The organism is Micromonospora sp. H61 (assembly GCF_018070325.1).
In the GTDB taxonomy this organism is placed as follows: Bacteria; Actinomycetota; Actinomycetes; order Mycobacteriales; family Micromonosporaceae; genus Micromonospora; species Micromonospora salmantinae.
In genome coordinates this window covers 1-55,697 of the sequence record NZ_JAGPXY010000042.1, presented here as the reverse complement: position 1 = coordinate 55,697, position 55,697 = coordinate 1, and the positions used below count along the sequence as shown (strand labels likewise).

At 72.1% G+C, this 55,697-nt stretch carries 51 protein-coding genes and 2 pseudogenes; 26 read left to right on the top strand and 27 right to left on the bottom strand.

The window, feature by feature from the left end; translation table 11 throughout:
- From KBX08_RS20750 to nadA, 5 genes and pseudogenes are all read right to left on the bottom strand, one after another.
- Window positions 1–1,077, bottom strand: a pseudogene (locus tag KBX08_RS20750) (hypothetical protein); the annotation flags it as partial.
- A 383-nt stretch (window positions 1,078–1,460) separates the two neighbouring features.
- On the bottom strand, window positions 1,461–2,021 hold the full coding sequence (locus KBX08_RS20745; RefSeq protein ID WP_210785099.1) for a helix-turn-helix domain-containing protein: 561 nt from the start codon (window positions 2,019–2,021) through the stop codon (window positions 1,461–1,463).
- Window positions 2,022–2,195: 174 nt separating this feature from the next.
- Window positions 2,196–2,789, bottom strand: coding sequence for a DUF3043 domain-containing protein (locus tag KBX08_RS20740; protein WP_091407492.1), 594 nt, complete (start codon window positions 2,787–2,789; stop codon window positions 2,196–2,198).
- Window positions 2,790–2,901: 112 nt separating this feature from the next.
- Complete coding sequence (gene murA, locus KBX08_RS20735; RefSeq protein ID WP_110564159.1) at window positions 2,902–4,257, bottom strand: UDP-N-acetylglucosamine 1-carboxyvinyltransferase; 1,356 nt, start codon at window positions 4,255–4,257, stop codon at window positions 2,902–2,904.
- Between the two features lie 212 nt (window positions 4,258–4,469).
- Window positions 4,470–5,669, bottom strand: a complete 1,200-nt coding sequence (nadA, locus tag KBX08_RS20730) for a quinolinate synthase NadA (RefSeq protein ID WP_210785098.1) — start codon at window positions 5,667–5,669, stop codon at window positions 4,470–4,472.
- A gap of 68 nt (window positions 5,670–5,737) precedes the next feature.
- Between nadA and KBX08_RS20725 the strand changes: the two genes are divergently transcribed.
- The 3 genes from KBX08_RS20725 to KBX08_RS20715 all read left to right on the top strand — a co-directional run bounded on the left by KBX08_RS20725 (window position 5,738) and on the right by KBX08_RS20715 (window position 8,607).
- On the top strand, window positions 5,738–6,877 hold the full coding sequence (locus tag KBX08_RS20725) for a glycerate kinase (RefSeq protein ID WP_210785102.1): 1,140 nt from the start codon (window positions 5,738–5,740) through the stop codon (window positions 6,875–6,877).
- A gap of 181 nt (window positions 6,878–7,058) precedes the next feature.
- On the top strand, window positions 7,059–7,427 hold the full coding sequence (gene erpA, locus KBX08_RS20720) for an iron-sulfur cluster insertion protein ErpA (RefSeq protein WP_091407494.1): 369 nt from the start codon (window positions 7,059–7,061) through the stop codon (window positions 7,425–7,427).
- 199 nt (window positions 7,428–7,626) lie between these two features.
- On the top strand, window positions 7,627–8,607 hold the full coding sequence (locus tag KBX08_RS20715) for a carbohydrate kinase family protein (protein WP_124820724.1): 981 nt from the start codon (window positions 7,627–7,629) through the stop codon (window positions 8,605–8,607).
- Between the two features lie 122 nt (window positions 8,608–8,729).
- Here the strand turns inward: KBX08_RS20715 and KBX08_RS20710 are convergent, their stop codons facing one another.
- Window positions 8,730–8,963 carry a sulfurtransferase TusA family protein gene (locus KBX08_RS20710; protein WP_091407500.1) on the bottom strand — a complete coding sequence of 78 codons (234 nt, stop codon included), beginning with the start codon at window positions 8,961–8,963 and terminating at the stop codon, window positions 8,730–8,732.
- Window positions 8,960–10,111: an aminotransferase class V-fold PLP-dependent enzyme gene (locus tag KBX08_RS20705; RefSeq protein ID WP_210785097.1), complete on the bottom strand. Its 1,152-nt coding sequence runs from the start codon at window positions 10,109–10,111 to the stop codon at window positions 8,960–8,962. The genes KBX08_RS20710 and KBX08_RS20705 overlap by 4 nt, the downstream gene beginning before the upstream one ends.
- Before the next feature lie 230 nt (window positions 10,112–10,341).
- Here KBX08_RS20705 and coxB point away from each other — a divergent pair, with 230 nt between their 5' ends.
- Window positions 10,342–11,313, top strand: coding sequence for a cytochrome c oxidase subunit II (gene coxB, locus KBX08_RS20700; RefSeq protein WP_210785096.1), 972 nt, complete (start codon window positions 10,342–10,344; stop codon window positions 11,311–11,313).
- A gap of 9 nt (window positions 11,314–11,322) precedes the next feature.
- Complete coding sequence (locus tag KBX08_RS20695) at window positions 11,323–11,748, top strand: cytochrome c oxidase subunit 4 (RefSeq protein ID WP_210785095.1); 426 nt, start codon at window positions 11,323–11,325, stop codon at window positions 11,746–11,748.
- Window positions 11,749–11,880: 132 nt separating this feature from the next.
- Here KBX08_RS20695 and KBX08_RS20690 read toward each other — a convergent pair whose 3' ends face one another.
- The 4 genes from KBX08_RS20690 to KBX08_RS20675 form a co-directional block, all read right to left on the bottom strand.
- On the bottom strand, window positions 11,881–12,084 hold the full coding sequence (locus KBX08_RS20690) for a hypothetical protein (RefSeq protein ID WP_210785094.1): 204 nt from the start codon (window positions 12,082–12,084) through the stop codon (window positions 11,881–11,883).
- A 155-nt stretch (window positions 12,085–12,239) separates the two neighbouring features.
- On the bottom strand, window positions 12,240–13,286 hold the full coding sequence (gene trpD, locus KBX08_RS20685) for an anthranilate phosphoribosyltransferase (RefSeq protein ID WP_210785093.1): 1,047 nt from the start codon (window positions 13,284–13,286) through the stop codon (window positions 12,240–12,242).
- 91 nt (window positions 13,287–13,377) lie between these two features.
- A complete protein-coding gene (locus KBX08_RS20680) occupies window positions 13,378–13,773 on the bottom strand; it encodes a hypothetical protein (protein ID WP_091407513.1) in 396 nt (131 codons plus the stop codon).
- A 103-nt stretch (window positions 13,774–13,876) separates the two neighbouring features.
- Entirely contained in the window at window positions 13,877–14,797 is a 921-nt protein-coding gene (locus tag KBX08_RS20675) for a cytochrome c oxidase assembly protein (RefSeq protein ID WP_372494870.1), read from the bottom strand.
- 108 nt (window positions 14,798–14,905) lie between these two features.
- Here KBX08_RS20675 and KBX08_RS20670 point away from each other — a divergent pair, with 108 nt between their 5' ends.
- From KBX08_RS20670 to KBX08_RS20650, 5 genes are all read left to right on the top strand, one after another.
- A complete protein-coding gene (locus KBX08_RS20670) occupies window positions 14,906–15,505 on the top strand; it encodes a heme-copper oxidase subunit III (RefSeq protein ID WP_112582810.1) in 600 nt (199 codons plus the stop codon).
- A 70-nt stretch (window positions 15,506–15,575) separates the two neighbouring features.
- Window positions 15,576–16,412, top strand: coding sequence for a cytochrome c (locus tag KBX08_RS20665; protein ID WP_210785092.1), 837 nt, complete (start codon window positions 15,576–15,578; stop codon window positions 16,410–16,412).
- A gap of 64 nt (window positions 16,413–16,476) precedes the next feature.
- Complete coding sequence (locus KBX08_RS20660) at window positions 16,477–17,565, top strand: ubiquinol-cytochrome c reductase iron-sulfur subunit (RefSeq protein ID WP_210785091.1); 1,089 nt, start codon at window positions 16,477–16,479, stop codon at window positions 17,563–17,565.
- Complete coding sequence (locus tag KBX08_RS20655) at window positions 17,562–19,193, top strand: ubiquinol-cytochrome c reductase cytochrome b subunit (protein ID WP_210785090.1); 1,632 nt, start codon at window positions 17,562–17,564, stop codon at window positions 19,191–19,193. Before KBX08_RS20660 ends, KBX08_RS20655 begins: the two co-directional genes overlap by 4 nt.
- Before the next feature lie 192 nt (window positions 19,194–19,385).
- Entirely contained in the window at window positions 19,386–20,078 is a 693-nt protein-coding gene (locus tag KBX08_RS20650) for a DUF4142 domain-containing protein (protein WP_210785089.1), read from the top strand.
- A 104-nt stretch (window positions 20,079–20,182) separates the two neighbouring features.
- Here KBX08_RS20650 and KBX08_RS20645 read toward each other — a convergent pair whose 3' ends face one another.
- The 5 genes from KBX08_RS20645 to KBX08_RS20625 form a co-directional block, all read right to left on the bottom strand.
- Window positions 20,183–20,470, bottom strand: a complete 288-nt coding sequence (locus KBX08_RS20645; protein WP_074313163.1) for an Lrp/AsnC family transcriptional regulator — start codon at window positions 20,468–20,470, stop codon at window positions 20,183–20,185.
- Window positions 20,471–20,549: 79 nt separating this feature from the next.
- On the bottom strand, window positions 20,550–21,419 hold the full coding sequence (locus KBX08_RS20640; RefSeq protein ID WP_210785088.1) for a sugar phosphate nucleotidyltransferase: 870 nt from the start codon (window positions 21,417–21,419) through the stop codon (window positions 20,550–20,552).
- Window positions 21,416–21,958, bottom strand: coding sequence for an NUDIX hydrolase (locus KBX08_RS20635; RefSeq protein ID WP_091407528.1), 543 nt, complete (start codon window positions 21,956–21,958; stop codon window positions 21,416–21,418). The genes KBX08_RS20640 and KBX08_RS20635 overlap by 4 nt, the downstream gene beginning before the upstream one ends.
- Before the next feature lie 53 nt (window positions 21,959–22,011).
- Window positions 22,012–23,805, bottom strand: a complete 1,794-nt coding sequence (locus tag KBX08_RS20630) for a bifunctional (p)ppGpp synthetase/guanosine-3',5'-bis(diphosphate) 3'-pyrophosphohydrolase (RefSeq protein WP_210785101.1) — start codon at window positions 23,803–23,805, stop codon at window positions 22,012–22,014.
- A gap of 126 nt (window positions 23,806–23,931) precedes the next feature.
- Window positions 23,932–25,686: a DEDD exonuclease domain-containing protein gene (locus tag KBX08_RS20625; RefSeq protein WP_210785087.1), complete on the bottom strand. Its 1,755-nt coding sequence runs from the start codon at window positions 25,684–25,686 to the stop codon at window positions 23,932–23,934.
- Between the two features lie 127 nt (window positions 25,687–25,813).
- Here KBX08_RS20625 and KBX08_RS20620 point away from each other — a divergent pair, with 127 nt between their 5' ends.
- The 5 genes from KBX08_RS20620 to KBX08_RS20600 all read left to right on the top strand — a co-directional run bounded on the left by KBX08_RS20620 (window position 25,814) and on the right by KBX08_RS20600 (window position 31,019).
- A complete protein-coding gene (locus KBX08_RS20620) occupies window positions 25,814–27,268 on the top strand; it encodes an NYN domain-containing protein (RefSeq protein WP_210785086.1) in 1,455 nt (484 codons plus the stop codon).
- Between the two features lie 142 nt (window positions 27,269–27,410).
- Window positions 27,411–28,130 carry a DinB family protein gene (locus KBX08_RS20615; RefSeq protein ID WP_210785085.1) on the top strand — a complete coding sequence of 240 codons (720 nt, stop codon included), beginning with the start codon at window positions 27,411–27,413 and terminating at the stop codon, window positions 28,128–28,130.
- A gap of 187 nt (window positions 28,131–28,317) precedes the next feature.
- A complete protein-coding gene (locus KBX08_RS20610) occupies window positions 28,318–28,536 on the top strand; it encodes a hypothetical protein (RefSeq protein ID WP_210785084.1) in 219 nt (72 codons plus the stop codon).
- Window positions 28,537–28,638: 102 nt separating this feature from the next.
- Entirely contained in the window at window positions 28,639–29,898 is a 1,260-nt protein-coding gene (locus KBX08_RS20605; RefSeq protein ID WP_210785083.1) for a M48 family metalloprotease, read from the top strand.
- On the top strand, window positions 29,895–31,019 hold the full coding sequence (locus KBX08_RS20600) for a glycosyltransferase family 4 protein (RefSeq protein ID WP_210785082.1): 1,125 nt from the start codon (window positions 29,895–29,897) through the stop codon (window positions 31,017–31,019). The genes KBX08_RS20605 and KBX08_RS20600 overlap by 4 nt, the downstream gene beginning before the upstream one ends.
- Before the next feature lie 13 nt (window positions 31,020–31,032).
- On the opposite strand, the gene KBX08_RS20595 is transcribed toward KBX08_RS20600, so the two are convergent.
- From KBX08_RS20595 to KBX08_RS20565, 7 genes are all read right to left on the bottom strand, one after another.
- Entirely contained in the window at window positions 31,033–31,695 is a 663-nt protein-coding gene (locus tag KBX08_RS20595; RefSeq protein WP_210785081.1) for a 1-acyl-sn-glycerol-3-phosphate acyltransferase, read from the bottom strand.
- Window positions 31,696–31,713: 18 nt separating this feature from the next.
- Complete coding sequence (locus KBX08_RS20590) at window positions 31,714–32,298, bottom strand: TetR/AcrR family transcriptional regulator (RefSeq protein WP_210785080.1); 585 nt, start codon at window positions 32,296–32,298, stop codon at window positions 31,714–31,716.
- Window positions 32,299–32,384: 86 nt separating this feature from the next.
- Window positions 32,385–34,043: a bifunctional diguanylate cyclase/phosphodiesterase gene (locus KBX08_RS20585; RefSeq protein ID WP_247669754.1), complete on the bottom strand. Its 1,659-nt coding sequence runs from the start codon at window positions 34,041–34,043 to the stop codon at window positions 32,385–32,387.
- Window positions 34,044–34,122: 79 nt separating this feature from the next.
- On the bottom strand, window positions 34,123–34,932 hold the full coding sequence (locus KBX08_RS20580; RefSeq protein ID WP_210785078.1) for an SAM-dependent methyltransferase: 810 nt from the start codon (window positions 34,930–34,932) through the stop codon (window positions 34,123–34,125).
- Between the two features lie 190 nt (window positions 34,933–35,122).
- Window positions 35,123–35,791, bottom strand: a complete 669-nt coding sequence (locus KBX08_RS20575; RefSeq protein ID WP_030337723.1) for a response regulator transcription factor — start codon at window positions 35,789–35,791, stop codon at window positions 35,123–35,125.
- Between the two features lie 7 nt (window positions 35,792–35,798).
- Complete coding sequence (locus KBX08_RS20570) at window positions 35,799–37,490, bottom strand: GAF domain-containing sensor histidine kinase (protein WP_210785077.1); 1,692 nt, start codon at window positions 37,488–37,490, stop codon at window positions 35,799–35,801.
- A gap of 14 nt (window positions 37,491–37,504) precedes the next feature.
- Window positions 37,505–39,319 (bottom strand): long-chain fatty acid--CoA ligase, encoded by a 1,815-nt coding sequence (locus KBX08_RS20565; RefSeq protein WP_210785076.1) that lies wholly within the window; start codon window positions 39,317–39,319, stop codon window positions 37,505–37,507.
- 118 nt (window positions 39,320–39,437) lie between these two features.
- Here KBX08_RS20565 and KBX08_RS20560 point away from each other — a divergent pair, with 118 nt between their 5' ends.
- The 6 genes and pseudogenes from KBX08_RS20560 to KBX08_RS20535 all read left to right on the top strand — a co-directional run.
- Complete coding sequence (locus KBX08_RS20560; RefSeq protein ID WP_210785075.1) at window positions 39,438–39,893, top strand: SRPBCC family protein; 456 nt, start codon at window positions 39,438–39,440, stop codon at window positions 39,891–39,893.
- A 31-nt stretch (window positions 39,894–39,924) separates the two neighbouring features.
- Complete coding sequence (locus tag KBX08_RS20555; protein ID WP_210785074.1) at window positions 39,925–40,629, top strand: hypothetical protein; 705 nt, start codon at window positions 39,925–39,927, stop codon at window positions 40,627–40,629.
- 76 nt (window positions 40,630–40,705) lie between these two features.
- Complete coding sequence (locus KBX08_RS20550; RefSeq protein WP_210785073.1) at window positions 40,706–41,653, top strand: ROK family glucokinase; 948 nt, start codon at window positions 40,706–40,708, stop codon at window positions 41,651–41,653.
- 11 nt (window positions 41,654–41,664) lie between these two features.
- A complete protein-coding gene (locus tag KBX08_RS20545; protein WP_112582793.1) occupies window positions 41,665–42,357 on the top strand; it encodes an endonuclease/exonuclease/phosphatase family protein in 693 nt (230 codons plus the stop codon).
- A 117-nt stretch (window positions 42,358–42,474) separates the two neighbouring features.
- The gene (locus KBX08_RS20540; RefSeq protein WP_210785072.1) at window positions 42,475–43,881 is read left to right on the top strand and encodes an NAD(P)/FAD-dependent oxidoreductase; all 1,407 of its coding nucleotides are present in this window, start codon (window positions 42,475–42,477) and stop codon (window positions 43,879–43,881) included.
- 79 nt (window positions 43,882–43,960) lie between these two features.
- Window positions 43,961–44,743, top strand: a pseudogene (locus KBX08_RS20535) (alpha/beta hydrolase); the annotation flags it as partial.
- Between the two features lie 35 nt (window positions 44,744–44,778).
- On the opposite strand, the gene KBX08_RS20530 reads toward KBX08_RS20535, so the two are convergent.
- Both KBX08_RS20530 and KBX08_RS20525 read right to left on the bottom strand, forming a co-directional pair.
- Window positions 44,779–46,269 (bottom strand): trehalose-6-phosphate synthase, encoded by a 1,491-nt coding sequence (locus KBX08_RS20530; protein WP_238690605.1) that lies wholly within the window; start codon window positions 46,267–46,269, stop codon window positions 44,779–44,781.
- Window positions 46,270–46,428: 159 nt separating this feature from the next.
- Window positions 46,429–47,280, bottom strand: coding sequence for a DUF308 domain-containing protein (locus KBX08_RS20525; protein WP_210785070.1), 852 nt, complete (start codon window positions 47,278–47,280; stop codon window positions 46,429–46,431).
- 327 nt (window positions 47,281–47,607) lie between these two features.
- Between KBX08_RS20525 and KBX08_RS20520 the strand changes: the two genes are divergently transcribed.
- The gene (locus tag KBX08_RS20520; protein ID WP_210785069.1) at window positions 47,608–48,300 is read left to right on the top strand and encodes a 1-acyl-sn-glycerol-3-phosphate acyltransferase; all 693 of its coding nucleotides are present in this window, start codon (window positions 47,608–47,610) and stop codon (window positions 48,298–48,300) included.
- A 28-nt stretch (window positions 48,301–48,328) separates the two neighbouring features.
- Here KBX08_RS20520 and KBX08_RS20515 read toward each other — a convergent pair whose 3' ends face one another.
- Window positions 48,329–51,820, bottom strand: coding sequence for an adenylate/guanylate cyclase domain-containing protein (locus KBX08_RS20515; RefSeq protein ID WP_210785100.1), 3,492 nt, complete (start codon window positions 51,818–51,820; stop codon window positions 48,329–48,331).
- 137 nt (window positions 51,821–51,957) lie between these two features.
- Here KBX08_RS20515 and KBX08_RS20510 point away from each other — a divergent pair, with 137 nt between their 5' ends.
- Window positions 51,958–52,215, top strand: coding sequence for a hypothetical protein (locus KBX08_RS20510; protein ID WP_084597913.1), 258 nt, complete (start codon window positions 51,958–51,960; stop codon window positions 52,213–52,215).
- A 181-nt stretch (window positions 52,216–52,396) separates the two neighbouring features.
- Here the strand turns inward: KBX08_RS20510 and KBX08_RS20505 are convergent, their stop codons facing one another.
- Entirely contained in the window at window positions 52,397–53,089 is a 693-nt protein-coding gene (locus tag KBX08_RS20505; protein WP_091407574.1) for a Crp/Fnr family transcriptional regulator, read from the bottom strand.
- Between the two features lie 269 nt (window positions 53,090–53,358).
- On the opposite strand from KBX08_RS20505, the gene KBX08_RS20500 reads away from it, so the two are divergent.
- The 3 genes from KBX08_RS20500 (at window position 53,359) to KBX08_RS20490 (ending at window position 55,629) form a co-directional block, all read left to right on the top strand.
- On the top strand, window positions 53,359–53,856 hold the full coding sequence (locus KBX08_RS20500) for a polyadenylate-specific 3'-exoribonuclease AS (RefSeq protein WP_112582786.1): 498 nt from the start codon (window positions 53,359–53,361) through the stop codon (window positions 53,854–53,856).
- A gap of 78 nt (window positions 53,857–53,934) precedes the next feature.
- Entirely contained in the window at window positions 53,935–54,438 is a 504-nt protein-coding gene (locus KBX08_RS20495; RefSeq protein WP_210785068.1) for a pyridoxamine 5'-phosphate oxidase family protein, read from the top strand.
- Between the two features lie 162 nt (window positions 54,439–54,600).
- The gene (locus KBX08_RS20490; RefSeq protein ID WP_091408060.1) at window positions 54,601–55,629 is read left to right on the top strand and encodes a 6-phosphofructokinase; all 1,029 of its coding nucleotides are present in this window, start codon (window positions 54,601–54,603) and stop codon (window positions 55,627–55,629) included.
- Window positions 55,630–55,697 lie beyond the last annotated feature (68 nt).

The window sequence follows — 55,697 nt, the reverse complement described above, 5'->3', positions numbered from 1 at the left end:
CGGGCGGGTCGGCTCGCGGGGTCGCCGGTCCGGGTCCGCCTCGGCGCGGGCCGCCGCCTCACGGGGCTGCTGCCGGTGCGGCTCGGTGTCGGGCCGCCGCCGGTCGTCGTCGAGGCGCGGCTGGTCGGGCAGGTCCGACTCGGGGCGACGCCGCCGTCCACCGTTGGGTGAGGGCGCTGCGCCGTTCCCCTCGTCCGCGCGGTAACGCGGCTCCGGGCGGCGGAGGTCGTCGCCGGCCCGGTCCGGGTACCCGTCGGCGCGGTATCGCGTGCGGCCGTCCACGGGTGCCCACGGGTCGACCGCGTCGGCGATGCGACCGTCAGGGTCGCGGGTGGGTCGGACGCCGTACCCGTCGCCGGTGTGCCGCTCGTAACCGGCGGCCGGTCGTTCCGGTGTGCCGCGCCGACGTGGTGTGTCGTCCGGCTCGGACACCCAGCCAGGTTCGGGCCGGGGCGCGGGGGAGACCGGCGGAGAGCCCCGGTAACCCCGATCCCGCTCGGTGGGCTCCTGCCGGGGACGGCGGCTGTCGTACCGCTCGGGGGTGGGCTGGTCCCGGTGCCAGGCGGCCTCCCGCGCGGGCCCCCGCTCGTCGGCGGGGCGTCGGTCGGACCAGGCGGTACGTCGGTCCGACTCGGGCGAGCGGCGGTCGTCGCGGCGGGGTGGCTCCGGCAGCGGACGACGGTACGGCTCATGGTCGTAGTGGCGGGAGTCGGCGTTGTCGGGCCGGCCGTAGGCGGACGTGTCCGCCGAGCGCTCGTCGCCGCGGAGTCGGCCGTAGGCAGCTGCCTCACCCGGCTCGTCGTCCACCCAGGAACGGCCCTGAGGTGCGTGTTCCGCCGGTGGTTCGTCGGACCAGGACCGGCCGAGGTAGGTGCCGTCCGGACGGGTGGGCGCCAGCGGTGGCACCTCGGCGCGACCGGACACCGTCGCGCGGCCGCGCGGTGGCGGCTGGTGCGGCATGCCGATGTCGCCGGCGTAACGCTGGCCGGGGAACTGGGGGTGCCACTCGGTGGTCGGCTCGACCACCCAGGACGGTTCGTTCGGGTCTGACCACCGGTCGGTGTAGCGGCCGTTCATCCGTCGAGCCCGTCGCCGCACCCGGCCGCCGGGCCGATTCTCGCCGGGGGTGAGGTGTCCGCAGCCGCCGCCGGGTGACCGCTGGGCGTCCGGTCGCCGCCTGCCACGCCCCGGTGGCCGGCTCGCGTCCGCTCGCTCACGCGTTGTCACCTCGTTGCAAATTGTCGCGCTGGGGCCGCACATGCCGGTCAGATCGCCGCTCCGGCAGGCCGTGGCTGCGGATGGAGGGTAACGGCGTGGGCTCGCTCACCGCCACTGTGGTGCCGCCCACCGGCGCAAACGTTATCCCATTGGTTTCGGACATTTGGTCCTATAAGCGAATCTGGCCTCCGACCATACCGCACTCGAAGACCACCCGGCTGTGGCGGGATAGCCGTCCTCGTTCAGGGGTGTTCCATGATGAGGACGGCGAACGTACCGGGAGCGAGCGCCTCGTAACGGTGCGGGGCGTCGCCGGGGAACGTGGCGTAGTCGCCGGGTTCGAGTTCGACCGGTGCCGCCTCGGGCCCCACCCGCAGCCGGCCGGCGGCGACCACCACGTGCTCGATACTGCGCGGGGTGTGTCCCTGCCCGGCTCGGACCGCGCCGGGTTCGAGCCTGATCAGGTAGACGTCCCGGCGCAGGTGCGCCGCACCGGCGCTGAGCAGCGTTCCGCTGAAGTCGGCCTGCTCCGAGCGGACGTGCGGCCCGTCCCCGGCCCGGACGACCCGTACGCCGTCGTCGACGGGTTCCACCAGCCGGCTGAACGGCACACCGAGCGCGACGCCCAGCGCCCAGAGCGTCTCCACGCTCGGGTTTCCGGTGCCCGACTCCAGTTGAGAGAGGGTGGACTTGGCCACCCCCGCCCGGCGGGCCAGCTCGGTCAGCGAGATGCCGACCCGTTCCCGCTCCCGGCGCAGGGCGGCGGCGATGGTGGCCAGGGGGGCAGCAGGTTCCGAAGGCATGCCTTCGCTCCATTGGTCAAACGTTCGGTCTGTCGAACAACGACCGGTTCAGCATGCTGAACGCACGACAAGATCCGCGCAGTTACGGCGAAACTGCTGCCTCGGAGATGCCTGACGCAGCAGTTTCGCTGATGTTGCGCGGATCTTGGAGGTGCGGGAGCCGGAGCCCGGGGGTCAGACCTTGTCGCCCAGCTTGACCTGGGGCGCCGGAGCGCGCATCCGCCGGAAGGTGATCGACCGCATGACCGCGTAGAGGAAGAGCGAGCCCATCCGCTGGTCGGTCTTCGGGAAGCGCTCCCGGACCAACTTGCTGATCTTGCGGCAGATCAGCACCGAGTCGACGACCACACCCAGCGCCAGCGCGCCCCAGAGCACGTTGGAGATCAGCCGGACCAGCGGCGGCATTGCCGCGTTCGACCCGACCAGCACGATCAGCGCGCCGCCGAAGAACCAGGTGCCGACGGTACGCCGGGAGTCGACCACGTTGCGGGCCAGCAGCCGCTCCGGGCCCCGGTCGCGGGGGCCACCCTCGCGGCGGAACTCCGACGCCGCCTCGGCGCGCAGTTGACGGCGACGCTCCCGCTCCTCCTCCTTGGTGAGGGGACGCGTGGGGCCGGCCGGGCGACGGCCGACGGTCGGCCGCTTGGGCGTCTCCCGACCCTTGGCCGGGGTGTAACCCCGGGACCGCTCAGCGGTCTCCTCGGGGGTCACCGAGGTGACGGCCTCGTCGACGAGGTCGGTGGACTTGCGGCGAAAGAGCGACGGCACGCGGCAAGGGTAGCCAACGGTCCGCGCCCGGTGCACATCGCGGTACAACGGCCGACGGCTCCAGGTCGCAGCGCGACCCGGAGCCGTCGTATCCGAACGATGGTGACCGAGGTTACGGACGCTCGGCGTGCGCGCCCAGGTCGGCGAGCTTCGCCTCGAAGTCCTCGTAGCCCCGGTTGATCAGATCCACGCCGTACACCCGGGAGGTGCCCTCGGCCGCGAGTGCCGCGATCAGGTGGCTGAACCCGGCCCGCAGGTCCGGGATGACCAGGTCGGCGGCGTGCAGCTTGCTCGGCCCGGCGATCACCGCGGAGTGCTTGAAGTTACGCCGGCCGAAGCGGCACGGGGTGCCGCCGAGGCAGTCCCGGTAGACCTGGATGTTGGCGCCCATCGAGTTGAGGGCCTCGGTGTAGCCCAGCCGCTGCTCGTAGACCGTCTCGTGGACGATCGACAGGCCGCGGGCCTGGGTCAGCGCCACGACCAGCGGCTGCTGCCAGTCGGTCATGAAGCCGGGGTGCACGTCGGTCTCCAGCGCCACAGCGTTCAGCTCGCCACCCGGGTGCCAGAAGCGGATGCCGCCCTCTTGACCGGGGTCGCCCAGCTTCGGCGCGCGGGCGTCGGTGACCTCGTACTCGCCGCCGACCGAGCGGAAGATGTTCAGGAAGGTCATCATGTCGGCCTGCTGCGCGCCCAGCACCTCGACGTGACCACGGGTCGCCAGGGCGGCGGCCGCCCAGCTCGCCGCCTCGATCCGGTCCGGGATCGGCCGGTGGGTGTAGCCGTGCAGCTTGGGCACGCCCTGAATCTCGATCACCCGGTCGGTGTGGACCTTGATGATCGCGCCCATCTTCTGCAGGATGCAGATCAGGTCGATGATCTCCGGCTCCACGGCGGCGTTGCGCAGCTCGGTGACGCCCTCGGCCATCACGGCGGTCAGCAGCACCTGCTCGGTGGCGCCGACGCTCGGGTACGGCAGCGCGAACTTGGTGCCGTGCAGCCCGTTCGGCGCGGACAGGTGCAGACCCTCGGGCCGCTTCTCGACAGTGGCGCCGAACTCGCGCAGCGCCTGGAGGTGGAAGTCGATCGGGCGCGGGCCGATGTGGCAGCCACCCAGATCCGGGATGAACGCGTGCCCGAGGCGGTGCAGCAGCGGGCCGCAGAACAGGATCGGGATCCGGCTGGAACCGGCGTGCACGTTGATCTGGTCGGTGCTGGCGCTCTCCACGTTCGCCGGGTCGAAGACGAGCTCGCCGTCCTCGGTGCCGTCGGTGACCTTGACGCCGTGCAGGCCGAGCAGACCTCGCACCACCTCGACATCGCGGATCTTGGGCACGTCGAACAGCCGGCTCGGGCTGTCGCCGAGCAACGCGGCGACCATCGCCTTCGATACCAGGTTCTTCGCGCCGCGCACGCGGATCCGCCCTTCGAGCGGAGTACCTCCGTGCACAACCAGGACGTCGTCGGTCAACGCAACCTCCAGCGCGTCGGTGCTGCCGTGTTGATGGTGGGGCGCCTGAACGTTGTCGCTACCCCGGATGCGGCCATGTCGAAACGGCCCGCGTGTGTCGTCGCTTGGGCAGCATAGCCCTCGGTGACGAAAAAGGACTCGGTCACATCGGCGTGTGTGGCATTAATCGGTGATCCGGCACTTTTGCGTACCAAGAGCGCTACGGATCGTGATCAGGGCACCGTCGGCGGCGGAGTGTCCGCGCCGGGCAACGCGAGCATCTGATCAAGCGCCACCCGGGCGTGGTGCGCGGTGTCGGTGTCGACAGTGATCTGGTTGACGACCCGGCCCGCGACCAGCTCCTCCAGGGCCCAGACCAGGTGCGGCAGATCGATCCGGTTCATCGTCGAGCAGTAGCAGACGGCCTTGTCCAGGAACATGATCTGCTTGTCCGGGTGCGCCAGCGCGAGCCGGCGGACCAGGTTCAGCTCGGTGCCGAGCGCCCACGCCGAGCCGGCCGGAGCCGCCTCGATGGTCTTGATGATGTATTCGGTGGACCCGACGTAGTCGGAGGCCGTGACCACCTCGTGCCGGCACTCCGGGTGGACCAGGACGTTGACCCCGGGCACCCGCTCCCGTACGTCGTTGACGCTCTCCAGGGTGAACCGGCCGTGCACCGAGCAGTGCCCCCGCCACAGGATCATCTTGGCGTCGCGCAACTGCTCCGGCGTGAGCCCGCCACCGGGCTTGTGCGGGTCGTAGAGCACGCAGTCGTCCAGCGACAGGCCCATCTCCAGCACCGCGGTGTTGCGGCCCAGGTGCTGATCCGGCAGGAAGAGCACCTTCGACCCCTGCTCGAAGGCCCAGTCCAGGGCGCGCTTGGCGTTGGACGAGGTGCAGACCACGCCGCCGTTGCGGCCCACGAAACCCTTGATGTCGGCCGAGGAGTTCATGTACGTCACCGGCACGGTCTCGCCGGCGATGCCCAACTCGGTCAGCGTGTCCCAGGCGGCCTCGACCTGGCCCAGCACGGCCATGTCCGCCATCGAGCAACCCGCCGCGAGGTCCGGCAGGATCACCCGCTGGGTGTCGGTGGTGAGGATGTCGGCGCTCTCGGCCATGAAGTGCACGCCGCAGAAGACGATGTACTCCGCGTCCGGACGGGCCGCGGCCTCCCGGGCCAGCTTGAACGAGTCGCCCGTCACGTCGGCGAACTGGATCACCTCGTCGCGCTGGTAGTGGTGCCCCAGCACGAAGACCTTGCTGCCCAGCTTCGCCTTCGCGGCGGTGGCACGGGCCACCAGATCCGGATCGCTGGGCGCCGGCAGGTCGCCCGGACACTCGACGCCGCGCTCGGTGTCGGGGTCGCTGCCCCGGCCGAGCAGCAGCAGAGCCGTCGCCGTGTTGGAGGGTTCCACCCAGGTCGAAGTCACGTAGCCCATGGTCCCACAGCGCGAGCGCGACACAGCCTCGCTCGGTGTGGGCTGCCACACTGCTCGGCATGCGCGTGCTGCTCTGCCCGGACAAGTTCGCCGGCACCCTGTCCGCACCGGAGGTGGCCGCCGCCGTCGCCGCCGGTTGGCGCACCGTCACCGACGGAGACGATCTGCTGATCCGGCCCCTCGCGGACGGCGGACCGGGCTTCGTGGAGGTGCTCGCCGAGGCCCTCGGCGGCCGGCGGGTGCCGGTGTCGACCGTCGATCCGCTGGGCCGCCCGGCAGCCGGTGAGATCCTGCTCACCGCCGACGGCGCGACCGCCTACCTGGAGAGCGCACAGGCGTGCGGCCTGCACCTGCTCTCCGCGGCCGAGCGCGACCCGAAGACCACCACCTCGTACGGGCTGGGTCTGTTGGTGGCCGCCGCTGTGGAGAGCGGTGCCCGCGCTGTGGTGATCGGGCTGGGCGGCTCCGGCACCAACGACGGCGGCGCCGGAATGCTCGCCGCGCTGGGCGTGACCCCCCTCGACCAGGGCGGCGCCGCGCTGCCGTACGGCGGGGCGGCGCTCGCCGCGGTCGACGCGCTGGACGGCGCGGCCCGGCTGCGCGGCGTCCGGCTGGTCGCGGCCACCGACGTGGACAATCCCCTGCTCGGCCTGCACGGCGCCAGCAACGTGTTCGGCCCGCAGAAGGGCGCCGACCGGGCCGACGTTCTGCTGCTCGACGCCGCCCTGGAGCGGTTCGCGGCGGTGCTGGAACGGGATCTGGCCGGCTGCCCGGCGGGGCTCGGCTCGCTGCCCGGGGGCGGGGCCGCCGGTGGCATCGGCGCGGCGCTGCTCGCCCTGGGCGGCGACTGCGAGTCGGGGATCGGTCTGGTCACCCGGGCCACCCGACTCGACACCGCGCTGGACACCGCCGACCTGGTGATCACCGGTGAGGGGTCGTTCGACCACCAGTCGCTGCGCGGCAAGGTCGTCGCCGGGGTGGCCGGCGCCGCCCGTGACCGGGGAGTTCCCTGCGTGGTGGTGGCCGGGCAGGTGAGCACCGGCCGGCGGGAGGCCGCGTCGGCCGGGGTGACCGACGCGTACAGCCTGGTGGAGCACTTCGGCGGCGAGGAGGGCGGCGGGCTCGACGCGGCGCTGAGCCGGCCCGCGGAGGGGCTGCGCGAGCTGGGCGCCCGACTGGCCCGGCAGTGGAGCCGCTGAGCGTCCCGAGCGCCCGTGCGCCCGCCCCGACCGAGGGCCTACCTGCGGCGGGGGTCACGCCACGCGGGTGAGCCCGGCCGAGGCGGCGTACGATCGGCTGAGGACCACAACCGGGAATCACTGGACGACGCGCGACGTTGGCCAGTGCGTCCGGACCCAAACCGCGCAGGGAGACTTCCACGTGACCACGCCAGCGCAGACCGAGTCGACCGAGGCCAAGGCCCCTACTTCCGTCGTCCTCACCGACGTCGCGGCGCAGAAGGTCAAGGCCCTGATCGAGCAGGAGGGCCGCGACGACCTGCGGCTCCGCGTCGCCGTGCAGCCGGGCGGCTGCTCCGGCCTGCGGTACCAGCTCTTCTTCGACGAGCGTTCGCTCGACGGTGACGTCGTGACCGACTTCGGTGGTGTCGAGGTCGTCGTCGACCGGATGAGCGCCCCGTACCTTTCCGGCGCGACGATCGACTTCGCCGACCGGATCGACGCCCAGGGCTTCACCATCGACAACCCCAACGCGGGCAGCTCCTGCGCCTGCGGTGACTCGTTCAACTGAGTCACACCACACACCAGCGACGATGGGGCCGTTCTTCGGGACGGCCCCATCGCCGTACCGGTCGGCGGTCGCACCGGTCCGGGAGCGGTCCCGAAGGGGGCGGTGGCGGGCTGGTTGCCGTAGTCCGACCGAGCGGTGACCATCGCGTTGCCGTCCCGGTAGGCTGACCCGCGCCCTGCTCCCGACCCCGAGGGTTGACATGAAGATCGCCGTCACCGGCTCGATCGCCACCGATCACCTGATGAGCTTCCCCGGCCGCTTCGCCGACCAGCTCATCGCCGATCAACTGCACAAGGTGTCCCTCTCCTTCCTGGTGGACGACCTGGTGCTCCGCCGCGGCGGCGTGGCGGCGAACATCTCCTTCGGGATGGGTCAGCTCGGGCTGCGCCCGGTGCTGCTCGGTGCGGTCGGCGCCGACTTCGCCGACTACCGCTCCTGGCTCGAGCGCCACGGCGTGGACTGCGACTCGGTGCACATCAGCGAGGTGGCGCACACCGCCCGCTTCGTCTGCACCACCGACACCGACATGTGCCAGATCGCGTCGTTCTACGCCGGTGCGATGAGCGAGGCCCGCAACATCGAGCTGGCCCCGGTCGCCGACCGGCTCGGCGGTCTGGACCTGGTGCTGGTCGGCGCGAACGACCCCGAGGCGATGCTGCGGCACTCGGCCGAGTGCCGCACCCGCGGGTACGCCTTCGCCGCCGACCCGTCCCAGCAGCTCGCCCGGATGCCCGGCGAGGACGTGGTGGCGCTGATCGAAGGCGCCGAGTACCTGATGACCAACGACTACGAGAAGTCGCTGCTGCAGAGCAAGGCGCAGCTCAGCGACGACCAACTGCTGGACCTGGTCAAGGTGCGGGTCACCACGTTGGGCAAGCACGGTGTGGAGATCGCCGGGCGCGGCATCGACCCGATCCACGTACCGATCGCGCGGGAGATCCGCGCGGTCGATCCGACCGGTGTCGGCGACGGCTTCCGGGCCGGCTTCTTCACCGCGCTCTCCTGGGGTCTCGGCCTGGAACGCGCCGCCCAGGTCGGCTCGTTGCTGGCCACGCTGGTCCTGGAGACCGTCGGCACCCAGGAGTACGACGTCCGTCGCGACCTGTTCGTCAAGCGGCTCGCCGAGTCCTACGGCGACACCGCGGCGGAAGAGGTCCGCCCCCACCTCCTCCCGGCGTAGCCCTCACCCCCACTCCCGGCGATCTTGCACTTTCTGTCGCCGTCTCGCGGCTTCTGCACCCCTTTGTCCACGCAGAAACTGCAAGATCGCGGGGGTGGCCGGGGAGCGGGGCAGGGTTGGGGTTAGTGGGTGCGGCGTACGTCGTAGGCGGGGCCGTCTGGGCCGTTGACGGACCCTAGGAACTCCTGGCCGCGCATCCGGCACCAGGCGGGGATGTCGACCGCCGCCGCCGGGTCGTCGGCCAGCACCCGGACCACAGTGCCGACCGGCACCTCGGGCATCCGTCGCGCCGCCGCGATCACCGGCAGCGGGCAGCGTTGCCCCCGGCAGTCGATCACCTCGTCCGGCATCGTCACAGCCCCACCACCCCGGCCTCGGCGCGCAGCCCGGCGACGATCCCCGGCAGCTCGGTCAGGAACCGCTCCACGTCCGCCTCGGTCGTCTCCCGGTGCAGGCTGACCCGCACGTTGCCGTGCGAGAGCACCCCCATCGCCTCCAGCACGTGCGACGGACGCAACGTGGACGAGGTGCAGGACGAGCCGGACGACACGGCGAAGCCCCGCCGGTCCAGAGCGTGCAGCAACGCCTCCCCGTCGACGTACAGGCAGGAGAAGGTGACCAGGTGGGGGAGCCGGAGCACCGGGTCGCCGACCACCTCCACGTCGGGCACCTCCGCCGCTACCCGCTCCCGGACCCGGTCCACCAGGTCGGCCAACCGGGCCGCCTCGGCCGCCGCGTCGGCCGCCGCCGCGCGCAGGCTCGCCGCCGCCGCCACGACCGCGGGCAGGTTCACCACCCCGGGGGTACGTCCGCTCTCCCGCTCGTCGGCCGGCCAGGGTGACTCCCAGCGAGTGCCCTTCCGGACCGCCAGCAACCCCACTCCGGGTGGCCCGCCCCACTTGTGGGCGCTCGCCGTGAGCACCGACCAGCCGGCCGGCAGGGGCACCCGGCCCACCGACTGCGCCGCGTCCACGTACAGCGGCACACCCACGTCGGCGCAGGCCGCCGCCGCCTCGGCGACCGGCTGCACCGTCCCCACCTCGTGACTGGCGGTGATCAACGCGGCCAGTGCGACCCCCGGGGCCCGAACGGCGGTCGACCACGCGGTCAGGTCCAGCCGGCCCAACCGGTCGACCGGCACCGCGGCGGCCGTCCCGCCCGCGCCGACGTGCCGTTCCGCGGCGTGCAGCACCGCCGAGTGCTCGATCGCCGAGTGCACCAGCGTCGACCCGAACCGGCGCCGCCCCGCCAGACCGCCGAGCACCGCGCCGTGGGCCGCGGTCGTACCGCTGGGGGTGAAGGAGACCTCATCGGCGCGGACGCCGAGCGTCAGCGCGGTGGCCTCGCGGGCGGCGTCGAGCAGTTGCCGGGCCCGGCGGGCCTGCGTGTACAGCTTGCCCGGGTCGGCCCAGCCGTCGTCGAGCGCGGCCAGCAGAGCCTGCCGCGCGACCGGATGCATCGGCGCGGCGGTCGCCGCGTCCAGGTAGACCGGAGGTGCGCTCACAGACCTGCCTTCGTTCGCGGCCGCGGGGCTCGCAACCCCGGCTCACTCCTCGCGCTCACAGACCAAGAGGCTATCGCGGCGGTATGCCTAGGATCCCCCCGATGGGGGTCGGACAGTGACCCCACCACGGCCGAGTCCGTCATGGTCGAGTAATCTGCGACCGTCGGTGACGCCTTTGCCGCGGGTGCTGAGGAAAGACGCACCGCGGCGCGCTAGGGAGGCAGGACCAGGTGGTCGCAAGGAGTTCGGAGGTACGGCCGTCGGCCGTACGGCACAGCGCTTCCCCAGGGGTTGGTGGACGCCGGGGGCGTGGTGCTGGTCGCCTGGCTGGGCTCGGTCTCGGTGGCGTGGCGTTGCTGGTTCTGCTCACGGGCTGTGACGTGGGTCAGACGTTCCACGGCTTCGGCTGGCCGCAGGGCGGCATCTCGCCGGAGTCCAAGCGGATGTACGACCTGTGGATCGCCTCCTGCATCGCCGCGCTCGCGGTCGGCGTCTTCGTGTGGGGCCTGATCTTCTGGTGCGTCGTGCGGTACCGCAAGCGTGGCAACGCGCTGCCGGTGCAGACCCGCTACAACATGCCGATGGAGTTCCTCTACACCATCGCGCCGATCCTGATCGTCTCCGTGCTCTTCTACTACACGGCGATCGTGCAGACCGACGTCGACAAGTTGTCGAAGAACCCGGACGTCACCGTCGAGGTCGTCGCGTTCAAGTGGAACTGGCAGTTCAACTACCGGGACGGCCAGGGTACGGAAGCCACCACCACCGCGTCGACGCTCGGCACCAGCGAGGTCATCCCGGTGCTGGTGCTGCCGACCAACCGGTCCATCCGGTTCGAGGAGACCAGCCGCGACGTCATCCACTCGTTCTGGGTGCCGGAGCTGCTCTTCAAGCGGGACGTCATGCCGGGCAAGATCCGCAACGTGTTCGAGGTTTCGAGCCTGGACGCCGAGGGTGCCTACGTCGGGCGTTGCGCCGAACTGTGCGGCAGCTACCACGCGTTCATGAACTTCGAGCTGCGGGTGGTCTCGCCGGAGAAGTACGACCAGTTCCTGGCGGCCAAGCAGAGCGGCAAGTCCACCCAGGACGCGCTGTCCGCGATCGGTGAGCAGCCGTACGCGACGACCACGCAGCCGTTCGACACGCGGCGGACGCAGGACAACTTCAACCCGGACGACGTTCCGGCCCGCACGGGAAGCTGAGGCAGCCGCATGAAGACCGAGTGGCGTATCTTCCTGATCATCGCCGGGTTCCTCCTCGGTGCCACCATCCTCTACGGCGCCTGGACGCAGGGGGAGTCGGGCGGCGTCGAGTGGGTCGGCACCATCGCCCTGCTGCTGTCGTTCCTGCTCTGCTCGATGTGCGGTGGTTTCTTCTGGTTCGTCTCCCGCCGCATCGACCTGCGCCCGGAGGACCGCCCGGACGCTGAGATCGCCGACGGCGCCGGTGAGGTCGGCTTCTTCAGCCCGGGCAGCTACTGGCCGTTCGGTCTGGCGCTGGCCGCCGCGATCGCCGCGCTCGGCATGGTGTTCTGGCAGTACTGGCTGATCGGCGCCGGCCTGCTGGCCGTCGTCTTCTCCGCCTGTGGGCTCCTGTTCGAGTACTACAGCGGCACCCGGCGTACCGCCGAGCACTGATCCACCCGGTCGCCGTCGCGACCGACCCGGCACGACCAAGGCCCGTTCCCCGAGTGGGGGAGCGGGCCTTCGGTCATGTTCCACCCCCGCCTCGGGTGGCCCGGGCGGTGCTGCGGTCGGGCGGTGCTGTGGTCAGGCGGCGCGGCGGCGGGCGGGCTGGCGGCGGCGGGCGGCCAGCAGGGTGACCGGGAAGGCGAACGTGCCGACCACCACGGCGGCGCCGCAGTCGGTGCAGATCAGCTCTGGACAGTCGGTGCCGTGGCTGTCGACGCAGGGCGGCGCCTCGAACAGCGCCACGCCCTCGCAGACGTCGCAGTAGAGCTCGCGATGCGACACGGGCGTCTCCTCTCGGATACCAGGCGGACCGCCCCCGGATGCGACAGTGACGCACCGACGGCAGCAGAGAACTACTCAGCTGTAGTTTCCCAGACGGGTCCGACAAATCTCCGCGCACGGTCGCCCACTCATCGGCGTCCGCGGCGGTGGTGAGGTCAGGCGGCGCTGGCGGTCTCGATCCAGCGGTCCAGGGTCGCGGCGGCCGCGCCGGAGTCGATCGACTCGGCGGCACGGGCCAGGCCGGCGCGGAGCGCCTCGGTCAGGTCGCCGTCCAGCGGGCCCTGGGTGGCCAGCGCCGCCGCCGCGTTGACCAGCACCGCGTCCCGGACCGGGCCCGTCTCGCCGGCCAGCAGGCGACGGGCCACGCCCGCGTTGTACGCGGCGTCACCGCCCCGCAGGTCAGCGAGGGTGGACCGGGGTACCCTCAGGTCGGTCGCGTCCAGCACGACCTCGCGTACGGTGCCGCCCTGGGCCGCCCAGATCCTGGTCGGCGCGGCCGTGGTGAACTCGTCCAGCCCGTCCTCGCCGCGCATCACGATCGCCGAGTCGCCACGGGCCGCGAACACGCTGGCCATCACCGGGGCCATCCGCAGGTCGAAGCAGCCGACCGCGCCGGCCCGAGGGCGGGCCGGGTTGGTCAGTGGGCCGAGGAAGTTGAAGAAGGTGGGCACGCCCACCTCGCGGCGGACCGGGCCGGCGTGCCGCATCCCAGGGTGGAAGCGGGCCGCGAAGCAGAACCCGATGCCGGCTTCCTCCACACAGCGGGCAACCTGCTCCGGGCCGAGATCCAGCGGGATGCCGAGGAACTCCAGCAGGTCGGCGGTGCCGCACAGGGAGGAGGCGGCCCGGTTGCCGTGCTTCACCACACGAACGCCCGTGCCGGCGACCACCAGCGCCGTCATCGTGGAGATGTTCACCGTGTGGGCGAGGTCACCGCCGGTGCCGACCACGTCGAGCGCGGTGCGGCGCAGCTCCTCGGGGAGCGTCACCGGGACCGCGCGACCGAGCATCGCCTGCACCAGGCCGGCCAGCTCCGCGGGGGTCTCCCCCTTGGCCCGCAGCGCCACGGCGAAGGCGGCGATCTGCGCCGCGCTCGCCGAACCGGTCATGATCTCGTCCATCGCCCAGGCGGTGTCGGCGGTGGAGAGTTCGTCACCGCGCAGCAGCGCGTTGAGCAGGTGCGGCCAGGTCCGATCGCCCATGGCGGGCCTCCCGAGCATGCGAAGTGCGGGTGGGCTGGAACCGGCGCCGAGGAGATCCGGCGCCGTGGGGGTGCCGGAGGAGCGTGGGACGTCAGGCGGGTGCGTGCGTCCGCAGCAACTCGGCCACCGTGCCGCCGGTGGTCACCGGGTCGAGCGGGTGCACCAGCGTCGCGTCGACCTCGGCGTACGCGGCGAGCCATCGGTCGGCGGCGCGGGCGATCACCAGGCAGGTCGGGGGAGCGTCGTCGCGGTCGTCCTTGACCTGGCGGGCGATGCCGATGCCGCCGCCCGGGCTCGCCTCACCGTCGAGCAGCAGCAGGTCGATCTCGTAGTCGTCGACCAGCCGGATCGTCTCCGCGTAGGTCGACGCCTCGACGAACTCGATCTGCAGACCGGGAGCGGGCCGGGTGCCGACGGCCATCCGCATCCGATCACGGACCTGCGGGTCGTCGCTGTAGAGCAACACGGTGCAAAGACGATCGGTCATGCCGGAACTCCCACCTCGTAGCTGCCCGCAGATCGTACCGGTCGGCGTGACGTAGCCGACATCCCGCCCGGCGTCGCGGGTCGGGGCGTACCGTCCGGGCAGCTCAGGCCGGCGCGGCGTCGGCGGCGCGTTCGCGGGCCTCCTGGCGGTCCAGCTCGCGGTCCACCCGGCGGGCCTCCCGCTCGGACTGCTTGACCCACTGCACCACCAGCACCGCGAGCATGGTCACACTGACGAACTCGCCACCGGCCCAGAGGATGCCGCCGGCGACCACCTGGTCCTGCCACGGGTCGACCCAACCGAGGTTGAGCGACGGGTACCAGTCCCCGCCGAAGAGCGTGCTGCTCTGCATGATGGTGAGGCCGAGCACTGTGTGGAACGGCACGGAGAGCAGCATCAGCAGCGCACGCGCCGGGTACGGCCAGCGGCCGGGCAGCGGGTCGAGGCCGAGCAGCGGCCAGAAGAACACGCAGCCGGTCATGATGAAGTGCGCGTGCACCAGCTCGTGCGCCCAGGCGTGTTCGAGGGTGTAGCGGTACAGGTCACTGAAGTACAGCACGAACGGGTTGACCACGAAGATGGCGAACGCCACCAGCGGGAAGCTGTAGACCCGGGCGACGCGGCTGTGCACGATCGCGAGCAGGCGCTTGCGTGGCCCGACCGGCAGGGTCCGCAGGGCCAGGGTCATCGGCGCGCCCAGCGCCAGGAAGATCGGCGCCACCATGGACAGCACCATGTGCTGGATCATGTGCACGGACAGCAGCGCGGTGTCGTACGCGTGCAGCCCACTGACCGTGACGAGCGCGATGCCGCCCAGGCCGGGGCCGAGGAAGAACACGGTACGGGCGATCGGCCAGCGGTCGCCCCGCAGGCGCAGCCGGTACACCCCGTAGAGGTACAGGCCGGCGGCGAGCACCAGGCCGAGGGCCAGCCAGCTGTCCAGCCGGGTCTCGGTCAGCACCGCGCCGACGGTGAACGGCGGCGGGGCCGAGGTGGCGGCGAAGATCGGATCGACGTGCAGCACGCTTTTCAGGCTAGGCCAGGTGAACCGGACCCTGACGCTCGGGCCACGGAAGGCGCGGGTTTGCCACCCCGCTGATCGGCGGCCCCGGTCAGGGGCAATAATGACGGCGTGACTGCGGCCCCAGCCATTGACAAGAGCCGGATCCACTCTCTGACCCGACCAAACATGGTCAGCGTCGGGACGATCGTGTGGCTCTCCAGCGAACTCATGTTCTTCGCGGCGCTGTTCGCGATGTACTTCTCCATCCGCGCGGCTGCGCCGGAGCAGTGGGAGAAGCACACCGAGGCGCTGAACATCCCGTACGCGACCACCTTCACGGTGATCCTGGTGCTGTCCTCGGTGACGTGCCAGCTCGGCGTCTTCGCGGCGGAGAAGGGTGACGTGCACGCGCTGCGGCGCTGGTTCACCGTCACCTTCGTGATGGGCCTGATCTTCGTCCTCGGCCAGCTGAACGAGTACCGGCACCTGGTCGCCGACGGCATCAAGATCAACGAAGACGGGTACGGGTCGGTGTTCTACCTGACCACCGGCTTCCACGGCCTGCACGTGACCGGTGGTCTGATCGCCTTCATCATTTTCATGGTCCGTACGACCATGGGCCGGTTCACTCCGGCGCAGGCGACGTCGGCGATCGTCGTGTCGTACTACTGGCACTTCGTCGACGTCGTGTGGATCGGGCTGTACGCCATGATCTACTGGCTCCAGTGATCTTGCGCGTCACATTCCGCGCTGCTGCTCCGTCCCCTGAGACAGGTCCAACCGGTTAAGGACACCGCTCATGACTTCTGACAACGACCGCCGACGCGGTCTGCTCGCGCGGTTGCGTGAGCGGCCCGCCGCGCGCAGCAGGGGCCGCCGCCGGCTGGGCGCCGCGGTCCGGCTGATCGCCGCGCTGATGCTCGCCGGTGGCGCGTACACCGTCTTCGCCCCGGGCGCCCAGGCGCAGGACAACCCGCAGCTGACCGGCGCCGCCGCCGAGGGCAAGGCGCTGTTCGACGTGAGCTGCGTGACCTGCCACGGCCGCAACGCCCAGGGTGTCGAGGGCCGCGGGCCGAGCCTGATCGGCGTCGGCGCGGCATCGGTCGAGTTCCAGGTCAGCTCCGGGCGGATGCCGATGGCCCGCCAGGAGGCCCAGGCGCACCGCAAGCCCCCGGTCTTCACCGACGAGCAGACCCGTCAGCTGGCCCAGTACATCCAGGAGCTTGGCGGCGGCCCGGTCGTGCCCGAGGGCGACGACCTCCGCGAGGACGGCAACATCGCCTCCGGCGGTGAGCTGTTCCGGATCAACTGCTCGCAGTGCCACGCGTTCGGTGGTGGCGGCGGTGCGCTCTCCTCGGGCAAGTTCGCCCCGAGCCTGCACCCCGCGACCGACCGCCAGATCTACGCGGCGATGCTGAGTGGCCCGCAGAACATGCCGGTGTTCGGCGACAACCAGCTCCGGCCGGAGCAGAAGGCCGACATCATCGCCTACATCCAGGAGACGCTGAAGCACGACCAGGACCCGGGTGGGTTCAACCTCGGACGGTACGGCCCGTCCACCGAGGGCCTGGCGATCTTCCTGGTTGGCATCGTGGCGCTCGTCTTCGCTAGCCTGTGGATTGCGGGTAAGTCGTGATCGAGCAGGCCATCCGATTCAGTGCTGTGGTGCCGCTCGGCGCCACCCGTAGCGAGGTGACGGCATGAGCACCCACCCCGAGCACCAGGCCCCACAGGGCCCGGAGCCGCTCGACGTGAACGACCCCAAGCTGACCCGGTTCGACATCGTTCGTGAAGGCGCGCGTCGGGACGACATCGAGATCGTCCACTACGAGCCGCAGGTGCTGCCGGGCACCAAGGCGGAGCGTCGGCTGACCCGGGTGGTCGCCGGCTTCTTCCTGATCACCGGCCTGGCCGCGACCGCCTTCCTGGCCATCTACATCTGGTGGCCGTGGCAGTACGAGGCGGGCCGGGGCGGCGACAAGTTCTACACCCCGCTGCTCGGCTTCACCCTCGGCGTGGCGCTGCTCGCCGTCGGCTTCGGCATCCTGACCTGGGGCAAGAAGTTGCTGCCCAAGGAGGTCTCGATCCAGGACCGGCACGAGGGCCAGGTGGACTCCGAAGGCCGCACCATCACCGGCCAGACCATGCTCTACATGGCGGACGAACTGGGCGTGAAGCGTCGTCCCCTGCTCGGCATCTCGCTGCTGGCCGGTCTCGCGCCGGTCGCCGCGGTCGCCGCGGCGCCGCTGGTCGGCGGCCTGATCTCGCAGCCGCACAAGAACAACCAGATGTTCACCACCGGGTTCGCCACGGCCGAGGGCGGCGAGCGGATCCGCCTGGTCCGCGAGGACGGCCGTCCGGTCCGTCCGGCGGACATCAGCACCGGTGGGCAGCTGACCGTCTTCCCCGGCATCGACCACGGTGTGAGCAACAAGCACGCCGACTCGCCGACGCTGCTGATCCACCTCCGCGACTCGGACGCGCAGGAGTCGCGCCGGGCCAACGAGAAGATCGGCCACGGCGACTACATGTGGGGCAACTACGCGGCGTTCTCCAAGATCTGCACGCACGCGGGATGCCCGGCCAGCCTGTACGAGCAGCAGACCAACCGGCTGCTCTGCCCGTGCCACCAGTCCCAGTTCCTGATCACCGACAACGCCCGGCCAATCTTCGGCCCCGCCAGCCGCCGGCTGCCGCAGCTGCCGATCGAGGTGGACTCCGAGGGCTTCTTCGTGGCGAAGTCCGACTACACCGAGACCGTCGGGCCTGATTTCTGGGAGCGGCCATGAAGCGTCGAAAGTTTGACCTTGCGGCGACGCCGGGCAAGGCCGCGGTGGGAGTGGACGACCGCTTCGCGGTGGCCACCCCGCTGCGCAAGCTGCTGAACAAGGTCTTCCCGGACCACTGGTCCTTCCTGCTCGGCGAGATCGCGCTCTTCTCGTTCGTCGTGCTGCTGCTGACCGGTGTGTTCCTCACCTTCTTCTTCGAGCCGGCGATGACCGAGGTGGTCTACAACGGCAGCTACGCGCCGTTGCAGGGCACCCCGATGTCCGCCGCGTACGCCTCCAGCCTGGACATCTCGTTCGACGTCCGCGGCGGTCTGGTGATGCGGCAGATGCACCACTGGGCGGCGCTGCTGTTCATGGCCGCGATCGTCGTGCACATGCTGCGGGTCTTCTTCACCGGCGCCTTCCGCAAGCCGCGTGAGACCAACTGGATCATCGGTTCGCTGCTGTTCTGGGTCGGCTTCCTGGCCGGCTTCACCGGCTACTCGCTGCCGGACGACGGCCTGTCCGGCACCGGCCTGCGGATCGCTTCGGCGATCATGCTGTCCATCCCGGTGATCGGCTCCTGGGTCACCTCGTCGGTCTTCGCTGGCGAGTTCCCGGGCACGATCATCATCAGCCGGTTCTTCATCGCCCACGTGCTGCTCATCCCGGGTCTGCTGGTCGCGCTGATCAGCGTCCACCTGGGTCTGGTCTTCAAGCAGAAGCACACGCAGTGGCCCGGCCCCGGCCGGACCAACAACAACGTGGTCGGCGAGCGGATGTTCCCGCGGTACGCGCTGAAGCAGGGCGGCTTCTTCATGGTCGTCTTCGGCGTCATCGCGCTGATGGGCGGTCTGTTCCAGATCAACCCGATCTGGTTGTTCGGCCCGTACGAGGCGTGGGTGGTCTCGGCCGCCAGCCAGCCCGACTGGTACGTCATGTTCCTCGACGGGTCGACCCGACTCATGCCGGCCTGGGAAATCAACATCCCGCTCGGCGACGGGTACGTCATCCCGCCGCTGTTCTGGCCGACGGTGGTGCTGCCCGGCATCCTGGTGGGCCTGTCGACGATGTACCCGTTCCTGGAAGCCCGGCACCTCAAGGACCGCAAGAGCCACAACCTGCTCGAGCGTCCCCGGGACGCTCCGGCCCGGACCGCCGTCGGCGCCATGGCCGTCTCGTTCTACATCGTGCTGACGCTCTCCGGCGCCAACGACGTGATCGCGGACAAGTTCCAGATCAGCCTGAACGCGATGACCTGGGCGGGCCGCATCGGCCTGCTGGTGGTCCCGCCGCTGGCGTACTACGTCACCTACCGGCTCTGCCTGGGTCTGCAGCAGCACGACCGGGAGGTCCTCGCGCACGGCGTCGAGACGGGCATCATCCGGCGCATGCCGGACGGCCGGTTCGTCGAGGTGCACCAGCCGCTCAGCGCGTCCAACGGGCACGCGGACGGTCACGGCCAACTCGACTACGTCGGTTGGGTCGTGCCCAAGAAGATGAACCGGCTGGGGGCCCTCGGGCCGGCCATCCGGGGCTTCTTCTACCCGATCGAGAAGCCGGTCGAGGCGCCTGTCTCGCCGGGGCACCCGCCGGTCGAGGCCCGGCCGGAGCGCGAGGAGATCGGCAGCGGCGAGAGCCGCCGCTGACCGCCCAGTCGCACCATTACGGGGCGCCCGCCGGAATCCGGCGGGCGCTCCGTCGTATCCACACCCCCGACCCATCCGACCAGGAGTCGGACGCCCCTGATGGGACCGGTCGACCCCGCGCGGCGGGCGATCGCAGGAATAACCCCGGTGAGCCGGGTATCCGTGCGGTCCAACGTCTCAAGGGGGGGAAGCATGTTGGGTATCAAACGCCTCGGCCTGTTGGCCGCGCTGGTACTTGTCGGTGTCGCGCCGGCTGCGGCTGCGCAGGCCGCGGCACAGCCGTCAACGCAGGACACCCAGTACCTGCAGGCGGTACACCAGGTCAACCTGTTCGAGATCACCGCTGGTGACCTGGCTCAGCAGAAGGGTCAGGACCAGGGGGTCAAGGACCTGGGCGCGATGCTGAAGACCGACCACACCCAGCTGGACCAGACGGTGCAGCAGACCGCGTCGCAGCTCGGGGTGGAACTGCCGAACGAGCCCAGCGCCGATCAGCAGGCGGTCATCGACCAGCTGAACAACGCCAGCGGCGCGGAGTTCGACCGGCTTTGGGTGACCAGTGAGCTGGCCGGCCACGTCCAGGCCATCCAGGCCACCCAGACGGAGATCTCGCAGGGCTCCGAGCAGTCGGTGGTCCAGCTGGCGCAGACGGCGCTTCCGACGCTGCAGACGCACTACGACGAGTTGGTGGCGCTCGCCAACAAGCTGGGCATCCCGGTCCCGCAGACCAGCGCCAGCGGTACGCCCAGCCCGGGCGGCACCGGCACTGAGTCCCCGGCTCCGGGCGGCACCGGCACCGAGTCGCCGGCTCCGGGCGGCACCGGCACCGAGTCGCCGGCTCCGGGCGGCGGCAGCACCGAGGTACCGGCTCCCAGCGAGAGCTGACGTAGCCACAGCAGACGGCCGGTCCACCCTCGCGGTGGGCCGGCCGCCCTGCGCGCGCCACCCGCCGCCGTGCGGCCGGCACGGCCCCCGAAACGGCGAGCGGGTCAGTCGGCGCTGGCCAGACCGATCGCGAACGCCTCCTCCAGGTCGTGCTGCGAGTACGCCCGGAAGGCGATGTGCGACTCGGTGTTGAGCACTCCCGGGACCTTGGAGATGCTGCCCGCGATGACCTGGGCGATCTGGTCGAACTCGCGGACCCGGACGATGGCGATGAGGTCGACGTGCCCGGCCACCGAGTAGACCTCGCTGACACCGGGAAGGTTGGCCAGGTTCTCCGCCACCTCGGGGATCGCATCGGTGGCGCAGTCGATCAGCACGATCGCGGTGATCACGGGGCATTTCTCCGTTCGTCGGCGTCGTCGCCCATGCTAGATGTTTCGTCCCGGGACCGGAGGCGGGAGCCGCCGGGGCTCAGCCCTGGGCGGGGCAGGGCACTGTCAGGTCGCTCCCGGCCCGGATCACGTTCCGCAGCCGCTCGCCGGCCCGTACTGTCGCGCCCGGCCACACCACTGTGCGGGACACGTCACCGTCCACCCGCGCGCCCGCGCCGACGACCGACTCCACGCAGTGGCCGGTCACCGTCGCGGACTCCGCGACGAGAACGCCGCCGGCCGCGGCGTGCAGGTTGGCCGCCAGGTAGTCGGCCGGGGTGCCGGTGTCGAAGAAGGTGCCCGGGTACGGCACCACGGTCAGGGCGCCAGCCGCCTCGGCCGGACGCCACACGGCGCGAACCAGGTCCGAGAAGACGACCGGCAGGTCCCGGACCAGCCGCCAGGGCAGCAGCGAGAACCCGGTGAAGCAGTGCCCGGCGAAGGTGCCCGGCGCCGCCGGGTCCGCGGCGGGCTGGCCGAGCAGGCGTACGGTGTGCCCGTCCCAGCCGTCGAGCAGGGCGGCCACGTCCGGGCCCGGGGGAGCAGCCGGGTCGGCGAGGTACGCGTCGGCGTTGCCGACCAGCACCGGCCGCCCGTCGATCCAGTCCCGCAGGTTGGCCACCCCGCCCGCGGTGCCCAGCGGGTCGCCCGGCTCCACCGACAGGTGTGCGCGGTCGCCGACGTGCGCCACCACCTGGTCGCCGAGGTAGCAGGCGTTCACCGCGACCCGCCCGGGACCGGTCAGGCCCAGGCCGGCCAGCCGCGCCAACGCCCGATCCAGCAGGGGCACGTTGCCCACCGGACAGAGTGCCTTGGGCAGCCGTTCGGTGAGCGGGCGCAGCCGCGTGCCCTCGCCGGCGGCCAGCACCACAGCGCACAGCTCCGCCGGCACACCGGCCGCGCCGGTCACGGGGTGTCGTCGGGCACCGGCGGCGGGAACTGCCCGGCCAGCGGCCCGATGTCGTAGTAGGCGAGCAGCCGGGCCGTCGGCCAGGTCAGCTTGGGCAGGTCGTCCAGGGGGTGCCAGGCGGCCTCGAAGACCTCCCCGCCGTCGACTGTCAGCTCGGTGCTGGACGCCGGCACCTCGGCCTCGAAGACCATGTCCACCCAGCCCTTGGCGTGCACGATCGCGTTCGGCACCGCCGGACGCAGCCGCGACGGTGGGAGCCGGACGCCGGACTCCTCGAACAGCTCACGGGCCGCGCCCACCACCGGGGCCTCACCCCGGTTGAGCAGGCCGGCGGGGAGTGACCAACCCTTGCCGGGCGGCTGGCGCAGCATGAGCAACCGACCCGCGCCCGTCGCCTCGGTGTCCCGGACCAGGGTCACCGCGCCGACGATGTACTTGGGCACGGCCAACCGGACCAGGCGTCGACGCACCGGCAGCGGCAGCCGATAGAAGGCCTGGTAGAAAAGGGCCCGACCGGTGGCGCGGGAGCGGGGGATCATGACTCCAGGCTAGTGGTCACGAATGTCCCTCGGTCCCGCTGGGGCCCGCCGGGTCACTGTCGATGGTCGACCAGGTCGATGAGCTGGCGGACCACGGTGTCCGGTTCGATCACCCGGTCGAAGACCGCTACCAACAGGGTCTCCAGGTCGGGGTAGCCCAACTCCTCCGAGAGGCGCAGCAGTGGCAGGTCACTGGCGAGGCCCCGGTTGTGTTGGCGTAGGGCGAGCCCGATGGTGGCCCGACCGAGGCGCACCTTGTCGCTGATCGTGATGCCCGGCTCGGTGTGCTCGGCGAACCACCTGTTGATCTGCATCTGCGCGTGCGGCGACTTGACGAACGTCAGCCACTCCCGCCGGGGGCCGCGCGGTGCCACACCGGCCTCGAAGCCGTTGTCGCCGTCGTTCTCGGTGAAGATCTCCACCACGTCGCCCTCGTCCAGCTCCGAACTGAGCGGGGCCAACCGACCGTTGATGCGTGCGGCGAGGCAGTGGTCGCCGCGGTCGTTGCCCAGCTCGTACGCGAGGTCGACAGGCGTGGCACCGGCTGGCAGCACGACCTGCCGTCCGTCGGCGAAGACCTGGATCTGCCCCTCGGCCAGGTCACAGCGCAGCGACTCGTAGAACTGTGCCGGGTCGGCGGCGTCCGGCTCCCAGTCGAGCACCCGGCGCAGCCAGTCCAGCTGTTCGGCACGGGCCGCGGCGGTGCTGCTGCCGGAGCGGGGGAAACGGAAGTCGGCGGCGATGCCGTACTCGGCCGCGCGGTGCATCTCCTCGGTGCGGATCAGCACCTCCACTGTGCGGTCCTGAGGGCCGCAGACGCTGGTGTGCAGCGAACGGTAGAGGTTGTTCTTCGGTGAGGCGATGAAGTCCTTGAAACGGCCGGGCATCGGTCGCCAGGTGCCGTGGATCGCGCCCAGCGCGGCGTAACAGTCGGTGGCCGGGCCGTCGACCACCACCACGATGCGGGGCAGGTCGTACGGGGCGGTGTGGCCGCCGGCGATGGTGTCCTTCCAGATCGAGTAGAGGTGCCGGGGACGAGGGCTCACGTCGGCGTCGACCCGGCTGCGGCGCAGCGCCACCCGGGCCCGGGTGACCACCGAGTCGAGGTACGAATCCCAGCCCGGCCGATCGTGCACGTGCCGGGCCAGCCGGGCGTGCTCGTCGGGCTCGAGGTGCAGCAGCACCACGTCGTCCAGCTCGCGCTTGAGGGTCTGGATGCCCAGCCGGTCACAGAGCGGGACCAGCACCTCCTGGGTCTTACGGGCGATCCGTTCCCGCGACGACGCGGAGCGCACCCCGAGCGTCCGCATGTTGTGCAGCCGGTCGGCCAGCTTGATGATCAGCACCCGGACGTCCTTGGCGGCCGCGACGATCATCTTGCGGACCGTCTCCGCCTCGGCGGCCTTGCCGTAGAACGCCTTGTCGAACTTGGTCACCCCGTCGACCAGGTGGGCGACCTCGCCGCCGAAGTCCTCGGAGAGCGCCTGGAGGGTGTAGCGGGTGTCCTCCACGGTGTCGTGCAGCAGCGCCGCGACCAGGGTGGTGGTGTCCATCCCCAGCTCGGCGCAGATCTGCGCCACCGCGAGGGGATGGGTGATGTACGGTTCCCCGCTCTTGCGGAACTGCCCGCGGTGCATGTTCTCCGCGATCGTGTAGGCACGGCGCAGCACCGCGGGATCGGTGCCGGCGTGGATGCCCCGGTGGGTGCGGACCAGCTGAGTGACCGGGTCCGAGTCGGTGGTCGGCCAACTGAGCAACGACCGCAGCCGGCGGGCGAGCGGCAGCTCACCCGGCTGTGTCGGCAGGGCGCCCCCCAGGGCGGCGCCGTGTCCGGCGTCGACGTCCACGAGGGACACCTCCTCACCCCGGCTCCACATCGCCGGAACCCGGCGGGGGAGCAGGCCCACGAATCGGGCAGGACTGCACTTCTCTAACAGCCTAAGCGAGTCGACGTAGTCCGATCGGTCAGTTGGTCATGAGCGTTCGGTCGAGAGTTGGTGGGACGCGCCGCCCTCGGCCTTCGCCAGCAGGTCACGGAACCGGCCCGCGCCACTCGCCGGAGAGGACCAACCGGAGGACATCTCGACGAGTCGGGTCTCCGGTCGCTCCAACCAGGACAGGATCCGCTCCGACTCCTCGGCGGTGGCGGCCGGCACCGGGCCGTGCCCGCCCGACACCGTCTCGGCGGTGGCCCGGATCGTGGTCAACGTGGGACGCGGGTGCACGCCCGGTGGGGACACCCCCGCGCCGGCCAGTCGGCCGTGCCGGACCAGCGCCAACTCCCAGCCGCCCCGGGCGGCCGGCCGGGCCGCGGCCAACTCGACGATCCCGGTCAGCGCGGCCAGCCGCTGCATCCGCACTGTGGCCCGCAGCACGGCGGCCAGCCGGGACCGCACCACGGCGGCCTCCTCGTAGCGCTGGTCGCGGGAGAGCACGTCGATCCGCGCGAGCAGCGCGTCCACCACCGGCTGCGGATCACTGGCGGTCGCGGTACGGAAGGGCGCGGCGGCGCTGTCGTCGTACTCCTCGGGGGTGATCTTGTGTTCGCAGGGCGCCGGGCAGCGACCCAGCTCGGCCAGCGCGCAGGCCGGCGTGACGGTGCGCAGCGACAGCCGGTGCGTGCACTGGCGCAGCGGCACCGCATCGTGGAAACCGGCGGCTGCCAGCTCGGCGGCCCGCCGGGAGGTGAACGGCCCGAGGTACGCGGTGTCGGTGGGGGAGAGGTCGCGGACGATCGACAGCCGAGGGTACGGACCGTCGGTCAGCTTGAGCCAGACCATTCGTTCCGGGTATTTGGACCGGCGGTTGTACGGCGGGGCGTGCGCGGCGATCAACCGCAGCTCGCGGACCTCCGCCTCCAACGAGTGGGCGCACTCCACCGCCTCGACCCGCTCGGCCGCGCCCAGCATCTCGGAGATCCGGGCACGCTTCTCGCCGGCGGTGAAGTAGCTGCGCACCCGGGTGGCGATGTCGACCGAGGTGCCCACGTAGAGCGGCCGGTCGTCGGCGGCCCGGAAGATGTAGACCCCCGGGACCTTGGGCAGCCCCTCGGCCAGGTGCCGTTTGCGACGCTGGGTCGGGGTGACAGCGCGGGCGAACTCGATGGCGTCGCCGACAGTGTCCACCCGGTGCCCGCCGAGCCGGCCGATCAGCCCGTGCAGCACGTCGACGGTGGCCTTCGCGTCGTCCAACGCCCGGTGGGTGGGCTGGGTGGCGGTCCGGAAGTAGGCGGCCAGGGTGCCCAGCTTGCGGTTGGGCACCTCGTCGCGGGTCAGCACCCGGCGGGCGAGCGCCGCCGTGTCCAGGACCCGGGGGTTGGGCCAGCGGTAGCCGTGCTTGGCGCAGGCGGCCTTGAGGAAGCCCACGTCGTACGGGGCGTTGTGGGCCACCAGCACCGCGTCGTCGATGAACTCCAGGAAGCTCGGCAGCACCTGCTCGATCGGTGGCGCCGGCACCAGCATGGCCTGGGTGATGCCGGTCAGCACTGTGATGAACGGCGGAATCGGCTGGCCCGGGTTGACCAGGGTCGCCAGCACCCCCAACCGCTCGCCACCGCGCACCTTGACCGCGCCGATCTCGGTGATGCCGCCGCCGTCCGGCGCGCCCCCGGTGGTCTCCAGGTCGACCACCACGAACGTCGTCGCGTAGAGCGGCAGCGCCGGGTCCACCCCGCCCACCGCCGGGTCGAGACCGGCCAGTGACTCCTGGACGTACTCCGCCTGTGCCATCGGCGGCACGCTAGCGCCCCGGTCCGACACTCCCGTCGCAGCCGTCCCATCCGTCACCATGGGGCTAGGATGAGAGATCGGCTCACTCACCGGGCGGTGGGCCCGGTCGCGGTGGGAGACTTGCCACATGCCCCTCACCGAGCCGTACGACGACCACCTCCCGCAGGAGGACCCGGTCGCACTCGACGGTGCTGTGGGCAACCCGGACGACAACGTAGTCAACGACACATCGGGCGCATCGGGCCCGACGACGACGGGCGACGGTCCCGCCGCCGAGCCGGAGCCCACCCTGCCCGAGCCGGTTCGGCAGCGGATCGTGACGCTGACCGCCGCGGTGCTGCCCACCCTCCCCACCGACGAGGTCCCGGTGCCGTTGCGCCGGGTGGCCAAGTTCGCCCCCAACCGGCGCGCCCGGCTCGGCGCGCCGGTCATCGCCGCCCAGCTCACCGCCGACCCGCTGTTCCGGCAGCGGGTCACCGCGCGGGTCCTGGCCGACGCCGGTGACCTCGGTGCGGCAGTGGTCGAGGGCACCGCGCCGGCGGCCGCCGACCCGGTCGAGGTGGCCGCGCTGGCCTACCTGGCCCGGCCCCGTGGCTGGCGGGAGCTGATCGACGCCAGCGGCGCGGCCGTGCGCGCCGAGGCGGACAGCGCCGTCGTCGCCGAGTTGGTCCGCGAGGCCGAGCAGCGGGCCACCCGGGCCGAGCACGACCGCGCGGTGGCCCGGGTCGAGGCCGAGAAGCTCCGCGACGAGTTGGCCCGCGTCCGCGAGGAGCTGGGTCAGCTCCGCGAGGAGTCCCGACAGGTGGCCCGCACCCTGCGGGAGACCCAGGCCCGCGAGCGGAAGGCCACCGAACTGCTGGCCACCGAGCGCGGCCGGGCCGCCCGCGCCAGCGCCGACGTGGACGCCGAACTCCGCCGCGCCCGGGCCCGGCTGGCCGAGGCCGAGGCCGCCGCCGGGGTGGCCCGGGCCAGTGCCAAGGAGGCGCGTTCGGTCGACGACGCCCGGCTCTGGCTGCTCCTGGAGACCATCGGCCAGGCCGCCGTCGGGCTGCGCCGGGAGCTGGCGCTCGACCCGGTGGACAAACTCCCCGCCGACTTCGTCGCCGACGCGTTCGCCGAGCAGCCGGGCACCGCCCCGGCCGGCCCTGCCGCCCGCGCCCGCGACACCGACGACCCGGCCCGGCTCGACCAGTTGCTCGCCCTGCCCCGGGCACACCTCGTGGTGGACGGCTACAACGTCACCAAGCGTGGCTTCGGCGAGATGTCCCTGGAGCAGCAGCGCAAACGCCTGATCACCGGGCTGGGCGGGATCGCCGCGCAGACCGGCGACGAGGTCACAGTGGTCTTCGACGGCGCCGAACGGATGCACGGGCTGCCGCCCGCCCCGCGCGGCGTGCGGGTGCTCTTCTCCCGCAAGGGCGAGACCGCCGACGAGCTGATCCGGCGACTGGTCCGCGCCGAGCCGGCGGGCCGGCCGGTGGTGGTCGTCTCGTCGGACCGCGAGGTCGCCGACGGGGTACGCCGGCACGGCGCGTATCCGCTGGGCGCGGACTCGCTGCTGCGGCGGCTCGCCCGCTCCTGACCACAGCGGGCCGACACGTCGACGGGCCGGCTCCCGGCGCTGGTTGGGCGAGCCCGGCGGGCGCGCCACCCGTCGCACTGTGCCTGAACCTGTCCCACCCCGGCGCTAGCATCGCCGCGACCGCCGAGGGATGGGAGCCGCGATGGCACAGGACGACGTCACGGTCTTCGTCGACAACAACCTGCGGGGTGCCCGGTTCAACCGCTCGACACTGGCCGGTGCGGTGATGCGCGGCGTCGACGTTGATGGCCTGGACATCGACGCGCCGTGGTTGGCCGAAGGCACGCTCGTGGTCAACGGCGTCGATGTCGTGCCGTTGGTCGAGGCCCAGCTCAACCGACGGTTCCCCGGGCGCGATCTCCGGCTGGCCAAGGACCCGGACGACCTGCGCGAGGGGTGGGCGGCGATCGAAGGAGCCTGGGCGGCGGCGGTCGACCGGGCTGTGTCCATGCCCGAGGGCGCGGTCGACGTCTCGATCGACGGTGAGTGGTCGTTCGCGCAGACGCTGCGTCATCTCGTGTTCGCCGCGGACGCGTGGTTGGGCAAGGCGATCCTGCGCCTGCCCCAGCCGTTCCACCCGCTCGGTCAGTCGCACGTCGAGTACGAGACCGACGGCTTCGACATGTCGGTCTTCGCCACCGAGCAGCCGACCTTCGAGGCGGTCCTCCAGGTGCGGACCGAGCGACAGGCCATGGTGCGCGACTTCCTCGCGACTGTCACGCCGGAGTTGCTCGCCGAGCCTCGGCCGAGCGCCTGGTGGCCCGAGCACATCGTGTCCGTCCTGCACTGCCTTCACGTGATCTTCGGCGAGGAGTGGCAGCACCTCCGCTTCGCACTGCGTGACCTCGACGCACAGGGCTGAGACCTCGCCAGCGACGGCCAGCCGGGTGGGATACCCCGATATCGCTGATCTGGAGTGGATCCAGCCCTGAAACGGGCGGTCGGACGGGGTTCCTGTCGTACCCGGTGGTTAGTGTCGATGTCACCGACGGTGCTCGGCCGGCGACGGCAGGAGTCGCCCGGGTGCCGCGAGCCGATCAGGAGGGTTGATGCTCATCGACTGCGACGGGTGCGCGAAGCGGGCCGACGGCTGTTCCGGCTGCCCACTGACCGCCCTGTTCGACGAGACGTCCCCGGCGGCCGGGTTGGTCGCCGCCGAGGTCGAGGCCATCGAGGTGTTCGCCCGGGCCGGCTTCGACGTCGAGGTGCTGGTCGCGCCCGCGCGCCCGGAGGCGGCTCGCCGTCGCGCCACCCGCCGCGTCGCCTGAGCGCGACACCGCGCCCGGAAGCGGGCTTTTCGCGGGCCATAGGATGAGCGGTCACGGCGGGAGGAGCGGCGCGATGAACGGGGAACAACGGGTGGTGACGCGGTGACCCCGCGCGGCTGGGCGCTGCTGACCCTGGCCGGGCTGACCCTCGCGCTGGTCGTGCTGGCCGCGCTGCTCATCCCGTGGCACCGCCCGCCGGCACCCCGGGCCGACCAGCTCGCCGCGCTGGGCGACCTGCCGTCCGAGCAGGTCGCCAAGGGGCGGGAGTTCCGGGCCGCGCTGCGTCCCGGTGGCTATGCCGCGCTCGCCGTTGGGCTGCTGATCGCCCTCGCGCTCGGGTTGACCCCGCTGGGCAGTCGCCTGGTCGAGCTGGTGGGCCGGCCGTTCGGTGGGCACTGGGCAGCGCAGGCTGTGCTCGGCGGGCTGGCGGTGGTGCTCGTCGCGGACCTGGTGACGCTCCCGTTCGCCGCCTGGCGGCAGAGCGTGCTCACCCGCTACGGGTTGAGCACCAACGGCTGGAGCGGCTGGGCGGCCGACCTGCTCAAGTCGTACGCCGTCAGCGCGGTGATCGGCGCGGTGGCGCTGTTCGGCTTCTACGCGGTCATCCGGCTCGCGCCACGCTGGTGGTGGGCGTTCGGTGCGGCCGGCGCCGCGGTGCTTGTGGTGCTGCTGTCGTTCGTGCTGCCGGTGCTGGTGGAGCCGGTGTTCAACCGGTTCACCCCGATGCAGCAGGGCCCGTTGCGCACCGAGCTGATGAGCATGGCCGCCCGCGACGGGGTGCCGGTGCGCGACGTGCTGGTCGCCGACGCCTCCCGGCGTACCAGGGCGGTCAACGCGTACGTCTCCGGTCTCGGGCCGACCCGACGGGTGGTCGTCTACGACACGCTGCTGCGCGAGGCGACCCCGGCCGAGGTGACCGCCGTCGTGGCGCACGAGTTGGGGCACGCGAAGGACTCCGACGTGGCGGCCGGCACGCTGACCGGGGCGTTGGGCGCCGCGGCCGCCGTGGTGGCGCTCTACCTGCTCGGCTCGTGGGGGCCACTGTTGCGGCTGGCCGGTGTCGACTCGGTGGCCCAACCGCGCGCGTTCCCGCTGCTGGTCGCCCTGGTCACGGTGGCCGGGCTGGTTGCCGCTCCGGTGCAGGCGCTGATGTCCCGACGGGTGGAGGCGCGGGCCGACGCGCACGCGCTCGCGCTCACCAACGACCCGGAGTCCTTCGAGTCGATGCAGCGTCGGCTCGGCTCGGTCAACCTCGGCGACCCCGACCCGCCCCGCTGGGAATACCTCTACTCGGCCTCACATCCGTCCACGGTGGAGCGGATGGCCGCCGCCCGCGCGTACGCCCGGGAGGTCGGCCGATGAGCCGCACCCTGCTGATCACCAATGACTTTCCGCCCCGCCCGGGTGGGATCCAGTCGTTCGTGCACAACCTCGCGGTCCGTCAACCGGCGGGTTCGGTGGTCGTCTACGCGTCGAGCTGGCGCGGGGCCGCCAAGTTCGACGCCGACCAGCCGTTCGAGGTGATCCGGGAGCGTACCCGGGTGTTGTTGCCCACCCCGTTGATCGCCCGCAGGGCGGCCCGGTTGGCTCGCGCGTACGACTGCGACACGGTGTGGTTCGGCGCGGCGGCCCCGCTGGGCCTTCTCGCGGCCGGCCTGCGGCGGCGGGCCGGCATCCACCGGGTGGTGGCGCAGACCCATGGCCACGAGATCGGTTGGGCGGCGGTGCCGGCCGCCCGGCCGGCGCTGCGGCGCATCGGTCGGGGTGTGGACGTGACCACCTATCTCGGCGAGTACACCCGCAGCCGGTTGGCCCGGGTGCTGGACGGGGTGACCGAGTTGCGCCGCCTCGCGCCGGGGGTCGACGTGGACACCTACCACCCGAGCATGGACGGTGAACAGGTCCGGGCCCGGCTCGGGTTGACCGACCGACCGGTGGTCGTCTGCGTGTCCCGGCTGGTGCCGCGCAAGGGTCAGGACACCCTGATCCGGGCCCTGCCGGAGATCCGGCGCCGGGTGCCCGACGCGGCGCTGCTGATCGTCGGTGGCGGGCCGTACCGGGCGACCCTGGAGAAGCTGGCCCGCCAGACCGGTGTGGAACGGGACGTGGTGTTCACCGGCACGGTGCCGTCGGTCGAGTTGCCGGCGCACTACGCGGCCGGTGACGTCTACGCGATGCCGTGCCGCACCCGCAACCGTGGCCTCGACGTCGAAGGGCTGGGCATCGTCTACCTGGAGGCATCCGCGACCGGCCTGCCGGTGGTGGCCGGTGACTCCGGGGGCGCACCGGACGCGGTCCGGGAGGGGGAGACCGGCTACGTCGTACGCGGTCGGGACGTCGCCCAGCTCGCCGACCGGGTCGCCCGGCTGCTCGCCGACCGGGACTTGGCCCGTCAGCTGGGAGCGGCTGGCCGGGCGTGGGTGGAACGGGAGTGGCGCTGGGAGGCGCAGGCGGAACGCATGACGGCACTGCTGGCCGGCTGATCGCCGCCCGCGTTCAGCTCTCCCGGGCGGGCGCGTAGTGCGGCACGTACTCCTGGCCGGTGAGCTGCTGAATCGCCGCCATCACCTCGTCGGTGACAGTCCGGATGTCACGTGGCCCGTTGATCCGCTCGGCGACCGGTATCGGCGGGCCGAACCGCAGGGTGATCGGGTGTCGACGGGGCAGCCGCGCGTCGACCGGCAGCACCTCGGCGGTGCCGAGCACGCCGACCGGGATGATCGGCACCCCGGCGTCGCGGGCCAGCCGGGTCATCCCGACGCGACCCCGGTAGAGCCGCCCGTCCGGGGAGCGGGTGCCCTCCGGGTAGACGGCGACCAGGCCACCGGCGCGCAGCACCGGGATGGCGGCGTCGAGGGCGCGCAGGGCGGCCCGGCCGTCGGCGCGGTCGACCGGGATGGCGCCCATGCCAGCGACGATCCGCCGGTTCAGCCAGCCGCCCGGACCCCGGCCGTTGAAGTACTCGACCTTCGCCCAGAAGGTGACGTGTCGGGGCGTCGAGGTGACGAGGAACAACTCGTCGGCGACGGACAGGTGATTGCCGGCGAGGATCGCGCCGCCGTGTCGGGGCAGATGCTCCAGCCCTTCCACCCGGGGCTGCCAGCCAAACCGCAGCGCGGCGCCGACGGCCAGCTTGGTGACGTCGTACAGCAGGGGCACGTGTCCTCCGGGGTCGTTTCAGGCGGGCGCCGGGCCGAGGTGGGCGTCCAACGCGGCGCGCAGCAGGGCATCGTCGTCGGTGGCGCCGGTGGCCAGCGGGAGGCTGCCCCAGGCCCAGAGTTGGGCGATTCCGTGCAGGTTCGCCCACAGCGCGCCGGCCAGCACCGCCGCGGGCGCGTCGGTGGGCCGGCGCGCCTGCGCCACCAGGTCGGCCAGGACGGCGAACAGCGGCAGGCTCGTCTCGCGCAGCCGCAGCCGGCCGCTGTCCAGCAGGTCGTGGCGGAACATCAGCTCGAACATGCCGCGGTGGGCCGCCGCGAAGTCCAGGTACGTCCGGGCCAGCGCGGTCAATCGGGTACGGGGGTCCGGATCGACGTCGCGCAACGTTCGCTCGACCTGGGCGGTGAGGTCGGCGAAGCCCTCCCGGGCGATGGCGGAGAGCAGGTCGACGTGGGTGGGGAAGTAGCGGCGCGGTGCGCCGTGCGAGACCCCGGCACGCCGGGCGATCTCCCGCAGCGACACCGCCGACTGGCCCTCACGCAGCACCAGGTCCACTCCGGCGGCCACCAACCGCGCTCGCAGCCCCGTCTCGTCCGCGCCCATAGACACTGTCTACCAGCCGCCGTAGACGCTGTCTACTTCCGGTGTCGGTGGACGTCCGTCGGGGTGGGTGGTCGGGCCGGGGAGGTTCAGCGGATGCGGGCCAGGATGCGATCGGCGGGGGCCGGGCGGCCGAAGTGCCAGCCCTGGGCTGCGTCGCAGCCGATTGCGCGCAGCCGCTCGGCCTGCCCGGCGGTCTCCACCCCTTCGGCGGTGACGGTCAGGTCCAGTGCGTGCGCCAGCGAAACCAGGGAGGCGAGGATCCGCTCGTCGGTGCGGCCGACGGAGGGCGAGCGCAGGCCGGCCACGAATTCCCCAGCCACCTTCAGTTCGGTCACCGGCAGGTCCCGCAGGTACGCCAGATTGCTGTAGCCGGTGCCGAAGTCGTCGATGGCGATGCGTACCCCGAGGTCGGCGAGGACCCGCAGGGCGCGGACCGGCTCCTCCGCGGTGCTCATCATCGTGCTCTCGGTGATCTCCAGTTGGAGCCGCTCCGGTGGCAGGCCGGTCTGCCGCAGCAGCGCGCGGACCTCCTGCACCAACCCGGGCCGGTGCACCTGCCGTACCGCCAGGTTGACGCTGACGAAGGGCGCGGCGGCACCCCCGGCCGACCACGCCTCGGCCTCGCGGCACGCCTCGGCCAACACCCAACCGCCCAGCTGGATGATCAGGCCGGTCTCCTCGGCCAATCCGATGAAGCTGTCCGGGCGGAGCACCCCCAACTCGGGGTGCCGCCAGCGGACCAGCGCCTCCACGCCGACCAGGCTGCCGTCGCGCAGTGAGGTCAGCGGCTGGTAGTCGAGGTAGAACTCGCCCCGCTCCAACGCGGCCGGGATGGCCGCGGAGAGCGCGTAGCGGGCCAGTTCACGTTGGTTGCGCTCGGCGTCGTAGAGCGCCCAGCGCGCCCCACCGGCGGACTTCGCCCAGTGCAGGGTGCTGTCGGCGGCCCGCATCAGGTCCGTCGGGTTGGCCCCGGCGACCTGGCGCTCGACGATGCCGATGCTCGCCGAGATCTGCAGCTCGTGCCCGTCGACCAGCGCCGGTGTGCGTACCGCGGCGAGCGCGGTCTCGGCGACCGCCACCATGTCGTCGGTGCCGGCGGTGCATTCCACCAGGATGACGAACTCGTCGCCACCGAGCCGGGCCACCAGGTGCTCACCCATGGCCTTGCGCAGCCGTTCGGCCACAGTGGCCAGCAGCAGGTCACCGATCTGGTGCCCCAGCGTGTCGTTGACCACCTTGAAGCGGTCCAGGTCCAGGAAGCACACCCCGACCCGCTGCGCGCCCCGGCCCGGCTCGTTGAGCGCCGCGGCGAGCCGCTCGGTGAACAGTGTCCGGTTGGGCAGGCCGGTGAGCGGGTCGTGGGTGGCCTGATGCCGGAACCGGGCCTCGCTGGCCCGCAGCGCCCGCTCGGCCTGGGTGCGGGCCCGCATGGCGGCGCGGCGGATCGACTCCTGCTCGTCGAGCGTCCGGTCGCGCAGCGCGCGGGCGTAGCCGGTCGCCACGGCCGCCAGCAGCCGGGCCATCCGGTCCTCGACCTCCTCGGCCACCAGGCCCAGGTCGCGCACCAGGCGGAGCTGGATGACCTCGACGGTACGACCCAGCCCCTCGGCGGAGGCGATGTGCGCGGCGACGAGCTCGGCGCCGACCCGGTGCCCGGCACGCAGGTCGAACGGCTCGGTGAGCAACGCCCCGGCCAGTTGCCCGGTGAGCCGGTCCAGCAGGGACTCCAACTGGGCCTGGGTCATCGGTAGGTAGCTGGTGCCGGAGACCGCCTTCGCCCAGGCCCGGGCGAACGTCCCCGGGTAGGGGTTCGCCCCGGGCGACTCAGTCACCGAGGCGCCCGACGCCGCCCATGAAGACCGCGCGCTCGGCGTCCTCCGCGCTCTCCGGAGTGTCCGGTCGCCACTCGGGCACCCAGACCACGCCGGGGTCGAGCAGCTCGAAACCGTCGAAGAGCGCGGTCAGCTCGGCGCGGCTGCGTATCCACAGCGGATTGTCGGTGCGCCGGTAGACCCGCTCCGCCTCGGCGCGTTCGTCCTCGCTGCGCCCGTCGTCGCTGGCCTGCGACAGCACCAGGTAGCTGCCGGGCGCCAACGCGTCCCGCAGCGTCCGCAGCAGCTCCGCCGGCCGGTCGTCGTCGGAGACGAAGTGCAGGACGGCCACTACCATCACGGCCACCGGTTGGCTCAGGTCGAGCAGCTTGCGGACGTCCGGATGGGCCAGGATCGCCTCCGGGTTGCGCAGGTCCTCCTGCACGACCGCGGCCTGCTCGTTGCCGGCGAGGATCTCGCGGCTGTGCGCCACCGCCACCGGGTCGACGTCCACATAGACCACTCGCGACCCCGGGTCGAGCTGCTGGGCGATCTCGTGCACGTTGCCGACGGTCGGGATCCCCGAACCGATGTCCAGGAACTGCCGGATCCCGGCGTCGGCGAGGTGGTGCACGGCCCGGCGCAGGAACGCCCGGTTGGCCTGGGCCATCAACGGCGCCTCGGGCACCGCGGCGACCATCGCCTGCGCCGCGGCCCGGTCGGCGGCGAAGTTGTGTGAGCCGCCGAGGTAGTAGTCGTACATCCGCGCGACGCTCGGGCGCTCGATGTCGATGGTGTCGGGTGCCCAGTCCGGCCGCTGCATGCGTTTCACCCCTCGAATCCGCGATGCGAGCATCGTCGCCCGCGCGGGTATTGTGCACCCGCCACGCACGCCAGACCATAGCGCGCCGAAGGTTGCCTGCCGACGTCGGTCGATGCGCGACGGTCCGCGCCGGGGAGAAGCTGGCGCGGACCGTCGGTCGCGTCGTCCCGCTCGACGAGCGGAAGACAGGTCAGAACTTCGGCGCGTCCGGTGCCTCGAGCAGGCCGAGCCGGAGTGCGGTCATCAGGGCCTGAGCCCGGTTGGCCGCGCCGAGCTTCTCGTAGAGCTTCGAGATGTGCGTCTTCGCCGTGGACTCGCTGACGAACAGCTGCTTGGCGATGCCCGCCACGCTCATCCCGTCCGCGAGCAGCCGCAGCACCTGCCCCTCCCGGGGAGACAACTGCGGACCGGACGGGGCGAGCCGGCGCTTCATCGCCTCGGCCAGGTCGGCCGCCGTGAACGCGCTGGGGGAGGAGGCGGCGTGCCGTGCGGCGGCCACCACCTCGTCGGCCGGGGCGGTCTTCGGCACGAAGGCGCTCGCGCCGGCCTCCAGGGCGCCGAAGAGCTGGTCGTCGCCGGCGTACATGGTCAGCACCACGATGCCCATCGACGCGCTGGACTTACGCAGTGCGCGGGTGGCCTCCAGGCCGCTGCCGTCGGGCAGCCGCAGATCCATGATCACCACGTCCGGCTGCAAGGCGCCGGCCTGGCGTACCCCCTCCGCCGCCGTGGCCGCCTCACCGACGACCTCGAACTGGCGGTCGCGCTCGAAGGCGTGCCGCAAACCCTTGCGAATCAGATCATGATCGTCGACAAGGAGGACCTTGGTACGGGTGGCCGGTATCGGACTTGTGGTCATCCTCGGGTTACTCCCCTTCTGGTGCTGCGCTGCCGCGCACGTTATCGCGCCGGGCCGAGGTGCCGAGAACCACCGCCACGGTCGTGCCGCTGGGTTGCCGCGGCCTGATCTCCAACCGGCCCCGGATACGTTCCGCCCTCTCGGCCATGATCGCAAGACCGTACCGCCCGTCCGGGCGCTGGTCAGCCATCCCCTGACCGTCATCCGACACTTCTATTTGCGCATACGGGGGGTCGACCTCACACGTGACCCACAAATTCGACGCCCCGGCGTGCTTGCGCGCGTTGGTCACCGCCTCCTGCGCGATGCGCAGCAACTCGGCTTCGGTGGCGGCCGGCAGCCGGGCGGTGGACTCGTCCAGCGAGAGGTGCACCCGCAGCCCGCCGGACGCGCCCACGGTGCGCGCGTACTCGGCGATCGCCGCGGCCAACCCACCCTGCCGGTCCACCTCGCTGCGCAGCTCGAAGAGGCTCAGTCGCAGCTCCTGGATCACCCGGGTCACCTCGCCGCGCAGCGTACGCAGGGCCTCGGCGGTTTCGTCGGCGTCGTCGAAGACGGTGGCCAGGGCGTTGTCGATGCCGTAGCCGACCATCACCAGTTCCTGGGCCACCCCGTCGTGGATCTCCCGGGCCAGTCGCTGCCGCTCCTCGTTGGTGGCCAGCGAGCGCACCTCGTCGAAGAGCAGCGCCGCCTCCAGCCGCAGCGCGGCCGGGCGGGTCAGCGCTGTCACCCGGGACACCACCGGCGGCGGGTACGCGTGCGCGGCGTCGGCCTCCAGCACCACCAGCCCCACCGTGCGCACCCCGGCGACCAGCGGAATGATCAGCGCGGACACGTCGCCGCCGCGGTGCGAGCGGGACTGCGACCGGGCGGCCGTGGTGGCCTGCTGGGTGGCCCAGGCGTCGGCGATCGCCGAGTCCGCGTCCAGCGTCGTCTCCCAGTCCACCCGGTCGACGCCGGCCTGGGCGAGCACCACGAGGCGACCTCCGCCGCTGGCCGAGAGCACCGCACCCCGGTCCGCGCGGGCCACCGTCCGCAGCTCCTCCAGCAGGTGCTCGGAGATGCCGCCCGGGTCCAGGGTCGCCCCGGGCAGCTGCCGGGCCACTGTCCGCAGCTGGGTCAGCAGCCGGGTGGCCTCGGCGTACGGCTGCGGTTTGCCCTCACCGCGGACCGCCATCACCCGGTGCAGCGTGCCGGCGGCGTAGAGCCCCAGCGCCGCCAGGATCAGCCACTGCGCGCAGACCGCGAGGTAACCCAGCTGGCCGAGCTGGAGGGTACCGTCGACCCGGGTCAGCGCGCCGCTGAGCAGCAGGGTGGCGGCGGTGACCACGAGCAGCGCGGCGCCCTCCGGGAAGCGGCGGCGCAGCGCGGTGACGGTCACCGGGACCGCCAGGTAGGGCAGCACCGCCGAGGCGCCCAGGCCGTCGACAGTGCCGCCGATGGACGCCACAGCGGCGACGTGGCTCGCGGCCAGCCCCAGCACCACCACCTCGGCCACCCGGCTCAGCGGGCCGACCAGCCGGTGCTGAGGTGCCAGCAGCGACGGCAGCCCGGCCACCGCCAGCAGCGCGATCCACCACAGCTGGGTCACGTCGCGGGTGGCGAACAGCGTCAGGATGGCGATCAGCGCCAGCATCACCACGCGGGCGGCCGCGGCGAGGGGATGCGGGTGCGGGACGGTGGCTGTGGATGCGGGCACGTGACGGATGGTAGTCAGCCTCGGTAGATATCGGCGATCTCCGCCGCGTACGTCTTGTGGACAACCTGGCGCTTGACCTTGAGCGACGGGGTCAGCTCGCCGGTCGCCTCGGTGAAGTCGCGGGGCAGGACCCGGAACACCTTGATCGCCTCGGCCTTCGACACGGCCTGGTTCGCGGCGTCGACCGCGGCCTGGATCTCCTTGTGGAGACCCTCGTGCTCGCGCAGCTGCTCGACGGGGGTGTCGAGGGGCATCCCGGCGTTCTCCAGCCAGGTCGGCAGCGCCTCCTCGTCGACCGTGACCAGTGCCGCGATGAACGGCTTCCGGTCACCGACCACGACACACTGGCTGATCAACGGGTGCGCCCGGACCAGGTCCTCGAGCACCGCCGGGGCGACGTTCTTGCCGCCGGCGGTGACGATCAGCTCCTTCTTGCGGCCGGTGATGCTCAGGTAGCCGTCGGAGTCGAGCTGGCCCAGGTCGCCGGTGCGGAACCAGCCGTCGGCGCTGATCGTCTCGGCCGTCGCGGTCTCGTTGCGCCAGTAACCCTGGAAGACCAGCTCGCCGGAGATCAGGATCTCGCCGTCGTCCTCGATCCGCACTGTCACGCCGGGCAGCGGACGGCCGACGCTGCCCATCCGGGTGCCGCTGGGCAGGTTCGCGGCGGCGGCGGGCGAGGTCTCGGTCAGGCCGTAGCCCTCCAGGACCGTCACGCCGATGCCCCGGAAGAAGTGGCCGAGCCGGGCGCCGAGTGGCGCGCCGCCGGAGATCGCGTCCCGGCACCGTCCGCCGAGCGCGGCGCGTAGCTTGCGGTAGACCAGCCGGTCGAAGACCACGTGCTGGGCGCGCAGCGCCAGGCCCGGGCCGCCCGGGGTCTCGAGCGCCTCGCTGTACGCGATGGCGACCTGCTCGGCGCGGGCGAAGATGCCGCCCTTGCCGTCCGCCTCGGCCTTCTGCTTGGCGGCGTTGTAGACCTTCTCGAACACCCGGGGTACGGAGAGCACGAAGGTCGGCCGGAACGCCTGTAGCTCGGCGACCAGGTTCCTGGTGTCGGCGCAGTGCGCCATGGTGGCTCGCGCCTGCACGACGCCGATCTGGATGAGTCGGGCGAAGGCGTGCGCCAGCGGGAGGAAGAGCAGGGTGCTCGCGCCGGCGTTGAACAGGTTGGGCAGCACCGGCACCGCGTTGGCGATGTCGGCGTACATGTTGCGGTGGGTGAGCACGCAGCCCTTGGGTCGGCCGGTGGTGCCGCTGGTATAGATGATCGTGGCCAGGTCGCCGGCGCGGACGGCCTTGCGTCGCCGCTCGACCTCGGCCAGCTCGACAGTGGCGCCGGTGGTGACCAGCTCGTCCACCCCGCTGCTGTCGATCTGCCAGACCTGGCCCAGCTCGGGCAGCCGGTGCCGGACACCGGCGATCAGGGCGGCGTGCGCCTCGCTCTCCACCACGACGGCGACCGCGTTGGAGTCCTCGAGGATCCACGCGGCCTGCTCGGCGCTGGACGTCTCGTAGATCGGCACTGTCACCGCGCCGACGGCCCAGATCGCGTAGTCGAGCAGCGTCCACTCGTAGCGGGTGCGGCTCATCAGCCCGACCCGGACACCGGGCTCGATGCCGGCGGCGATCAGCCCGCGGGCCACTGCGGCCACCTCGTCGCGGAACTGGAGGCAGGTCACCTCGGCCCACTCGGTGACGGTGCCGTCGGTGCGCGGGGTGGGGCGGGCGAACTGGACGGTGTCGGGCGCGACTTCGGCGTTGTCCCAGACCGGATCGGTGAGGTTGGCCGCGTCGCCAACGGTGACGATCGGCGGGACGGAGAACTCGCGCACCTGCACTCCTTCGTGCTCGCACTGGCTGGACCGACCGCCGCCGTGGCGTCGGCATGTGTCGAAACCTACCCGGCGGGCGGTCGGGGTGAGACAACCAGGAGGCGGGTAGCCTCCCCCCATGGCGGACTCCTCCACCCAGTCGATCATCATCGGCGCCGCACCGGACCGGGTGACGGCGGTCATCTGCGACTTCGCGCGCTACCCGGAATGGACCGACGCGGTGCGTCGTGCCGAGGTCGTCGAGGAGTACGAGGACGGCTACGCCAGTCAGGTGCGTTTCACCATCGACGCCGGGGTGATGGCCGACGAGTACGTGCTCGCCTACGAGTACGCCGAGGACCTGTCCCGGATCGAGTGGCACCTGGTCGCCCCCTCGAAGATGCAGAAGGCCCAGCGTGGTTCGTACGACCTGGTGGGTAACCCGGACGGCAGCACGACGGTGACCTACACGCTGGAGGTCGACCTGTCGGTCGGCATGCTCGGGATGTTTCGGCGCAAAGCCGAGAAGATGATCATGGATACCGCGTTGAAGCAGCTCAAGCGCCGGGTAGAAGCAACCGGTGCGGCGCAGTGACGTGTCCGGTGGCACGGTAGAGGAGCCGACGGTGGGCGGAACGGATCCGGGTTCGGCCCGGGAAGAGGCGGAGCGGCTGGTCGCCACCCTGTTGGCGGGGGCGCGACTGGCCTCCGCCGGCTCGGCGGGCGGCGCGTTCGGCTCGTTGGGCGGGATGCTGTCCGGTGTCCTCGGTCACAGCGCGGGCCCGGACGCCCGCTCCGGCGCCGGTGGTGCTTTCGCCACCGGTTCGGCCGAATGCTGCGTCTGTCCGGTCTGTCGGGGCATCGCCGCGTTGCGGGACCCGAGTCCGGAATTCGCCGAACGGCTCGCGACCGGCGCCGGTGACCTCGCCGCGGGCGTCGCCAGCCTGCTCCGCGCGTTCTCCCCGGCGGAACCGTCCACGCCGAGCCCCGCCGAGCCGGCCGCCGAACCGACCGCCCCGCCCTCGCCGGCACCCGCCGCGAGCACCGACGACGTGTTCCCCGAGCCACCCCCGGGCACCCCGCCCACAGCGACCGTCGACGACCACGTGTGGCGCGATGCCACCCGTACCGGGCATGATTCTCAGCCGGCGCCGGAGCGGGATGTCTGGTCGGTCGCCACCCGGACGGCGGACCCACTCGCCCCGGCCGCCGTACCACCCGTCGACGAGGCCGGGACGGCGACCGTACCGGCACCGACCACCCGTCCCGTGGTGCCCGCCTCGCGGGTGCCCGATGACGCCGACGCGGAAGCATCGGGCGACGGCGCCTGAGCGCGGGACCTTCCGACCCGGACCGGCACTGGGCCGGAACCTGGGCCGGACAGCACAGCAGAGGGGGGCGGTAGCGGTGACGCTGACCATCGGAGTCGACGTCGGTGGCACGAAGGTGGCCGGCGGTGTCGTGGACGACACCGGCACGGTCCTCGTGCAGACCCGACGGGACACTCCCGCCGATGACGTGGCCAAGACCCGCGACGTCATCATCGAGTTGGTCGGCGAGCTGGCTGCCGGGCGGACCATCGAGGCCGTCGGCATCGGCGCGGCCGGTTGGATCGACGCCAGCCGTTCGACGGTGCTCTTCGCTCCCAACCTGGCCTGGCGTGACGAACCGCTGCGTGAGTACGTCAGCGAGGCCGTCGGGCTGCCCGTGATCGTGGAGAACGACGGGAACGTCGCCGCATGGGCCGAGTTCCGTTACGGCGCGGCCCGCGACGCCGACGACTCGATGATCATGTTCACCATCGGCACCGGTGTGGGTGGCGGCATCGTCCTCGGTGGCGACCTGATGCGCGGCGCGCACGGCATCGCCGCGGAGCTGGGCCACATGCTGGCCGTCCCGGACGGACACCAGTGCGGCTGCGGCCGGCTGGGCTGCATCGAGCAGTACGCCAGCGGCAGCGCCCTGGTGCGGTTCGCGCGGGCCGGCGCCCGGCAGGAGCCCAACCGGGCCACCGCCCTGCTGAAGCTGGCCGGCGGTGAGGCCGAGGCGATCACCGGCCCGATGGTGACCGCCGCCGCGCAGGGCGGCGACCCGGTCTCCGCCGAGGCGTTCGCCCAGATCGGCCGGTGGCTGGGCACCAGCCTCGCCGACATGGCGCAGATCCTCGACCCGCAGACCCTGGTGGTCGGCGGCGGGGTGATCGACGCCGGTGACCTGCTGCTCGGTCCCACCCGCCGGTCGTACCTCGACGCGCTCGCCCAGCGTGGTCGCCTGCCGGTGGCCGAGGTGCTCCCGGCGCAGCTGGGCAACAGCGCCGGGGTGATCGGCGCCGCTGACCTGGCCCGCCGGATCTGAGGCGGTCCGGGATGGGCGTGCCGCTGCGCGTGGTGTCGTACAACATCCACAGCCAGCGCGACGACACCGCCGCGCTGGCTGCGGTGGTCCGGGCCGCGACGCCGGACGTGGTGATCGTGCAGGAGGGGCCGCGCCGGTTCCGGTGGCGACAGAAGTCCGCCACGTTGGCCGAGTCGTTCGGTCTGGTGGTGGCCGCCGGTGGGCTGCCCGCCCTGGGCAACCTGCTCCTGACCAGCCTGCGGGTCCAGGTGCTGGGCACCCGCTGCCAGCGCTTTCCGCTGACCCCCGGCCGGCACCTGCGCGGCGCCGCGTACGCCGACTGCCGGGTCGGTGACGCCCGGTTCACCCTCGCCGGCTCGCACCTGTCCACCGACCCGGCCGAGCGACCCTCCCAGGCCACCGAGTTCAAGCGTGGCCTGGACGCGGCGACCAGCCCCGTGCTGGCCGGGGCGGACCTCAACGAGGGGCCGGACGGGCCCGCCTGGGCCACCGTGTCGCGCGGGTTGACCGACGCGGCGGTGGCTGCCGACCGGGCCGAGCGGCTCACCTACTCCTGCGCCGACCCCCGCCGACGCATCGACGCGCTCTTCGTCGACCCGCGGATCACAGTTGTCGACTACGACGTGGTGGACACCCCGCAGACCCGCCGGGCCAGCGACCACTTCCCGGTCCTGGTCGACCTGCTGCTACCCGCCACCGACTGACCCCCGACGCCGGCTCGACCGTCGGCGCATCCGGCTCAGGACTGGACATCCGGCCCGGTTGTGGAGAGGATTTCGCGGCGACCGGCACGCCTGCCGTACCAAAAGGAGATGTCCCCGGTGTCCACCTCCACCGACCACGGCCGGCCCGACCCGGAGGCGACCTCGCCCGCGGCGAACAGCGACGGCCGCCCGGTCTCCGACCGGGGCGACACCGTCTGCGTCATCGGGGCCGGTGCCAGCGGCCTGACGGCCATCAAGAACCTGCGTGAGCACGGGTTCGGCGTGGACTGCTACGAGCGGGAGACGGGCGTCGGCGGCGCCTGGAACTGGCGGCACGACCGCAGCCCGGTGTACGCCAGCACCCACCTGATCTCGTCGAAGCCGTTCACCCAGTTCCCGGACTTCCCCATGCCGGACTCCTGGCCGGACTACCCGCACCACGGTCAGCTGCTGTCCTACTTCGAGCGTTACGCCGACCATTTCGACCTGCGCTCGCACATCTGGTTCGGCACCGAGGTGATCCGGGTCCAGCCCGTCGAGGGTGACCGGTGGGACGTGACCACCCGCTCCACCGGCGGGTACGGCCCCGAGCGCACCGCCCGGTACGCCGCCGTGGTGATCGCCAACGGCCACAACTGGTCGCCGAAGCTGCCCCGCTACGAGGGCCTCGAACAGTTCCGTGGCGAGATCATGCACGCCTCGTCCTACAAGGACCCGGCGCAGCTGCGCGGCAAGCGGGTGCTGGTGGTCGGTGCCGGCAACACCGGCTGCGACATCGCCGTCGAGGCCGCCCAGCAGGCGTCGCGTTGCTGGCACTCCACCCGCCGGGGCTACTGGTACGCGCCGAAGTATGTGCTCGGTCGCCCCGCCGACCAGGTCAACGACAGCCTGTTGGCGCTGCGGGTGCCGCTGCGGGTGCGGCAGTGGCTCTACCACTGGACGCTGCGGCTGACCGTCGGCGACCTGACCCGCTTCGGCCTGCCCAAGCCCGACCACCGGGTGTACGAGACGCACCCGATCGCGAACAGCCAGCTCGTGTACTACGTGGGCCACGGCGGGATCGGCCCGGTGCCGGACGTCGCCCGGTTCCACCCGTACGCCGTGGAGTTGGCCGACGGCCGCGAGATCGACCCCGAGGTGGTCGTCTTCGCCACCGGTTACCTGCCGCGCTTCGAGTTCCTCGACGCGTCGGTGTTCGGTGACAGCGCGGGCGCGGGCCGGCCCACGCTGTGGCTCAACGCGTTCACCCCCGGGCATCCGACCCTGGCCGTCGCCGGCCTGCTGCAACCGGACTCCGGGCTGTTCACCCTGTCGCACTGGCAGACGGTGCTCTTCGCCCGGCTGCTTCAGGCCCGTCGGGACCGGCCGGAACGGGCCACGGCGTTCGCGCAGCGGGTGCGGGACCGGGCGGGGGAGCGGTACTCCGGGCCGGTCAAGGACAGCAGCCGGCACTGGTTCGAGGTCGGGCACGCCGACTACCTGCGCGCCATCCAACGCGCCCTGGTCGAGCTGGAGGGCAAGTGAGCGCGAGGAGTGAGCTTGCGAGCCCCGCAGTCGCGAACGAAAGGCTGGCACGGTGAGCGCGAGTAGTGAGCTGCGGATCATGCGGGGTCGGGAGTGGTCCCGGCCGGTCCGGCCGGCCCGCCGGGAGGTGCTCAGCGCGGTCCCCGAGCTGGAGGAGGGGCGTCCGCCACTGCTGTTCGTACCCGGGTTCGGGCACGGCGCGTGGGCGTTCGCCGAGCACTGGTTGGGGCACGCGGCGTCGCGGGGGTTCCCGGCGTACGCGGTGAGCCTGCGCGGGCACGGTGGCAGCGAGCCGGCGCCGGAGGCGACGCTGCGGGCGTACGCCCACGACGTGGTCCAGGTGGCCGCGAGCCTGCCGCGGCAGGCGGTGCTGGTGGGGCACGGCGCCGGGGCCCTGGTGGTGGCGCACGCGTTGGCCCGCTACCCGGCGCGGGGCGCGGTGCTGGTGGCGCCGGTCTTCGGCGGCTGGGGAGTGCTGGGCGCGGCCCTGCGCCGCAACCCGGCGGGCACGTTGCCGGCGGTGTTCGGCGGGCCGTTGCGGCTCAACCGGGGACAGCTGTTCAGCAGCGAGTTGCCCGACGAGGAGGCCCGGCGGTATGTCGGCCGCCTCGGTCGGGCGGGTCGACGGGCGCAGTGGGCGCTGCTGGGTGAGCCGGAGGCCGAGTCGGCCGTGGGCGCGCCCCCGGTGTTGGTGCTGGGCAGCCCGGACGACCGGGTGGTGCCGGCGTCGACGCTGACCCGGGTGGCCCGCCGGTACGGGTCCGCCCCGCTGCTCTTTCCCGGAATGGGCCACGACCTGATGCTGGACGCGCGGTGGGAGGAGCCGATCGACGCGATCCTGGACTGGCTGGAGAAGGAGCCGGTGGGCCCGGGCGGCCACGTCCGGGCCGTCGGCGGTCAGCCGCCGGCCTGGTGGACGGCCGGGCTGCCGGCCGGGGTGGCCGGTTGGGGCACCCGAGCGTCGGAGCCGGTGTCGGTGCTGGTCAGGCGACTGATCAGGCCGCCGCCCTCGTCCAGGGCGCGCAGGTAGGAGCGGGCCCAGGCCCGGATGTCGTGCTTGTGCAGGTGAGCGCGCATGGCTCGCATCCGCTGGGTGGTGTCGGCCGGGTCGGCCCGCAGCGCGGCGCGCAGGCCCTGCTTGAGCCCTTCCAGGTCGTGCGGGTTGACCAGGTACGCCTGGGACAGCTCGGCGGCGGTGCCGGCGAACTCGCTGAGCAGCAGCGCGCCAGTGTCGTCGACCCGCGCGGCCACGTACTCCTTGGCGACCAGGTTCATTCCGTCGCGCAACGGGGTCACCGCCATCACGTCGGCGACTCGGTAGAGCGCGGCCAGCTCGGCCCGGTCGAACGGCTGGGTGAGGTAGTGGATCGCCGGCTCACCGACCCGGCCGAACTCGCCGTTGATCCGGCCGACTTCGCGTTCGATGCGCTCGCGCAGGATCTGGTACTGGCCGACGCGTTCCCGGCTCGGCATGGCGACCTGCACCAGCACCGTGTCGCGGACCTTGACGTCGCCGCTGGCGAGCAACTCGCTGTACGCCTTGAGGCGCTGCTCGATGCCCTTGGTGTAATCCATCCGGTCCACGCTGAGGACGACCTGCCGGGGATCGCCGAGGTCCTGACGGAGCCGGTGGGCCCGGGCGGCCACGTCCGGGCGGTCGGCGAGCGCGGCCATCTCGGCGGTGTCGATGGAGACCGGGAACGCGCCGATGCGGACGACCCGGTCGTCGATGCCGATTCGCCGGTCGGTGGCCGGCAGCTCCAGCACCCGGGTCACCAACTGGGCGAAGTTGTGCGCCGCCTGCACCCGCTGGAAGCCGACCAGGTCGGCGCCGAGCATGCCGCGCAGCAGTTCGGCCCGGCGGGGCAGTTGCATGAACAGCTCCGGCGGCGGGAACGGCACGTGCAGGAAGAACCCGATGCGCAGGTCCGGGCGGAGCGCGCGCAGCAGCCCGGGAACCAGTTGAAGGTGGTAATCCTGCACCCAGACCACCCCGCCCGGCTCGGCCACCTCCGCGGTCGCCTCGGCGAAGCGCTGGTTGACCCGCTGGTACGCCTCCCACCACCGGCGGTGGTGTTGCGGCTGCTCCACGGAGTCGTGGTAGAGCGGCCAGAGGGTGGCGTTGGCGAACCCCTCGTAGTGGTCGCGCAGGTCTTCCGGGCTGAGCGCGACGGTGTGCATCCGCACGCCGTCCACGTCCGGCAGGGCGGGGGCCGGCCCGGTGCCACCGGCCCAGCCGACCCAGGTCGCCGGGGTGTGCCGCAGGAGCGGGAGCAGGGCGCTGACCAACCCGCCGGGGCTGCGCCGCCACTCGCAGGCTCCATCGGGGGCCTGATTGTCGTCGATGGGGAGGCGGTTGGCCACCACCACGAGAGAACTCTGTCGCATCTCGGGCATTCCGATCAGCAGAGGACTGACCGCCGCGAGCAAGGAAAAACCGGTCAGTCAGCGGGGGAAGTGACGTACAGCGGTATTCCTACTGACAGTAAGTTACACCACTGTTACGCCCCTGGCGGGGCGCTGCTGTCCCGGGATGCGGGCCGACCGTCAGACGACGGCGCCGTTGTCCGGGTCGTCCTCGTCCTCGTCGCCGGGGCGCAGCCGCCAGATCAGCGTGACGAAACCGGCCAGGATGCCGGTGAAGCCGAACAGCGTGACCGCGGAGCGGTCGATCGGAAGCAGCCACGGGAAGAGGAACAGCACGAACCCGACGACCACCCCGAGCACGCCGATCACCGCGTACTTGCTGACCCGCGGCAGTGGCGGCGGTGGCGGCGGGTGGTAGCCCTCGTCGTCCTCGTCGTCGGGCAGGTCGGCGCCGAAGGTGTCCAGCCCGTCCAGCAGCGACGGCTCGTCCGGGCGGGTGCCGCGCCCCACGGAGATCCCGGAGATGTCCGTCGCGGACGGCAGCCGGCGAACGTCGGTGGCGGTCGGACCGGGTTCGTCGGTGCCGGAGCGGGTCAGCGGCCCGGAGGTCGGCTCGTCCCGGCTGTCCCGTTCGTCCACGTCCTCCGAGGCCGGCCACGGGTGGTCACCGGGCGTGGAGGTGGTGTGGAAGCCCGCCACGATCCGCGCCCACTCGGCGTCGACGTCCGGTTCGTCGCGAGCCGGCGGCTGCTCCGGAGCGGTCTCGTCGGCGAGTTGGGTCAGGTAGTCCCGGGCGGTGGTCAGGTGCGAGCGGTCGACGTAGAGCCGGTCGACCGGCCGGGCCGGCACGGTCGTGGTGCGGGTGACCGGGTTGAGGTCGGCGGAGGGCTGGAGGTAGGCGGCGATCCCGCCGGCGGCCAGCACGTCGAGCAGGTGCTCACCGACGCGCGGATCGACGTCGCCGACGACGGCGTACTCGTTCGCGTCGAGCCCGTTGTCCCGCCGTCCCCGGCGGGCCCCACCCGCTGACACCCGGACATCCCCCTTAACGCGCCTGCCGGCGCGGCCACCGCTGCCCTTCGGCGCCAGTCCGCACGCCGTGCTCTGAATCGTGACACGTCAGGGCATGGTTCCGGGAGTGCGTTGTGTCGCGTCTTCCAAAGTCACGGCTGCTTCCGCAGGTCGCGGCGGGGCTTCTTTGTCCGTTCTTGCGCGACAAGTGCGATCTCGGTGATCGCGGAAGCGGCTCTATGCCTCGGCCCCCCGAACGTCGTCCGTTGTGGTGAGAGCGCTCGCTTCGTAGGCTCGGCGGCGACGACGGCTGGCGCTGTCGCGGGCACACCACGGGAAAGGACGCCGGTGCTCTACTGGCTGCTGAAGTACGTCATCCTCGGTCCGCTGCTCAAGCTGATCTTCCGCCCGCAGGTGGAGGGCCTGCGCAACGTGCCGGCGACCGGTCCGGTGATCCTGGCGAGCAACCACCTCTCCTTCTCCGACTCGATCTTCACCCCGTTGATCACCGCCCGGAAGGTCACCTTCGTCGCCAAGGCCGAGTACTTCACCGGCAAGGGGATCAAGGGCTGGCTGACCAAGATGTTCTTCGTCGGCACCGGCACGATTCCGGTGGACCGCTCCGGTGGCCGGGCCGCGCGCGCCGCCCTGGACACCCAGTTGCAGGTGCTACGGGCCGGGGGAGTGGCCGGCATCTACCCCGAGGGCACCCGCTCCCCGGACGGGCGGCTCTACCGGGGCAAGACCGGGGTGGCCCGGCTCGCCCTGGAGAGCGGCGCGCTGGTGGTGCCGGTGGCGATGCTCAACGCCGACGAGATCCAGCCGCCGGGCAAGCTCATTCCCAAGATCGACCGGGTGAGGATCCGGTTCGGGGCGCCGCTGGACTTCTCCCGCTACGCCGGGCTGGCCGGCGACCGGTTCGTCGAGCGCGCGGTCACCGACGAGATCATGTACGAGTTGATGGAGCTCTCCGGTCGGGAGTACGTGGACGTCTACGCCCAGAAGCTGAAACAGCCCGTCCCGACGCCGCTGGCCGCCTGAGCCGCCGCCGGGCCGGCCCGCTCGCCGGTCAGGGCAGGTGGAGCAGAGCGGGGGCGTGGTGACGGGTGGCGAAGTCGTGCAGGCGGGCGCGGGTGGCCGCGGCGGCGGACGGGTCGGTCTCGGCCAGCGGGCCGATGGCCAGCGCCATCGTGATGATCTCGTCGGTCACGTCGGTCATCCGGGCGTAGCTCGTCGCCGCCGAGCGCAGCAGGTTCGCCGCGGTCGTGGCGTCCCCGGCGTGCCGGGCCAGCGTGGCGTCGGCGACCTGACCGGCGGCCCGAGCCCACGGTGTCGTCCGCGGCGCCCGGCCGAGCATCTGCCGGACCAGCCGGGCCGCGTCCGCGCCGAGCACCCCGGCGACGTGGCCGACGGCCGGCACCCACTCCGCGAACGGAATCATCCGGGTCCGTTGCCAGTCCTCGTCCAGCTCGGTGAGCAGCGCCATCGCCTCGTCCCGGCGGCCCTGCACCGCCCGGCAGAGGGCGGCGTGCGCCAGGGTGGAGCGCAGCACCCGGTGGAATCCGCTGCGCCGCGCCGCGACCAACGCCTGCTCGACCAGATCCCCACCCGGTCCGTCCGACCCCGCGGTCTCGTCGGGCCGGTCGGGGCCGACCAGCTCGGCTCCGGCCAGCCCCCGCATCCAACCCGAGACCGCCACGATGTGCAGATCCCACTCCGCGGTTGGCCGTCGGGTCGACTCCGCCGCCATCGCCAGCGCCGCCGTCCAGTCACCCGCGTAGTACGACCGCGCCCACTGGTCGGCGAAGCTGGTGGCCAGGCTGTGCTCGCCGCCCAGGTCGAGGGTGAGCTGCTCGTCGACCAACCGGGCCGAGCCGGCCAGGTCGCCCTCCTCCTGCAACGCCCAGGCCAGGTTCTGCACCGCCCGGCGCCGGCTGGTCAGCCGCTCCACCCGGCAGTGCTCGGTCACCTCCGCCAGCTCCGGGAACGCCTCGGCGGAGCCGGCGAGGTAGCGCGCCACGGCCAGGGTGATCCGCGCGTTGGCTTGGACCTCGCGCAGCTGGAGCCGCTCGGCGAGGGCCCCTGCCGCCCGCGCCGCCGTGCACGCCGGCTCGGTCTCCGCGTTGAGCATGTGCACCCGGGCCAGCTCCAGCAGGGCGCCCGCCTTCTCCTGACTGTCCGGTAGGTCGCTGTAGATGCCGATCGCCTGGTCCAGGCAGTGCAGGGTCGCCGACCGGTCGGCCCGACTCCAGGCGGCGGTGGCGAGCAGCGTCCAGGCGCGCGCCGCCCCCGTCCGGTCGCCGCTCGTGGTGAGCCGGTCGGCCAGCCTGGTGAGGGTGTCAGTGCCCCCCGCCACCAGGAAGGCGTCACCGTCCCGATAGAACGCCAGCTCGGCGTCGAACAGCTCCAGCGCCGGGTCCGGCCCGACGTCCAGGGCCAGCGCCCGGCCGACCAGCGCGGCGGCGGTGTCCAGCGCGTGCAGCTCGTACGCGCGGCGGGCCGCCCGGTGCAGCGCGGCCCGCGCCGAGGGGGCGTAGGGGGCGGTGTCCAGCCCGACCGTCCGGGCGATCTCGTGGGCCGCCCAGCGATGGTTGGCCAGCACCTCGGCCAGGTCGTACTGCCGGCCGTCGGTGAGCTGTGCCATCCAGTCGGCGGTGCGGTGGTGGCGCAGCACCCGTTCGGCCCTGGGCAGCCGCTGGTAGCAGACGTCGCGCACCAGAATGTGCCGGAACCGGTACTCGGACTGGCCGGGCATCGTCGACGTGCTCTGCTCGTACACCAGGTCGCGACGTTGCAGGCGGTCCAGCGCACGCTCCACCCACTCCACCGGCCGTCCCAACGCCATCGCCACCGGCGCGGCCCAGAACACCACGCCGACCACGGCGGCGGCCTGGAGCACCGCCCGGTCGGCCGGGTCCAGCAGGTCGAGCCGGTTGGCGATGACCGCCTGTACGGTGCGGGGCATCTCCGCGCCACCGTCGAGGTCGGGGCGCGCGGCCGAACCGACCGCGTCGAGCAGGCCGCCGTCCAGCAGCATCCGGGCGTACTCCTGGGCGTAGAGCGGGTTGCCGTCGGCGAACTCGATCAGTGGGGTACGCGAGCTGGACGGCAGCGTCAGCTGCCCGAGGAGCAGCGAGTAGAGCGTGTCGATGTCGGTGTCGTGCATCGGCGGCACCGAGATCGACATCGCGCCACTGATCGTGCCGGTCCAGGCCGGGTGCCGTTCCCGCAGCTCCGGCCGGGCGGTAGCGACGACCAGCAGCGGTACGCCGCGCGCCGACGCGCCCAACTGCTCGACGAAGGCGAGCATCGCCTGGTCGGCCCAGTGCATGTCCTCGAAGACCAGCACGGTCGGGCCGGTGGTCGCCAGGGCGAGCAGGAACCGCCGCCAGGCGGCCTCGGTCTCGCCGGGGGTGAGCCGTTCGCCCGGTACGCCGATCAGCGGCCCGAGCGCCTCGGCCAACCGGGTCGCGTGCGGGTCGGCGAGCTGCCCCAGCCGGGACCGCAGCCGCTCGCGCAGCGCGGCCGGGTCGTCGACCTCCGGCACGCCCACCCAGGTCTTCACGATGTCCGACAGGGCGGCCCAGGTGACGTTCTCGCCGAACGGCGGGCACTGCCCGACGAGCCAGGTGATCGGCGGGCCGGGCACGCTGCCGGCGTGCCGGGCCAGTTCGCGCAGCAACCGGCTCTTGCCCACACCGGCCGGGCCGAACACCGTCACCAACTGGGAGGTCCGCTCGGTCACCATCCGGTGCAGCGCGTTGACCAGCAGACCGCGCTCGTGTTCCCGATCCACCATCGGGGTCAGCTCGGCGCCGCGCGGGTCCCGGTGTGGTCGCACCTGGACGGCCAGCCAGATCCGGCTCACCGCGGACCGGCCGCGCAGGGTGACCGGTGGTTGGTCGGCGTACTCCATCTCGTGTCGGGTGGCCGACCAGGTGCTCTCGTCGACGACGACACCGCCCGGCGGGGCGAACCCCTGCAGGCGCGAGGCCGTGTTGACCACGTCTCCGGTCACGAAGGCCTGCCCACCGTCGCGGGTGGCGGAGAGGTCGACCAGGGCCTCGCCGGTCGCGATGCCGACCCGGAAGCTCAGCGGCGGCTGCGGACCGGCGGGCTGGCGGGCCAGGTTCCGCTGCAGCTCCAGGCCGGCGCGGACGCACCGCAACGCGTCGTTGTCGGTGGCCACCGGCGCGCCGAACAGCGCCATCGCCGCGTCGCCGATGTACTTCTCGACCACCCCGCCGTACTGGTGCACGATCCGGCGCACCGTGGCGAAGTAGGTCTGTTGCAGACTGCGGGCCTGCTCCGGGTCGGTCCGCTCCGCGTAGCTGGTGAAGTCCACGATGTCGACGAAGAGCACGCTGACCTGACGCCGATCCTCCTGCACCGCGACGGCGTGGTCCCGCAGCGGTTGACCGCAGCTGGTGCAGAAGTTGACCTCGGTGCTGTTGGCATGCCCGCAGTGCGCACAGTTGACCCCGAGCGGCTGGCCACACCCGCCGCAGAAGCGGTCGTCCGGCCCGGCCGCGCGTGCGCAGTGTCCACACTTGAGGTCGATGTTCAGCTCCGTGGGCGAAAGAGGTCAGTATCGCGGCCGGTCGACCCAGTCGGGTACCCGACGTGCGGGCGGGCAACGGCATCGATCGGTCGGGGTTAGTGTTCCGTACCAGGAAGTTTCATGTCAGGGAGAGTGCCGTGCAGGTACGACTGTCCGCCTCGTGGACCGATCCGGGTGGCACGCTGTGGGCGCCGGGGGACACGATCGACGTCGATGCTGTCACTCTCGCCGAACTGGAGGAGCAGGGCATGGTGGAAGAGCCTGAGGGTCAGTCGGGCGGGTCGGGGGAGACCACGACCACCTCGTCGAGCACGTCCACGGCTGGTAAGCCGACCGATCCGAAGAAGATCGGGCCGGGGCCGGGTGCGCCGCCGGCCGACAGCACGGAGAACTGAACGCCCGGGTGCGGTCGGCGGGCCATCGGTCCACCGGCCGCACCCGTCTGTCCTGCACGTTCGTTGATGCCGGTTGCCAGTGGCGGCCGGCATCAGCCGTGGGTACGGGTGGGCCGGCGCCGGGTGACGGCCGTCCAGATCGGACGCCCGACCGTCGACGAAACCGGGGCGGGCCGGTCGGTCAGCGGTCGGCCATGCCGGCGCGGCGGCGCAGCGCGGCCACGTCGGTCACCACGATCCGGCGGCCCTCGGTGCGCAGCCAGCCACGGCTGGCGAACGAGCCGATCGCCTGGTTGACGCTCTGCCGGGAACCACCGGCCATCTCGGCCAACTGACTCTGGTTGAGCTCGATCGTGATCATCGGTGCCTGGCTTTCGCCGGCCAACCGCACCAGCGTCTTCGCCACCCGACCGGGCAGGTCGAGGAAGACGTGGTCGGCGTTCTGCTCGGTGAGCCGGCGGATCAGCCCGCCCAGTGAGCGCATCACCGCGTCCAGGATGCGGGGGTTGGAGTGCACCAACTCCATGAAGGCGCCCCGCGAGAGCGCGAGCGCCGCGCAGTCCTCGATGGCCTCCGCCGAGGCGGACCGGGTGGACGCGTCGAGCAGGGAGACCTCACCGAGCACGTCCGGCGGACGGATAACCGACAGCACGGCCCGCTCGCCGGTGGGTGCGGTGCGAAAGACCGCCACCGCGCCGCGGCGCAGCACGATCAGGGACTCGCCGGGGTCGTTCTCCACGAAGAGCAGTTGGCCCTTGCGGTAGGTGCGCGGAACGGCGGCGGCGATGACACGCTGCCGTACCTCGGGCTCCAGCCCGGCGAACATCTCGACACCCGTGAGCGCGTCACCCGGCTCCGGCAGGCGAACCTCCACGGCCCAACCCCTCCCCCGGTCATGGACCACAACTCGCTCACCGGGCGAACCTGATGGGCCCCGACAAGGTGAACTGACACCGATTCGGCGTCCGGTAGCGGTACACATCAGATCATGACGGTCCGGTCGCTTGCTGTACACCCCTCGAAGCACTTCCGTGACCGTCACGAGCTGCGACGTGCCGTTCACGAGGTGTCGCCGGAGCTGGGTCGACGCCCGGACGGGCCCCGCCGGGCGCGGCCGTGCGGCGGTGGGCGAGGATGCCCGGAATGGTCTACCGCTATTTCTACGACTGCGAGTTCATCGAGGACGGGACGACCGTCGACCTCGTCTCGATCGGTGTCGTCGACGAGTACGGCCGCGAGTTCTACGCGGTCTCCACCGAGTTCGACGACTCCCGCGCCGTGCCCTGGGTCCGACGCAACGTGCTGGACAAGCTGCCCTCCCCGGCGGACCGGGCCTGGCGCTCGCGTGAGCGCATCCGCGACGACCTGTACGACTTCCTGGTCGAGCCGATCCGGGACCGGCCGGGGGAGCAGTTGGAGCTGTGGGCCTGGTTCGCCGCGTACGACCACGTGGTGCTCGCCCAGCTCTGGGGCGCGATGCCGGCGCTGCCCCGGGAGATTCCCCGCTACACCAAGGAGCTGCGGCAGCTCTGGGACGACCGGGGCCGGCCGCCCCTGCCGGACGCGGACGCGGCCCGGCACGACGCTCTGGTCGACGCCCGGCACAATCTGGCCCGCTGGCGGGCGATGACCGCCCGCTGAGCGGTGGCCGCGCCGCCGTAGGTTTGACCGGTTCTGTCCCGGGCATCGGTTCGACCAGCCGAGCCGAGGGAGATTGCCATGAGCGACCAGCCGAGCAACGCCGCGGAGGCACGCGCCCGGGTCACCGGCCTGGCCCGGGCCGCGCGGATCTGCATGCTCACCACTACCGCTCTGGACGGGCGGCAGGTGAGTCGACCGATGGGGCTCCAGGAGGCCGAGTTCGACGGCGAGCTGTGGTTCTTCGCCTACGCCGACTCGGCCAAGGTCCGCCAGATCCGGGTGAACCCGGAGGTCAACGTCGCTTTCTCCGACCAGAAGCACAACGCGTGGGTGTCGATCTCCGGCACCGCCACCGAGGGGTTCGACCGGGCCCGGGCCGAGCGGCTGTGGAACCCGCTGCTCAAGGCGTGGTTCCCCGACGGGCTGGACACGTCCGGTCTCACGCTGATCAAGGTGCACGCCAGCTCCGCCGAGTACTGGGACTCGCCGAACAGCACTGTGGTGAACCTGCTCGACTACGCGAGGGCCGCGGTCACCGGCCGGCCACCGAAGGCCGGCGAGAACCACGAGGTGACCTACTGACCGGGGGTGGGTGCCCGGGGCGCGCTGTCGTCGTACTGGCGGGCCGACTACAGTTCGCAGTGACGGCCCGCCCCGGGCCGGCAACGGCGCCGATGGTCTGACCTGACACATACCCTGGGGCATATCGGGCTTTACCTGATGCTCCAGGAGGATGAGCGGATCATGCGTATCGGCGTGCTCACCGGCGGCGGCGACTGCCCCGGTCTCAACGCGGTCATCCGGGCGGTGGTCCGCAAGGGCGTCGCCACTTACGGTCACGAGTTCGTGGGCTTCCGGGACGGCTGGAAGGGCCCGCTCGAGGGCCTGTCCCGGCCGCTGGACATCGCCGACGTCCGCGGCATCCTGCCCCGCGGCGGCACCATCCTCGGCTCGTCCCGGACCAACCCGTTCAAGATCGAGAACGGCGTCGAGCGGATCAAGGACAACCTCGCCGCCCAGGGCGTGGACGCGCTGATCGCGATCGGCGGCGAGGACACCCTCGGCGTTGCCACCAAGCTCTACGAGCTGGGCGTGCACGTCGTCGGCGTGCCGAAGACGATCGACAACGACCTCGGCGCCACCGACTACACCTTCGGCTTCGACACCGCGGTCAACATCGCGATGGAGGCCATCGACCGGCTGCACACCACAGCGGAGAGCCACCACCGCACCCTGGTCGTCGAGGTGATGGGCCGGCACGCCGGCTGGATCGCCCTGCACGCCGGCCTGGCCGGCGGCGCCAACGTGATCCTGCTGCCCGAGCGTCAGTTCGACGTCGACCAGGTGGCCGGCTACGTCGAGAAGCGCTTCCAGCACCAGTACGCCCCGATCGTCGTGGTCGCCGAGGGCGCCCAGCCGCTCGACGGCCAGATGGTCCTCGCCAACCAGGAGCTCGACTCGTTCGGCCACGTCCGCCTCGGCGGCATCGGCCAGTGGCTCGCCGAGCAGTTGGAGGCCAAGACCGGCAAGGAGGCCCGCACCGTGGTGCTGGGCCACATCCAGCGCGGTGGCACCCCGACCGCCTTCGACCGGGTGCTCGCCACCCGCCTGGGCCTGCAGGCCATCGACGCCGTCAACGACGGCGACTGGGGCAAGATGGTCGCGATGCAGAGCACCGACATCGTCCGGGTGCCCCTCGCCGAGGCCACCCGCGAGCTGAAGACCGTGCCGCTGGAGCGGTACGCCGAGGCCGAGGTCTTCTTCGGCAGCTGATCGATCGTCGGCGGCGCGGCGGGCCAGCGGGGCCGCCGCGCCGCGACCCCAGGCGAGGGGGGTACGGG

Excerpts from the sequence above, each read along its gene's own strand:
- KBX08_RS20725 (WP_210785102.1), top strand. The coding sequence starts at position 5,738 with ATGCGCGTGCTGCTCTGCCCGGACAAGTTCGCCGGCACCCTGTCCGCA.
- KBX08_RS20665 (WP_210785092.1), top strand. The coding sequence starts at position 15,576 with ATGACTTCTGACAACGACCGCCGACGCGGTCTGCTCGCGCGGTTGCGT.
- KBX08_RS20530 (WP_238690605.1), bottom strand. The coding sequence starts at position 46,269 with ATGCGACAGAGTTCTCTCGTGGTGGTGGCCAACCGCCTCCCCATCGAC.
- KBX08_RS20695 (WP_210785095.1), top strand. The coding sequence starts at position 11,323 with ATGAAGACCGAGTGGCGTATCTTCCTGATCATCGCCGGGTTCCTCCTC.
- KBX08_RS20545 (WP_112582793.1), top strand. The coding sequence starts at position 41,665 with ATGGGCGTGCCGCTGCGCGTGGTGTCGTACAACATCCACAGCCAGCGC.
- KBX08_RS20650 (WP_210785089.1), top strand. The coding sequence starts at position 19,386 with ATGTTGGGTATCAAACGCCTCGGCCTGTTGGCCGCGCTGGTACTTGTC.
- KBX08_RS20660 (WP_210785091.1), top strand. The coding sequence starts at position 16,477 with ATGAGCACCCACCCCGAGCACCAGGCCCCACAGGGCCCGGAGCCGCTC.
- KBX08_RS20575 (WP_030337723.1), bottom strand. The coding sequence starts at position 35,791 with ATGACCACAAGTCCGATACCGGCCACCCGTACCAAGGTCCTCCTTGTC.
- KBX08_RS20655 (WP_210785090.1), top strand. The coding sequence starts at position 17,562 with ATGAAGCGTCGAAAGTTTGACCTTGCGGCGACGCCGGGCAAGGCCGCG.
- KBX08_RS20500 (WP_112582786.1), top strand. The coding sequence starts at position 53,359 with ATGGTCTACCGCTATTTCTACGACTGCGAGTTCATCGAGGACGGGACG.
- KBX08_RS20560 (WP_210785075.1), top strand. The coding sequence starts at position 39,438 with ATGGCGGACTCCTCCACCCAGTCGATCATCATCGGCGCCGCACCGGAC.
- KBX08_RS20715 (WP_124820724.1), top strand. The coding sequence starts at position 7,627 with ATGAAGATCGCCGTCACCGGCTCGATCGCCACCGATCACCTGATGAGC.
- KBX08_RS20680 (WP_091407513.1), bottom strand. The coding sequence starts at position 13,773 with ATGACCGATCGTCTTTGCACCGTGTTGCTCTACAGCGACGACCCGCAG.
- trpD (WP_210785093.1), bottom strand. The coding sequence starts at position 13,286 with ATGGGCGATCGGACCTGGCCGCACCTGCTCAACGCGCTGCTGCGCGGT.
- KBX08_RS20495 (WP_210785068.1), top strand. The coding sequence starts at position 53,935 with ATGAGCGACCAGCCGAGCAACGCCGCGGAGGCACGCGCCCGGGTCACC.
- KBX08_RS20600 (WP_210785082.1), top strand. The coding sequence starts at position 29,895 with ATGAGCCGCACCCTGCTGATCACCAATGACTTTCCGCCCCGCCCGGGT.
- KBX08_RS20490 (WP_091408060.1), top strand. The coding sequence starts at position 54,601 with ATGCGTATCGGCGTGCTCACCGGCGGCGGCGACTGCCCCGGTCTCAAC.
- KBX08_RS20590 (WP_210785080.1), bottom strand. The coding sequence starts at position 32,298 with ATGGGCGCGGACGAGACGGGGCTGCGAGCGCGGTTGGTGGCCGCCGGA.
- KBX08_RS20580 (WP_210785078.1), bottom strand. The coding sequence starts at position 34,932 with ATGCAGCGGCCGGACTGGGCACCCGACACCATCGACATCGAGCGCCCG.
- KBX08_RS20610 (WP_210785084.1), top strand. The coding sequence starts at position 28,318 with ATGCTCATCGACTGCGACGGGTGCGCGAAGCGGGCCGACGGCTGTTCC.
- KBX08_RS20625 (WP_210785087.1), bottom strand. The coding sequence starts at position 25,686 with ATGGCACAGGCGGAGTACGTCCAGGAGTCACTGGCCGGTCTCGACCCG.
- KBX08_RS20585 (WP_247669754.1), bottom strand. The coding sequence starts at position 34,043 with ATGACCCAGGCCCAGTTGGAGTCCCTGCTGGACCGGCTCACCGGGCAA.
- KBX08_RS20615 (WP_210785085.1), top strand. The coding sequence starts at position 27,411 with ATGGCACAGGACGACGTCACGGTCTTCGTCGACAACAACCTGCGGGGT.
- KBX08_RS20635 (WP_091407528.1), bottom strand. The coding sequence starts at position 21,958 with ATGATCCCCCGCTCCCGCGCCACCGGTCGGGCCCTTTTCTACCAGGCC.
- KBX08_RS20620 (WP_210785086.1), top strand. The coding sequence starts at position 25,814 with ATGCCCCTCACCGAGCCGTACGACGACCACCTCCCGCAGGAGGACCCG.
- KBX08_RS20745 (WP_210785099.1), bottom strand. The coding sequence starts at position 2,021 with ATGCCTTCGGAACCTGCTGCCCCCCTGGCCACCATCGCCGCCGCCCTG.